Source organism: Ruegeria sp. YTSA072, from assembly GCF_059610285.1.
Genome location: NZ_JBXWNI010000001.1, coordinates 738771 through 795152, shown reverse-complemented (window position 1 = coordinate 795152; position 56382 = coordinate 738771). Strand labels below are relative to the sequence as shown.

50 protein-coding genes and 2 tRNA genes (2 of these 52 running past the window's edge) are annotated in these 56382 nt (G+C 57.4%); 25 read left to right on the top strand and 27 right to left on the bottom strand.

What is annotated here, in order from left to right; genetic code table 11:
• Positions 1-1149, bottom strand: the 5' portion of a protein-coding gene (locus tag AC2FIB_RS03910) for an MFS transporter (RefSeq protein WP_496727185.1). It extends 69 nt beyond the left edge of the window; the window shows 1149 of its 1218 coding nt (coding positions 1-1149); it begins with the start codon at positions 1147-1149; its stop codon lies beyond the left edge, outside the window.
• A 97-nt stretch (positions 1150-1246) separates the two neighbouring features.
• Between AC2FIB_RS03910 and AC2FIB_RS03905 the strand changes: the two genes are divergently transcribed.
• The 4 genes from AC2FIB_RS03905 to AC2FIB_RS03890 are packed head-to-tail and all read left to right on the top strand — an operon-like array spanning position 1247 to position 3343.
• Positions 1247-1879, top strand: coding sequence for a DNA-3-methyladenine glycosylase family protein (locus AC2FIB_RS03905; protein ID WP_282151577.1), 633 nt, complete (start codon positions 1247-1249; stop codon positions 1877-1879).
• Positions 1876-2541, top strand: coding sequence for an alpha/beta hydrolase (locus AC2FIB_RS03900; protein ID WP_496727142.1), 666 nt, complete (start codon positions 1876-1878; stop codon positions 2539-2541). Before AC2FIB_RS03905 ends, AC2FIB_RS03900 begins: the two co-directional genes overlap by 4 nt.
• A gap of 2 nt (positions 2542-2543) precedes the next feature.
• Entirely contained in the window at positions 2544-3047 is a 504-nt protein-coding gene (locus AC2FIB_RS03895) for a GNAT family N-acetyltransferase (RefSeq protein WP_496841747.1), read from the top strand.
• Positions 3041-3343 (top strand): putative quinol monooxygenase, encoded by a 303-nt coding sequence (locus tag AC2FIB_RS03890; RefSeq protein ID WP_496733346.1) that lies wholly within the window; start codon positions 3041-3043, stop codon positions 3341-3343. Before AC2FIB_RS03895 ends, AC2FIB_RS03890 begins: the two co-directional genes overlap by 7 nt.
• A gap of 4 nt (positions 3344-3347) precedes the next feature.
• On the opposite strand, the gene AC2FIB_RS03885 is transcribed toward AC2FIB_RS03890, so the two are convergent.
• Together AC2FIB_RS03885 and AC2FIB_RS03880 are read right to left on the bottom strand one after the other, a co-directional pair.
• On the bottom strand, positions 3348-3773 hold the full coding sequence (locus AC2FIB_RS03885; RefSeq protein WP_282151275.1) for a VOC family protein: 426 nt from the start codon (positions 3771-3773) through the stop codon (positions 3348-3350).
• A gap of 31 nt (positions 3774-3804) precedes the next feature.
• Positions 3805-4410: an rRNA large subunit pseudouridine synthase E gene (locus AC2FIB_RS03880; protein ID WP_496733344.1), complete on the bottom strand. Its 606-nt coding sequence runs from the start codon at positions 4408-4410 to the stop codon at positions 3805-3807.
• Between the two features lie 213 nt (positions 4411-4623).
• Here AC2FIB_RS03880 and AC2FIB_RS03875 point away from each other — a divergent pair, with 213 nt between their 5' ends.
• Positions 4624-5208: an HNH endonuclease gene (locus AC2FIB_RS03875; protein WP_058278012.1), complete on the top strand. Its 585-nt coding sequence runs from the start codon at positions 4624-4626 to the stop codon at positions 5206-5208.
• A 6-nt stretch (positions 5209-5214) separates the two neighbouring features.
• Here the strand turns inward: AC2FIB_RS03875 and AC2FIB_RS03870 are convergent, their stop codons facing one another.
• Both AC2FIB_RS03870 and AC2FIB_RS03865 read right to left on the bottom strand, forming a co-directional pair.
• Entirely contained in the window at positions 5215-5679 is a 465-nt protein-coding gene (locus AC2FIB_RS03870) for a disulfide bond formation protein B (protein WP_496733343.1), read from the bottom strand.
• Positions 5676-6254 (bottom strand): YqaA family protein, encoded by a 579-nt coding sequence (locus AC2FIB_RS03865; RefSeq protein WP_058271720.1) that lies wholly within the window; start codon positions 6252-6254, stop codon positions 5676-5678. Before AC2FIB_RS03865 ends, AC2FIB_RS03870 begins: the two co-directional genes overlap by 4 nt.
• Before the next feature lie 146 nt (positions 6255-6400).
• On the opposite strand from AC2FIB_RS03865, the gene AC2FIB_RS03860 reads away from it, so the two are divergent.
• Positions 6401-6486: transfer RNA gene (locus tag AC2FIB_RS03860), tRNA-Leu, on the top strand.
• 335 nt (positions 6487-6821) lie between these two features.
• Here the strand turns inward: AC2FIB_RS03860 and AC2FIB_RS03855 are convergent.
• Positions 6822-8315 (bottom strand): BCCT family transporter, encoded by a 1494-nt coding sequence (locus AC2FIB_RS03855; protein ID WP_496733342.1) that lies wholly within the window; start codon positions 8313-8315, stop codon positions 6822-6824.
• A 389-nt stretch (positions 8316-8704) separates the two neighbouring features.
• Between AC2FIB_RS03855 and AC2FIB_RS03850 the strand changes: the two genes are divergently transcribed.
• The 3 genes from AC2FIB_RS03850 to AC2FIB_RS03840 all read left to right on the top strand — a co-directional run bounded on the left by AC2FIB_RS03850 (position 8705) and on the right by AC2FIB_RS03840 (position 12813).
• Entirely contained in the window at positions 8705-9673 is a 969-nt protein-coding gene (locus AC2FIB_RS03850) for a TAXI family TRAP transporter solute-binding subunit (protein ID WP_058271718.1), read from the top strand.
• A 102-nt stretch (positions 9674-9775) separates the two neighbouring features.
• Complete coding sequence (locus AC2FIB_RS03845) at positions 9776-12385, top strand: TRAP transporter permease (RefSeq protein ID WP_496733341.1); 2610 nt, start codon at positions 9776-9778, stop codon at positions 12383-12385.
• Positions 12382-12813 (top strand): universal stress protein, encoded by a 432-nt coding sequence (locus tag AC2FIB_RS03840; protein WP_496733339.1) that lies wholly within the window; start codon positions 12382-12384, stop codon positions 12811-12813. The genes AC2FIB_RS03845 and AC2FIB_RS03840 overlap by 4 nt, the downstream gene beginning before the upstream one ends.
• Before the next feature lie 14 nt (positions 12814-12827).
• On the opposite strand, the gene AC2FIB_RS03835 is transcribed toward AC2FIB_RS03840, so the two are convergent.
• From AC2FIB_RS03835 to AC2FIB_RS03825, 3 genes are read right to left on the bottom strand one after another with little or no spacing between them, the layout of a single operon-like run.
• On the bottom strand, positions 12828-13868 hold the full coding sequence (locus tag AC2FIB_RS03835) for a lipocalin-like domain-containing protein (RefSeq protein ID WP_496841746.1): 1041 nt from the start codon (positions 13866-13868) through the stop codon (positions 12828-12830).
• The gene (locus tag AC2FIB_RS03830; RefSeq protein WP_496841745.1) at positions 13858-16272 is read right to left on the bottom strand and encodes an ABC transporter permease; all 2415 of its coding nucleotides are present in this window, start codon (positions 16270-16272) and stop codon (positions 13858-13860) included. The genes AC2FIB_RS03835 and AC2FIB_RS03830 overlap by 11 nt, the downstream gene beginning before the upstream one ends.
• A complete protein-coding gene (locus tag AC2FIB_RS03825) occupies positions 16269-16916 on the bottom strand; it encodes an ABC transporter ATP-binding protein (RefSeq protein ID WP_496733333.1) in 648 nt (215 codons plus the stop codon). Before AC2FIB_RS03825 ends, AC2FIB_RS03830 begins: the two co-directional genes overlap by 4 nt.
• A 170-nt stretch (positions 16917-17086) precedes the next feature.
• Here AC2FIB_RS03825 and AC2FIB_RS03820 point away from each other — a divergent pair, with 170 nt between their 5' ends.
• Positions 17087-17521, top strand: coding sequence for an ion channel (locus AC2FIB_RS03820; protein WP_109311846.1), 435 nt, complete (start codon positions 17087-17089; stop codon positions 17519-17521).
• Here AC2FIB_RS03820 and cls read toward each other — a convergent pair.
• The 3 genes from cls to AC2FIB_RS03805 form a co-directional block, all read right to left on the bottom strand.
• The gene (cls, locus tag AC2FIB_RS03815; protein WP_496841744.1) at positions 17518-18930 is read right to left on the bottom strand and encodes a cardiolipin synthase; all 1413 of its coding nucleotides are present in this window, start codon (positions 18928-18930) and stop codon (positions 17518-17520) included. The two genes, AC2FIB_RS03820 and cls, sit on opposite strands and share 4 nt — an antisense overlap.
• Positions 18931-18954: 24 nt before the next feature.
• Positions 18955-19929, bottom strand: coding sequence for an HAD family hydrolase (locus AC2FIB_RS03810; RefSeq protein ID WP_496733328.1), 975 nt, complete (start codon positions 19927-19929; stop codon positions 18955-18957).
• Positions 19930-20002: 73 nt separating this feature from the next.
• Positions 20003-21613: an arylsulfatase gene (locus tag AC2FIB_RS03805; RefSeq protein WP_496733326.1), complete on the bottom strand. Its 1611-nt coding sequence runs from the start codon at positions 21611-21613 to the stop codon at positions 20003-20005.
• Between the two features lie 221 nt (positions 21614-21834).
• Here AC2FIB_RS03805 and AC2FIB_RS03800 point away from each other — a divergent pair, with 221 nt between their 5' ends.
• Positions 21835-22488: a Crp/Fnr family transcriptional regulator gene (locus AC2FIB_RS03800; protein WP_496764769.1), complete on the top strand. Its 654-nt coding sequence runs from the start codon at positions 21835-21837 to the stop codon at positions 22486-22488.
• Positions 22489-22490: 2 nt separating this feature from the next.
• Here the strand turns inward: AC2FIB_RS03800 and AC2FIB_RS03795 are convergent, their stop codons facing one another.
• The 8 genes from AC2FIB_RS03795 to AC2FIB_RS03760 all read right to left on the bottom strand — a co-directional run bounded on the left by AC2FIB_RS03795 (position 22491) and on the right by AC2FIB_RS03760 (position 30918).
• Complete coding sequence (locus tag AC2FIB_RS03795; RefSeq protein ID WP_496841743.1) at positions 22491-23714, bottom strand: hypothetical protein; 1224 nt, start codon at positions 23712-23714, stop codon at positions 22491-22493.
• A complete protein-coding gene (locus tag AC2FIB_RS03790; protein ID WP_496841742.1) occupies positions 23711-25216 on the bottom strand; it encodes a VWA domain-containing protein in 1506 nt (501 codons plus the stop codon). The genes AC2FIB_RS03795 and AC2FIB_RS03790 overlap by 4 nt, the downstream gene beginning before the upstream one ends.
• Positions 25213-26196 (bottom strand): VWA domain-containing protein, encoded by a 984-nt coding sequence (locus tag AC2FIB_RS03785; protein WP_496733319.1) that lies wholly within the window; start codon positions 26194-26196, stop codon positions 25213-25215. The genes AC2FIB_RS03790 and AC2FIB_RS03785 overlap by 4 nt, the downstream gene beginning before the upstream one ends.
• Positions 26196-26669 carry a DUF4381 domain-containing protein gene (locus AC2FIB_RS03780; RefSeq protein ID WP_496841741.1) on the bottom strand — a complete coding sequence of 158 codons (474 nt, stop codon included), beginning with the start codon at positions 26667-26669 and terminating at the stop codon, positions 26196-26198. The genes AC2FIB_RS03785 and AC2FIB_RS03780 overlap by 1 nt, the downstream gene beginning before the upstream one ends.
• Positions 26666-27613, bottom strand: coding sequence for a DUF58 domain-containing protein (locus AC2FIB_RS03775; protein WP_496733317.1), 948 nt, complete (start codon positions 27611-27613; stop codon positions 26666-26668). The genes AC2FIB_RS03780 and AC2FIB_RS03775 overlap by 4 nt, the downstream gene beginning before the upstream one ends.
• Positions 27614-27630: 17 nt before the next feature.
• Positions 27631-28608 (bottom strand): AAA family ATPase, encoded by a 978-nt coding sequence (locus AC2FIB_RS03770; RefSeq protein ID WP_496841740.1) that lies wholly within the window; start codon positions 28606-28608, stop codon positions 27631-27633.
• 108 nt (positions 28609-28716) lie between these two features.
• The gene (locus AC2FIB_RS03765) at positions 28717-29829 is read right to left on the bottom strand and encodes an acetoin utilization protein AcuC (RefSeq protein WP_496733315.1); all 1113 of its coding nucleotides are present in this window, start codon (positions 29827-29829) and stop codon (positions 28717-28719) included.
• Positions 29830-29832: 3 nt separating this feature from the next.
• Complete coding sequence (locus AC2FIB_RS03760) at positions 29833-30918, bottom strand: AI-2E family transporter (protein ID WP_496841739.1); 1086 nt, start codon at positions 30916-30918, stop codon at positions 29833-29835.
• Positions 30919-31096: 178 nt separating this feature from the next.
• Between AC2FIB_RS03760 and AC2FIB_RS03755 the strand changes: the two genes are divergently transcribed.
• From AC2FIB_RS03755 to AC2FIB_RS03745, 3 genes are all read left to right on the top strand, one after another.
• Positions 31097-31963, top strand: a complete 867-nt coding sequence (locus AC2FIB_RS03755) for a YihY/virulence factor BrkB family protein (RefSeq protein WP_282168272.1) — start codon at positions 31097-31099, stop codon at positions 31961-31963.
• Complete coding sequence (locus AC2FIB_RS03750; RefSeq protein ID WP_496733312.1) at positions 31960-33861, top strand: multiheme c-type cytochrome; 1902 nt, start codon at positions 31960-31962, stop codon at positions 33859-33861. Before AC2FIB_RS03755 ends, AC2FIB_RS03750 begins: the two co-directional genes overlap by 4 nt.
• 97 nt (positions 33862-33958) lie before the next feature.
• Positions 33959-34147 carry a hypothetical protein gene (locus AC2FIB_RS03745; protein ID WP_496733310.1) on the top strand — a complete coding sequence of 63 codons (189 nt, stop codon included), beginning with the start codon at positions 33959-33961 and terminating at the stop codon, positions 34145-34147.
• Between the two features lies 1 nt (position 34148).
• Here AC2FIB_RS03745 and AC2FIB_RS03740 read toward each other — a convergent pair whose 3' ends face one another.
• Both AC2FIB_RS03740 and AC2FIB_RS03735 read right to left on the bottom strand, forming a co-directional pair.
• The gene (locus AC2FIB_RS03740; RefSeq protein WP_058271698.1) at positions 34149-34865 is read right to left on the bottom strand and encodes an RlmE family RNA methyltransferase; all 717 of its coding nucleotides are present in this window, start codon (positions 34863-34865) and stop codon (positions 34149-34151) included.
• Positions 34865-35977, bottom strand: coding sequence for a Ppx/GppA phosphatase family protein (locus AC2FIB_RS03735; RefSeq protein WP_108858582.1), 1113 nt, complete (start codon positions 35975-35977; stop codon positions 34865-34867). The genes AC2FIB_RS03740 and AC2FIB_RS03735 overlap by 1 nt, the downstream gene beginning before the upstream one ends.
• A gap of 240 nt (positions 35978-36217) precedes the next feature.
• On the opposite strand from AC2FIB_RS03735, the gene AC2FIB_RS03730 reads away from it, so the two are divergent.
• The 4 genes from AC2FIB_RS03730 to AC2FIB_RS03715 all read left to right on the top strand — a co-directional run bounded on the left by AC2FIB_RS03730 (position 36218) and on the right by AC2FIB_RS03715 (position 38997).
• Positions 36218-36514 carry a virulence factor gene (locus AC2FIB_RS03730; protein WP_050603423.1) on the top strand — a complete coding sequence of 99 codons (297 nt, stop codon included), beginning with the start codon at positions 36218-36220 and terminating at the stop codon, positions 36512-36514.
• A 26-nt stretch (positions 36515-36540) separates the two neighbouring features.
• Positions 36541-37467 (top strand): methylenetetrahydrofolate reductase, encoded by a 927-nt coding sequence (locus AC2FIB_RS03725; protein ID WP_496841774.1) that lies wholly within the window; start codon positions 36541-36543, stop codon positions 37465-37467.
• A 9-nt stretch (positions 37468-37476) separates the two neighbouring features.
• Positions 37477-38538 (top strand): methyltetrahydrofolate cobalamin methyltransferase, encoded by a 1062-nt coding sequence (locus tag AC2FIB_RS03720; RefSeq protein ID WP_058271694.1) that lies wholly within the window; start codon positions 37477-37479, stop codon positions 38536-38538.
• 385 nt (positions 38539-38923) lie between these two features.
• Positions 38924-38997: transfer RNA gene (locus AC2FIB_RS03715), tRNA-Gly, on the top strand.
• Positions 38998-39063: 66 nt separating this feature from the next.
• Here AC2FIB_RS03715 and AC2FIB_RS03710 read toward each other — a convergent pair.
• The gene (locus tag AC2FIB_RS03710; RefSeq protein ID WP_496733292.1) at positions 39064-39921 is read right to left on the bottom strand and encodes a class I SAM-dependent methyltransferase; all 858 of its coding nucleotides are present in this window, start codon (positions 39919-39921) and stop codon (positions 39064-39066) included.
• A 25-nt stretch (positions 39922-39946) separates the two neighbouring features.
• Complete coding sequence (locus AC2FIB_RS03705) at positions 39947-41989, bottom strand: ASKHA domain-containing protein (RefSeq protein WP_496733276.1); 2043 nt, start codon at positions 41987-41989, stop codon at positions 39947-39949.
• 217 nt (positions 41990-42206) lie between these two features.
• Here AC2FIB_RS03705 and guaB point away from each other — a divergent pair, with 217 nt between their 5' ends.
• The 3 genes from guaB to AC2FIB_RS03690 all read left to right on the top strand — a co-directional run bounded on the left by guaB (position 42207) and on the right by AC2FIB_RS03690 (position 47295).
• Positions 42207-43655 carry an IMP dehydrogenase gene (gene guaB / locus AC2FIB_RS03700; RefSeq protein ID WP_058271691.1) on the top strand — a complete coding sequence of 483 codons (1449 nt, stop codon included), beginning with the start codon at positions 42207-42209 and terminating at the stop codon, positions 43653-43655.
• Positions 43656-43738: 83 nt separating this feature from the next.
• A complete protein-coding gene (locus AC2FIB_RS03695; protein ID WP_496733274.1) occupies positions 43739-44896 on the top strand; it encodes an RsmB/NOP family class I SAM-dependent RNA methyltransferase in 1158 nt (385 codons plus the stop codon).
• 104 nt (positions 44897-45000) lie between these two features.
• A complete protein-coding gene (locus tag AC2FIB_RS03690; protein ID WP_496733273.1) occupies positions 45001-47295 on the top strand; it encodes an ATP-binding protein in 2295 nt (764 codons plus the stop codon).
• Here the strand turns inward: AC2FIB_RS03690 and AC2FIB_RS03685 are convergent, their stop codons facing one another.
• Positions 47296-47889 carry a sulfotransferase family 2 domain-containing protein gene (locus AC2FIB_RS03685; RefSeq protein ID WP_496841738.1) on the bottom strand — a complete coding sequence of 198 codons (594 nt, stop codon included), beginning with the start codon at positions 47887-47889 and terminating at the stop codon, positions 47296-47298.
• A 192-nt stretch (positions 47890-48081) separates the two neighbouring features.
• On the opposite strand from AC2FIB_RS03685, the gene recA reads away from it, so the two are divergent.
• The 4 genes from recA to AC2FIB_RS03665 all read left to right on the top strand — a co-directional run bounded on the left by recA (position 48082) and on the right by AC2FIB_RS03665 (position 53344).
• On the top strand, positions 48082-49149 hold the full coding sequence (gene recA, locus AC2FIB_RS03680) for a recombinase RecA (RefSeq protein WP_170557243.1): 1068 nt from the start codon (positions 48082-48084) through the stop codon (positions 49147-49149).
• Between the two features lie 246 nt (positions 49150-49395).
• Positions 49396-52065, top strand: coding sequence for an alanine--tRNA ligase (gene alaS, locus AC2FIB_RS03675; protein WP_496841737.1), 2670 nt, complete (start codon positions 49396-49398; stop codon positions 52063-52065).
• A 1-nt stretch (position 52066) separates the two neighbouring features.
• On the top strand, positions 52067-52354 hold the full coding sequence (locus AC2FIB_RS03670) for a DUF1330 domain-containing protein (protein WP_170557245.1): 288 nt from the start codon (positions 52067-52069) through the stop codon (positions 52352-52354).
• A gap of 366 nt (positions 52355-52720) precedes the next feature.
• Positions 52721-53344, top strand: a complete 624-nt coding sequence (locus tag AC2FIB_RS03665) for a transglutaminase-like cysteine peptidase (protein WP_496733268.1) — start codon at positions 52721-52723, stop codon at positions 53342-53344.
• Positions 53345-53488: 144 nt separating this feature from the next.
• On the opposite strand, the gene AC2FIB_RS03660 is transcribed toward AC2FIB_RS03665, so the two are convergent.
• Both AC2FIB_RS03660 and typA read right to left on the bottom strand, forming a co-directional pair.
• Complete coding sequence (locus tag AC2FIB_RS03660) at positions 53489-54247, bottom strand: hypothetical protein (protein ID WP_496841736.1); 759 nt, start codon at positions 54245-54247, stop codon at positions 53489-53491.
• A gap of 437 nt (positions 54248-54684) precedes the next feature.
• Positions 54685-56382: the 3' portion of a translational GTPase TypA gene (typA, locus tag AC2FIB_RS03655; RefSeq protein WP_282118403.1), read on the bottom strand. 120 nt of this gene lie beyond the right edge of the window; the window shows 1698 of its 1818 coding nt (coding positions 121-1818); the start codon falls outside the window, past its right edge — the gene reads right to left on this strand; the stop codon is at positions 54685-54687.

The window sequence follows — 56382 nt, the reverse complement described above, 5'->3', positions numbered from 1 at the left end:
CGCGACGTTCACCGCGGTCCAACCTTCAATCGGAGAGCCGCCAGAACAGTTCATCAGCCCTCCGGAAGCCAGTGAGGCAAACGTGACGCCACCAAACACCAGCAAGTCGTTCAACCCCTGCATGCGTCCGCGCTCGCTGACGTCATGAGATTCAGCCAACATGGTGGTTGCGCCGATAAAACCAAAGTTCCAGCCGATGCCCAGCAGGATCAGCGCGACAAAGAAATTACCCAGCTCAACGCCCTGTAAAGCAACCACTCCGGCCGCGGCAAGAATGAGTAGGCCCAGTGCCACGATCCGTTCGACCCCAAAACGTGCGATCAACTGTCCGGTGAAAAAGCTGGGAATGTACATCGCCAACACGTGGCTGGTGACGACATCCGCCGCGTCATTGGCGCTGAACCCGCAGCCCACGACGGCCAGCGGTGTCGACGTCATCACAAGGTTCATCAGCGCGTAGGACACCATGGCGCAGATGATTGCAACCGCAATACGCGGCGTTTTCAGAAGCTCGATCCGGGACCGACCTTTGGGGGCATCAGCGGCAGGTTTGGGCGGGGTCGGGATGTCGAGAAAAAAGAACAGGGCCGAGCCAATGACGTTCACTGCGATGACAGCGATATACGTTCCGAGAAAAGGGATGACATACGCGGTCGAGGTCAGTTTGACGATCTGAGGCCCGATGATTGCCGCTGCCAGACCGCCCGCCATGACATAGGAAATCGCTTTGGGACGGAAATCGTCCGATGCGGTGTCAGCGGCGGCAAAGCGGTAGAAACCGTGCGCGCTCATGTAGATGCCGGTCAGCAGGCTGCCAGCAAGAAACACAGGGAATGATCCCAGAAACAAGCCATAAGCGCCGACAAGCCCGCCGCAAGCACCTGCCGTCGCGCCGACCAGAAATCCAGCCCGGCGACCCCACCGTTGCATGATGGCCGAGATCGGCGTCGCCGCCAGCATTGAGCCAAGCACGATCAAAGATATGGGGAGAGTCGCCAGGCAGGGATTGGTCGCCAATGACTGCCCGGCCAACCCACCGACGATAAAGATCATCGGCATCTGTGCGCCCAGCAGGGCCTGCGCAGCCACCAGAACGGCGACATTGCGTTTGGCCAGACTGTTGTCCGGGGTTGTGGCGGTCATGGTCATGAGCACATGCGTAATGGCGAAAACGATTGTGCACAAGCGGGTTGCATCTGCGGCAAAGCGGCCTAACGTGCAGTCGATCATCGAGGCCGGAGAGCACATGTCCGTTGGACGGATCATAGAAACACCCGACTGTGTGGAAGAAGGCGCGACATGGCTGGCCGAAAGCTGCCCGCGCATGGCCTATGCGATGGAACAGACCGGTCCGTTGCCCTTGCGCCGTCGCCCGGACGGGTTTGCGCAACTGCTTAGCGCCATAGTCAGCCAGCAGGTGAGTGTGGCCTCGGCCAATGCGATCTGGAACCGGTTGAAGGATGCGAAACTGACCGGCCCGCGCAAAATCATGTGGGCCACCGACGATGATCTGCGTGCAGTTGGGTTAAGCCGGCAAAAAATTCGCTACGCCCGCGCTTTGGCTGAGGCGCGCATTGACTACAAAGCCTTGCGGGACGTTTCAAACGATGACGTGGTGGCGATCCTGACCGAGGTGTCGGGTATTGGCGTCTGGACGGCCGAGATTTATGCGATGTTTTCGCTCGGTCGCGCTGACGTGATAGCGCCGGGCGATCTGGCGCTGCAAGAGGCCGCGCGCATCTTATATGATTTGCCCGACCGGCCTACCGACAAACAGCTGCGCCAGATGGCCGAGGCCTGGTCGCCCTGGCGGTCGGTTGCGGCGCGGGTTTTGTGGGCCTATTACCGGGTGGCAAAAGAACGAGAAGGGATCAGATGACACGGGTTTTGAATGCGCTCCGAAAAGAGCCGGTTTCGGGCGATACACGCTCGGTCGTGGTGTTCGTGCACGGCTATGGCGCCAACGGGGCCGATTTGCTGGGGTTGGCCGATCCGCTGGGGGAACATCTGCCCGACACGTTGTTTGTGTCACCCGATGCGCCGGAACAGATCCCCGGAATGCCCAACGGATATCAGTGGTTTCCGATCCCGTGGATTGACGGGTCGTCCGAAGAAGAAGCACGCCGTGGCATGGAAATGGCCGTTGAGGATTTCAACGCCTTCCTGGATGCCCTGATGGTGGATGAAGATGTGCTGCCCGAACAGGTGGTTCTGTTTGGGTTCTCGCAAGGTACGATGATGAGCCTGTACGTCGCCCCGCGCCGCGAAGACCCGGTGGCTGGGGTCGTTGCCTTCTCGGGCCGGTTGTTGGAACCGGATCTGCTGCCCGACGAAACCGTCAGCCGGATGCCCATCCTTCTGGTGCATGGCGATGCCGACGACGTCGTTCCGCCACAGTCGTTGCCCGAAGCTGCCGAAGCGTTGCAGGCAGCAGATTTCAAAGAAGTTTATGCGCATGTCATGAAAGGCACCGGCCACGGGATTGCCCCGGACGGTCTTAGCGTTGCGCTGGCCTTTATGCGCGACAAGCTGAGCCTGTAGCGATGATCGCGGTCCGTCCCTTGATGCCTGAGGACGTGGCAGTTGTCTGCCAAATTCTCAACGAAATCATAGCCATCGGCGGGACGACCGCGTTTGAAGCACCGTTTTCTGAGGCGCTGTTTGCCCAAGTCTACCTGAATGGTGCAGACAAAATCTGTTGCCACGTTGCCCTTGATGAACAGGGCGAGGTGGCCGGGTTTCAATGGCTTGGCACGAATGAGAACCTGCCGGAAGATTGCGCGGATATAGCGACTTTCACCCGGCGAGAGCCGGTGTTGAAAGGGGCAGGGCGGGCGTTGTTCTCTGAAACCGCGACCTATGCCGCGGCCCTTGGGTTCAGCGCGCTCAACGCGACGATCCGGGCCGACAACCGGCAGGGACTTAGCTATTATGACAAGATGGGTTTCCGCGACTACTCGGTCACATATGCTGTTTCTCTGCAAGACGGAACGCCAGTCGACAGGATTTCGAAACGGTTTGAATTGAAGAAGGAAACGACATGCTGATTGTCACCGGAACGGTTGAAGTGTCGCTAGATAGTGTCGACAAAGCCATTGAGGCCGCTCAGAAAATGGTCGCCGAGACTGTGAAAGAGCCCGGCTGCCTGATCTATGAATTCAGCCAGATACTCGGGCAATCCAACAAGTTCCGCGTGTATGAAGAATGGCAGGATCAGGCCGCGCTCGAGGCGCATTTCGCTGCCCTGCATATGGCCGAGTTTCAGGCTGTTCTGGGCGAAGTGGGCGTTGTTTCGAGCGACATCTACCGGATTGTCGGGGGAGAAAAACAACCGCTGCGCTAGGGTCTCAGTCCCACAGGTGACCTTCAGCGAATTCTACCGAGTTCCCGGCGGGGTCCCGAACATACAGCGATCGTGCCCCGCTTGGCCAATCGAACTCGGCGTCTATGGGGATGTTCCACTCCAGCAGATGCTTGCGCATTTCGTCTATCTCTGTCCGCGATAAAGTCATGCAGACGTGACCGGGCCCGCGTGCGCCATGCGGTGGGACCGGCAGGTTCGGATTTTCCGGCGGTTTTGCCGTCTCATCAGCGTTGAACAGCAACAACACCGATCCGCCGACACGGAAAAATGCATGCCGGTTCGCGACGCGTTGAATACACTCTAACGCCAGTATTTCACCATAGAATCGTTCAGCCGCGTCCAGATCGCCAACATAAAGCGCGGCCTCAAGGATCCCCTCTGGGGATGGTGTGCTTCGGGTGACTTTCATGCCTTAACCCTATCACAAAAGGACGTTTTTGTCACCTGCGCGGTCGGCGGTCCCGTTTGCGCTTCGGTGCGGAATCCAATGTAGGAGCTGTCAGGCTGTCCCATTGACCGGGCGCCAATCCCTCTAGCGTATAGTCCCCGATCCGAGCGCGGATCAGGCGCAGGGTGGGATGGCCGACCGCTGCCGTCATGCGTCGAACCTGCCGGTTGCGGCCTTCGCGCAAGGTCAGCTCAATCCAGCTGTCCGGTACTGTTTGGCGTACGCGGATAGGTGGGTTTCGTGGCCATAGGTCTTCGGGCTCATCCATCAACCGGGCCTTGGCCGGGCGCGTCGGTCCGTCCTTCAGATCAATCCCGTCGCGCAGAGCCTTCAGGGCGGCAGCATCGGGTGAACCTTCCACCTGAACCCAATAGGTTTTGGGCATCTTGTGCTTGGGGTCCGATATTTGCGCCTGCAGCCGGCCGTTGTCAGTCAGCAGCATCAAGCCCTCGCTGTCGCGATCCAGCCGCCCAGCCGGATACACACCGGGCAGGTCGATGAAATCCGACAAAGTGCTGCGCGGCGTCTCTGCATTTGCGCGGTCGGTAAACTGCGGCAACACATCGAAGGGTTTGTTGAATCGTATGAACCAGCTCATGACCTCGCCATAGCCTGCCGGACACAGCGAATGCAACCTGTGGATAACTGTCACGTCTTTGTTACGGAGCAGGCATACTCAATACCCGAGATGTTGTGGAAACTCAGGGCTTGTCAGAGTTTTAACACGATATATAGTTAAGTTAAGGCCGGGGCGGGTGTTCCCCGCTCTGGTGTCAATAACGGGCAGAGCAGAGCGAGGAGCGATTCCGATATGGACGGAGAATTCAGGACCGAATTTGTCAGGGAACCGGGTGCCCTAAAGCACCATCCGGCATTGGTTTTGAACGCCGATTATCGCCCCTTGTCCTATTACCCCTTATCCCTGTGGCCCTGGCAAGAAGCGATCAAGGCGGCCTGGCTGGACAGGGTGGACATCGTGGCCGAATACGACGAGGTCGTCCGAAGCCCCAGTACCGAGATCCGAATACCATCGGTCGTTGTCCTGAAAGACTATGTAAAACCCAGAAAGCGCGTGGCCTTCACGCGCTTTAATTTATTTTTAAGGGACGAGTTCCGCTGCCAGTATTGTGGAAGCCGGGACAACCTGACCTTTGACCATGTTGTTCCGCGGGCTGCCGGGGGTGTGACCAGTTGGCAGAACGTTGTGGCGGCGTGCAGCCCCTGCAACCTGAGGAAGGGATCGAAGTCGCTGCGGCAGGCGGGCATGTCGCTGCGCAAACCGCCGCGTCAGCCAGATGCCGAGGCACTGCGAAACATCGGACGCAAGTTCCCCCCGAACCACCTGCATGACAGTTGGATCGACTTTCTGTATTGGGATGCCGAACTGGACGCGTAGTAACGTTTATTTTGCGCGGAACGCGGCCAGCCAGACCAAAACCAGGCCAGCAGATAGCAGAGCGTTCCACCCGGCCATCGACAGGCCAAACATCTCCCACGGGATATCATCACAGCGCACAAGTGGCGCGGACATGATCTGATCCATCAATTCTTCAGCGGACAACCCGCCAATATCACCCGACGTGCAGCTGGTTGGACCTTCCCACCATTTCTGCTCGACACCTGCGTGGTACATGCCAATCCCCGCAGTCAGCATCGCAGCAACTGCGCCCAAAAGGGGCAGGGGGCGGATGCCCGGAAAGGCGAAGGCCAACACGCCAATCAGAACGGCCGCGCCGTGGGGATAGCGTTGCCAGATGCACATTTTGCAAGGGGCCATTCCGCCCAGGTGCTGAAACGCCCAGGCGCCTAACAACAGTGCGGCGGAACCGCCGGCCGCAATCAGGATCAACAGTTTTTTGCGTGTCATAAGAACTTCACCGCTAAGAACCCACCGAACAGCAGGATGACAAATAGAGTGAACATAAGCCCCAGACGCTTTTCGATGAAGTTGCGAATGGGTTCACCAAAGCCCCAAAGCAGTCCGGCAACAATAAAGAACCTGAGTGCGCGGGCCAAAATCGACGTGGCGATGAATGTGCCCAGCGGCATGCCCGTCCACCCGGACATGATGGTGATTACCTTATACGGAAATGGGGTAATCCCTGCGCCCAGCACGGCCCAGAATCCGAAATCGTTAAACTTGGTGTTGAACTCTTCCATGGCATGCGCCTTACCCATGGATTCGAGGATGGGTTGGCCGATGCTTTCATAGAAGAACGCGCCGATCGCATATCCCAGCATGCCTCCCAGCACCGACGCCACCAGGGCAACGGTCGCGATCAGCCAGGCGCGTGACGGGCGTGCAAGAATCATGGGAATCATCAGAACGTCCGGGGGAATCGGAAAGAACGAGCTTTCGACAAATGCCACAATGGCCAGAGCCCATAGCGCGTGCGGGTGTTCGGCCAGACGAATGGTCCAGTCATAGAGCGATCGCAACATCAGATGCTAAAATCCCGTTCTCTTGTTGCGTCAGCCAAACCATGCGCCTGATGGGGCGTCAACCGTGCCTGAAGAAAACAAACTGAATATCGGTTGTTTTTTGCCTCTGGACCTTCCCGAATATGAAGGCTAATCCAGTGTTCGTGGCCCAAGTGGCGGAATGGTAGACGCAGGGGATTCAAAATCCCCCGGTAGTGATACCGTGCCGGTTCGAGTCCGGCCTTGGGTACCAAAGTAAAAACAGAGGGTTAGGGGAACCTGCTCTCTGTTTTTTCTTTTCTGACGTTTCGAATGCTCATGTTGCCACTTTTGGCCGGTGTATCGAAAATGTCGGGGTTTTGACGGTCCTTGGAAAGCTTGGCGACAATCTGAGTTCCGGATTGTGCGCGCAGTTTCATCGGGCAAGTTTTCTAGCAAACTAAGGAAAAAGCGAACAGACTAGGGTTGTTCAGGGCGAATCTGTTCCCAGTTTCTGCGCTCACTTACTGCGTCTCAGGATCAGCCACGCCAGAAACCCAACATAGGCGAAAACGCTTAGGTTCAGTGCGGTGTCGATCAGTTGGCCACTCATGATCGGTCCTCCTGCGCCAGACGTTTGAACAGACAGACAACAAGAATTGGCACGATAAACACGAAGGCGATGGCTGACAGCGCTATTATGGACCTTACCAGAGAGATATCGCCCACCAGAATCATCGCCATCCCTAACGCGCCAAGGATAATGCCCCAGATTGTACGAATTCGGGGAGAGGGGTTGTCGTCGCCTCCGGTCCCTATCATCGCAAGGGTGAACCCGGCGCTGACGACGCTGGTGACCACGAACAGGAATGCGGCCAGGATTGTTGCCATTCGTGTGATACCGTCCAGCGGGAAGCGCTCAAGCAACGCAAATGTTGTTGCGTCAAGGTTCTCTGCATTGACGGCTGATAAGGCTCCGTCCTGACGCAAAGCATCGAAAAAACCCAAGCCGCCAAAAACGCCGAACCACAGGATAGAGAACAGTGTAGGGGTGACGACGACTCCGATCAGAAACTCTCGGATCGTGCGTCCGCGGGAAATCCGGGCGATGAAAATGCCCACGAAGGGTGACCAAGCCAGCCACCAGATCATATAGTTCAGCGTCCAGCCGTGGAACCAGTCGACCAACAGGTCGTCGAAGAATTCTGCAGTCGAGAATCCTGCTGGCAGGACATCGAACAGATAGCGTCCGAATCCCGAAACGATGCCATCCATCAGATAAGATGTGGGACCCAGCACCAGAAGATAGACCATCATCCCGACGGCGATCAGCATTGCTGCGTTGGACAGCAGGGCCATTCCGTCGCCCAGATCGCGACGCAACGGAATGATGAACGCAATACAAAGCGCGGCAAAAACGGGTAGGGTCAGGACACTGGGCGACTGGATTCCCAGCAAACCTGCCAGCCCGGTCTGGATCTGAAATACCCCCATTGCCATTGAGCCCGCCAACCCGACGGCAATTGCGACGATCGAGAGCAAGTCGAAAACCCACCCCAGCGCTTTTGTCCATCCTGCTTCGCCAAGTGCGTCGGTGACTGGGGCACTCAGTAACAAAGTGCGATTTCGGCGATAGGCAAAATAGGCGATGACCAATCCGACGATTCCGTAAATCGCCCAGGCGTGGAACCCCCAGTTCAAGTAGGTCACGAACATCGCATAACTGGCCGCTTTTGCGTCGCTATTATATTGACGCAGCACTTCGTAGTGGGTCAGCGGCTCGGCTGCGCCATAGAACAGTAGACCGACACCCATTCCTGCGGCGAATAACATCGCGATCCATGCGGTCGTTGAAAACTCTGGTTCGGCTGTGTCAGGGCCAAGGCGGATATCTCCAAATCGTGACAGGGCCAGAAAGAGGACCACAAACAAAAGCCCGCTGACCTCAAGCATGATGAACCAGCCGCGGCTGTTGAATTGCGTCTCAACCGCCGATGCAGCAATGCGACCCAGGCCTTGCGGGTCAGCAATGCCCCAGATTGCGATGGCCGCACTAAGGGCTAGGGCGATCACAAGCATCGGACTGGGTGATTTGCCGTCCACTGTCCAGAGCCCTTCCGCGTAAATTCATGAAACATCGGGTCGTTTAGCCAAGCCTAGGTTGCGGAATCCAAACTTTCAAAGTGTTTTTGGATATTTAGCTGGCGCGGTTTTTCATGATCCGACCCAGTGATGCCGATCTGTGCGAAACCGCCCCGTTAAAGGGGGAAACTTTCGGAAATCTCCTCACATCTGCGGATCGGGGCCTTCATACCCCGCGCAGGGGTTGACAAGCGGAGTGTCTGAATGAAACGTCAAAGGCGTTGGGAGACTTTTAAATTTCAGATGCTTGACCCGTTGCAAGACGGGTTCGCTTGCCGTACCGGCAAGGTCCCTGGATGGGGGCCGCTGAACTGTCTCTCATCCACAATAAGAGTTGGGAGTTCTCAAAAATGAAAAATAGCAGCAAGCTTAGCCTGGGCGCGGTCGTTACCGCAGCTCTTATGGCTCCGGCCGCTTATGCAGAAGAGTTTATCACCATTGGTACCGGCGGTGTGACCGGAGTGTACTATCCGACTGGTGGCGCGATCTGCCGTCTGGTGAACAAAGGCCGCAAAGAGCACGGCGTGCGTTGCTCGGTAGAGTCGACTGGTGGTTCGGTCTACAACATCAACACCATTCGCGAAGGCGAGCTGGAGTTTGGTGTTGCCCAGTCGGACTGGCAGTACCACGCGTATAACGGCAGCTCGAAATTCGAAGAGGCTGGCCCCTTTGAAAACCTGCGCGCCGTCTTCTCGGTACACCCCGAACCGTTCACCGTTGTTGCACGTGCCGATTCCGGCATCACCAACTTCGAGGACCTGAAGGGCAAGCGCGTCAACATCGGTAACCCCGGTTCCGGTCAGCGCGGCACGATGGAAGTCCTGCTGGGCGAAATGGGTTGGACCACCGACGATTTCGAACTGGCGACCGAGCTGAAAGCGGCTGAACAGTCGGCGGCTCTGTGTGACAACCAGATCGACGCGATGGTTTACACCGTTGGTCACCCGTCGGGCTCGATCCAGGAAGCGACTACAGCCTGTGACTCGGTTCTGGTGAACGTCAGCGGCGACGCCGTCAGCAAGCTGGTAGACGACAACTCGTTCTACCGTACCGCAACAATCCCCGGTGGCATGTACCGTGGTTCGGATGGCGACACCTCGACCTTTGGTGTGGGCGCGACGTTCGTGACCTCGGCAGACGTGTCGGATGACGCGGTTTATGCGGTTGTCAGCTCGGTCTTCGAGAATTTCGACGACTTCAAAAAGCTGCACCCTGCATTTGCCAACCTCAAGCCCGAAGAGATGATTGCAGATGGCCTTTCGGCTCCGCTGCATCCGGGTGCCGAGAAGTACTACAAAGAAAAAGGCTGGGTTCAGTAAGCCAGACCTAAAGCAGGGTGCCCAACGGGCGCCCTGCAACCAAAACCCGAACAAATCGGGTGGTTCAGAAGGCCAAAAATGGCCGCGACGGGGAGACAATTCATGAGTTCCGACACACAATCCAATCGTCCGCTATCCGAAGAAGAGCTACAGGATCTTGTAGCCTCATCCGATGCGGGCGGACGTAATCCGGTCGGTAATGTCGGAGTTTTTCTGGCCGTTGTGGCCGCGATCTGGTCGATCTTTCAGGTCATCCTGGCCTCGCCTCTGGCGAACTATGTGCTGCCCGGCAGCGTTGTGAACAACGCGCGGCAGTTTCACCTGGCCTTTGCGTTGTTTCTGGCCTTTGCAGCCTATCCGGCGTTGAAATCAAGCCCGCGCAACTATATCCCGGTTCAGGATTGGATCATGGGGTTGCTGGGCGCGTTTGTCGCGCTGTATGGCTATTTCTTTTACAACAAGATCGTCGATGCAGGCGGTCTTGCGGATGACACCGACAAATGGGTCGCCCTGGTTGGTCTGCTGTTGTTGTTCGAGGCCGCGCGTCGTGCGCTTGGCCCCGCAATGGCGATCATTGCGACGATCTTTCTAGTATATGTGTTTTTCGGATCCTCTGATTGGGTTCCCGAGGTTATTCGCTGGAAAGGCGCAAGCCTGAAAAAGGCGATGAGCCATATGTGGATCACGTCCGAGGGCGTGTTTGGTATCGCGCTTGGGGTTTCGACCAAATTCGTCTTCCTGTTCGTTCTGTTTGGGGCCTTGCTGGATAAGGCCGGGGCAGGGAACTACTTTATCAAGATGGCCTTCGGTGCCTTGGGGCACCTGCGCGGTGGCCCAGCCAAAGCCGCTGTTGTCGGTTCGGCCGCGACCGGCCTGATCTCGGGTTCGTCCATCGCCAACGTTGTGACCACCGGTACGTTCACCATCCCGCTGATGAAACGCGTTGGGTTTAGCAGCGAACAGGCCGGATCGGTCGAGGTTGCCTCATCCGTGAACGGACAGATCATGCCGCCCGTGATGGGGGCCGCGGCCTTCTTGATGGTGGAATATGTCGGCATTTCATATGTCGAGGTGATCACCCACGCCTTCCTGCCAGCGGCGATCTCTTACATCGCTTTGGTCTACATCGTGCACCTTGAGGCCGTGAAGCGGAACATGCCCACGCTGGGCGACCGCGACGTAAAGCTGGCGCGCACAGTTGTCGGTATGTTGTCCTTCTTCCTGGTCTTTGCCGGGCTGTGCTACGGTTCTCAATTCCCGGTCGAAGCGGTGACAAACTGGGTGCCGTCATCGGCTGGGCTGGTCCTCAGCCTGATCATCTGTGCCATCTATGTGGCACTGCTGTATCTGGCCGCTCAGGTGCCGGATCTTGAGCCGGACGATCCAAACGCCAAAGAAGTGACCTTGCCGGTCATTGCCGACATCTACAAAGCTGGGCTGCACTACTTGTTGCCGATTATCGTGCTGGTCTACTTCTTGATGATCGAGCAGAAGTCACCGGGTCTGTCGGCTTTCTGGGCCACGACGCTGCTCTTCGTGATCCTGCTGACGCAGAAGCCGCTCAAGGCGATATTCCGCGGGCAAAGCAACGTCTACAACACGTTCATTGATGGTGTCGCAGACCTTTGGCAGGGCATGATCGACGGCGCGCGGAACATGATTGGTATCGCGCTGGCAACGGCAACAGCCGGCGTCATCGTGGGCACTGTGACGCTGACTGGTGTCGGACAAGTGATGGCCGACCTGGTTGAGTTCCTGTCAGGCGGCAACCTGATCCTGATGCTGATTATGGTCGGACTGCTGAGCCTGATCCTGGGCATGGGCTTGCCAACAACCGCGAACTACATCGTTGTCAGTTCGTTGATGGCTGGCGTGGTTGTTGAACTGGGTGCGCAAAGCGGACTTATTGTGCCACTTATCGCCGTGCACCTGTTCGTCTTCTACTTTGGGATCATGGCAGACGTGACCCCGCCGGTTGGATTGGCAAGCTTTGCGGCCGCCGCAGTATCCGGTGGTGACGCAATCAAAACCGGGTTCATCGCGTTCTTTTACAGCCTGCGCACCGTGGCCTTGCCGTTCGTGTTCATCTTCAACACCGACTTGCTATTGATTGATGTGACGTGGGTCGAGGGGATAACGGTGGCGATATTTGCGACAATCGCCATTCTCGTCTTCACGGCCGGGACAATGGGGTATTTCCTGACCCGCAGCCGGATCTATGAAAGCGTCGCGCTGATCCTGGTGGCGTTCGCGCTGTTCAGGCCTGACTTCTTCATGAACCGCATCGCGCCACCGTTTACCTCGGTCGAGCCGGCGGCGTTTGTGGAGACCATCGGCGAAACACCTCCGGGTACCGAGGTGCGAATGGTCATCAGCGGGCCAGACTTTGACACGCTTGAGATGACGGACACGACGGTTGTTGTTCCCGTTGGCAGCGAAGAGGGTGGGCAAGCGCGTGTCGACGCAATGGGCCTGCTGCTGCTTGAAGAAAACGGGCTGGTCAAACTGGAAGAGCCGCTGTTCGGAACTCCGGTCGCGGATGATCTGGATATCTTCGATTACTACGGAGATGAGGCCGTCCGTCTGACCTCGGTCAGCTTGCCAGCCAGCCAGCCACCGAAACAGTTGATCTACATTCCGGCAATGCTCTTGCTGGGACTGATCGCTTTCCTTCAGCGCGGCCGTGCCGCCAGACAAGAGGTGATCGCATGACAAACGCTGTGCTCTGTGCCGTCGATATCAGCAACGGCGATCTTGATACGCATGTCCTGAAGAAAGCTGCGAAGCTGGCCGATCAGGAAGGTGCTCAACTGGATGTGGTGACGGTCCTGCCGGATTTCGGTGAAAGTTGGGTGTCTGGCTTTTTCGAAAGTGATTTTCACGACAAGGCGCTGGAAGAGGCACATTCCAAACTGGCCGAGATGTGTGTGTCCACACTGGGGGCAGATCGGAATGAAAAGATCCGCCATGTGGTCGCGACAGGTACTGCCTATCAGGAAATCCTGAAAACTGCAGAAGGCGCCGGCAGCGATCTGATCGTGATCGGTGCGCACAAACCCGACTTGAAAGACTATCTGCTGGGCCCGAATGCTGCACGGGTCGTGCGGCATTCAGACGTCTCTGTCTACGTGGTGCGCTAAGAAAATTGGGCGGATCAGTACCCTGTCATCTCAAGATATCCCCGTCCGGAATGGCTGCCGCTGATCTGGACGGGACCTTCCCAGTATTCAAACCGGGTGGCCATCCACGCGTCGGGTGTCAGCGCTGATACCTCGACGTCCAGATCCCGGTCAGGCAATGTGACGCGCCATCTGACAGGTACGTCGCGGCCAGCAACGGGCGCGGTCGTCAGCGGCTCGAACGTGACCGAACCATCGGGGATCGCGGTAGTCGTACCATTGGCGGTGATCCACGTAGCCGCGGTGAAATCACCTCGGTCGCCGCGTAACCGAAAAGCCATCATCTTATCGCCATCGTCAAAGCTGAGCGAGAACCAATCCCAGCCGCTTTGATCTGCGGCCAAAGGTTGTGATGACCATTCGCGGTCCAGCCAGCCTTGCCCGGTGACCGCCACGTCGCCATCTGGCAGCCGCAAAACGCCTTGTACCTCGTAAAACGGCTGGGAATAGTAATAGCTGGCTTGCCCGTCGCCGGATTTCACCGAATATCCGTTCTCGCCGTGAAACACGAACGGCCCGTTGGCTTCGAGCTTTAGGTCATAGCCGAAATCCGCGCCGTTCGCAGAAAGGCTGACCACGTTTGGGTCTGACCCGCGCATGTGCCATTCGTCGATCCACGCCTCGAATGGCGCTGCCGTAACCCCTGCTTGACCGATGCCGCCGCGCGACAGACGCTCTGCGAAATAGTGTTTGTCGGGCGTGGTCACCGCAGCATGGCCCATCCATATCTGCGGACTTTGCCACCCCTCGACCTCATGCGGTTTCAGGGCCGACCGAAACAGGGTCCACTGGATACCATAATCACGCCCGTCTTCACCTTTCAGGTTTGCTGTCAGATACCACCACTCGATCCGGTAGTCCGGGTGGGGGCCATGATCCTGCGGGAATTGAAACGCATACTCCGGCTGGGGCACAGTGAACCCTTCAGCCGAACCGCCCAGGCCTGCGTATCCCTGTGCGCGGGCAATGCCCGGCACGGCCAGCAGCAAGACGATCAGCCAGATCCTAACGTTCATTGGCAAACACCTTCAGTAGATCCGCAGGCGGCAGGCGCAGCAAACGGGCGGCAGGCAGGGCCGCGGCAACGGTTGCCGCAAGCAGGGTCAGACCCAACAGATAGACCCATTCGACAGGGAACAGGTACATCGGCAGCCTCCAGCCAAACGCTTCGACGTTGATGACCGTCAGCAAGGTCCACGCCAAAGCCAACCCCAGCGGCAGAGCCAGCAAGGCGGTCAAAGCGGCCAGCAGCACGCTGCGCAAAAGCTCAAGCCGGGCCAGTTCTGCACGGGTCAGGCCAAGTGCCCAGATGGGCGCAATCTGGGGCAGGCGCTGGGTCCACAATGTCAGCAGACTGGTCAGAATGGCGAACCCTGCAACCCCCAGCGTCAGGATGTTCAAGGCCGAGGTCACAACGAATGTCTTTTCGAACACCTGCATGGATTGCGCCTTCATTGCGGCTTGCTGGACGACTGCTCGGCGGGGCAGGTCAAACTGCTCGCGCAAGGCCTGGGCCAGCTCTGTGGTCCTGTCAGGGGCGACACGAATGCCAAACCGGCGCGCCTCAGCGCCGGGCGCGATCTGATCAAGTTGGGCCATAGAAACGATGGCCTGACCGGTTGGGTTGCCATAGTCCGAATAGACACCTGCGATGGTCATCGTGTCGGCGGGTGTGATCGCCAGAGTATCTCCGGGCCAAAGGTTTTCCCGACGGGCAAGTTGTTCGTTGATCAGCACAGCGGTTCCGTCGTGGACCCGGTCCCAAACACGTTCCGAGGTGCTGATAAGCGGCCATTTCTCACGATAAGTCTGATCGTCGATGATACCATAGAGAAACAGAGGCCCCGACGAATGCGCCAGTTCAACGCTTCGGATCGGCAAGATGGCATCTACCTGCGGGTTCAGCCATTCTGCGATGTCCTTACCCTGCTGATCGGTGGCAGCGGTGACGTAGAGCTCGGATGTAAGGCGCTGGTCCAGCCAGCCGGTAAAGGTCAACCGAAAGCTGGAAACCATTGTGCCCACACCGATATTCGCGGCAAGCGCCAGCAACAGGGCCATCAGCGCCAAAGATAAGCCTGGCAGTTGGGCGCGCATGTCCGACCAGACCCATTGGGCGATCGGCCCTTTCGCTGAACGCTGAAACAGGATCAGGACACTCGACAGCACATAGGGTAACACCAAGGCAGAGCCGACCAGCAACCCGGCGACCATGACGAAACCGGCCACCAACCCTCCGAACAACAACAGGGTCAGAATGCCACCGACAATAGCGGTGACACCAGCAAGGGCGACGACCCAGCTGCCCGAAGCCGCGCTGCGCCAGGCCTGCAAGCCTGCGCCGCTTAGAATCGGCATTCGCGACAGGCGATACAAGGCGTGTCCGCTGGCCAGAAAAGTGCCACCCAAGGCCATCGCCAACCCGGACAGTGCCCATTTTGGTTGCAATGAGATCTGGCCGCTGACAAGTGCGCCGTAAAGCCCGCGCAAACTTGCAGCCACATCCGGCAACAGCGCGCCTGCGAGGAAAAAGCCAAGCACCAAACCGAGTATTCCGCCGACAATCGCCAGCACGGAAAGCTCAGCCATGATCAGCCAAACCAGCCGCCGCATCGAAACGCCCAAAGCGCGCAGGGTCCGGATCATGCCGCGCCGCTGGGCAAAGGCCAGGCCCACGGTTCCGTGCACGATGAACAGACCCACCGCAAAGGACAGCAGGCCAAAGGCGGACAGGTTCAGATGAAAACTGTCGGTCAGTTGTGCGGTATCCAGTTGTTCCTGTGCCGGGACCCGCTCCAGTTCGGGGGCAATAGTCGCCAGCGGCGGAATTGAACCGGGCTGATCCGGTAAAATGATCAGGTGCGAAATCTCTCCGGGCTTCTTCAGCAACGTCTCGGCCACACCGATGTCGGTCAGGATCAGATCGGGCGGTAAGGCATCGCTGATCAGGATCGGAGGCAAACCTGTCTGGCCGGCCAATAGCGGCTCCAAAACCGGGGTCGTCAGCAATCGCCCCGGCGCGGTCAACATATCGGCAGGGTCGGGTGGCGTGCCGCTTTGTTCCATCTGCGTAACGGCGGGCAGGGTGGGATAGGCCACCATATCAACGCCAAGGACCCGTAATGTCTGACCCTGAACCCGCAATGGGCCTTCCAGTACCGCAGCAACCTGCCAGCCCGCGCGCCTCAGCTCGACGTAACGCGACAGGGGGATTGGACCGGCGGGGTTGTGCAATTCGTCAAACCGACCTAGCGCCAGTTGATCAGCGGCCCGGTCATAGCTGGCGCGGGCCTCGGCATTGATAGCCTGCACCGCCGACCAAAGACCGGTTGCAAGGGCCAGGCCGATCAGCAGGGTCGCCAGTTGCAGCCGGTGTGCCCGCCAATGAGAGGCTAGCGCCTGAATGACGGTCAGCGTCATGCGATAAGCCCGCCAGACAGATGCACACGCCGATCCAAACGGGCCGCAATCTCGTGCGAATGGGTGACCAAAAGCAGCGCGGCCCCGGTATCTGCGACAAGAGCCAACATCAGTTCAAGAACGGTGGCGCTGGCGGTTTCGTCCAGGTTTCCCGTAGGTTCATCCGCCAGCAGCAATTTGGGCCGTGCGGCCATGGCACGACCGATGGCAACGCGCTGTTGCTGTCCGCCCGAAAGGTTTTCGGGATATCGATCAAGCAGATCGGAAAGGCCCAGCCGCTGGGCCAGATGGGCGCACCAATCGGGGTCGTGGCACCCGGCCAAACGGGCATGAAACGACAGGTTTTGACCTGCTGTCAAAGACGGGATCAGGTTGAATTGCTGAAACACCAGCGACAAGGACGTGCGGCGCAGGGCGGCCCGGCCCGGATCATCCAGTTGCGACAGGGCTACGCCGTCCAGCGTGATTTCCCCGCTGTCCACAGTGTCCAATGCAGCAGCAAGGTTCAGCAGGGTGCTTTTACCGCTGCCGCTTTCGCCGGTCAGGGCTAGCGTTTGGCCGCGATCCAGCGACAATGATACGTCGCGCAGGACCGGACGACCACCGGGATAGGATTTTTGAACCTTGTCAAATATCACAAGCATGTTCGCCCTCATTTTTACAAGGATTTGCAACAGTTTCGCCAACTGTCCAGCGCTGACACGTCATAGGTTCCTTTCGCCGCACTATGAACTTGGGTGATCGGGTTGTCTCAACCGGAAGTGCAGGTCATTGTTAGGCGACCCGTCGTCGGTACAATTCAGGATGCGAAAACATGACCTTGTCACAGCAGATCCTTTGGGGCAGCACGTTTCTCGGGCTTTGCTTTCTGGTCGAAATCTTTCTACTGACCATGTGCACGCTGGCCATCAACAGGCTGATCGAGCGTTGGGAAGCCAGAGGCGCTATTTTGGCAACGGCCGGTCCAATTGCAACCGCGCTGGCCTTTATCGTCGCGACCCACACCATTCAGGTCTGGATTTGGGCCATCGTCTGGGTGTTCGGCGATGTATTGCCCGACTGGAATACGGCGCTGTATTTCTCGCTGGTCTCATTCACAACGCTTGGCTACGGCGACATCGTCTTGGGTGAAGATCTGCGGATTTTCGGTACCTTTGCTGCAGTTACAGGCCTGTTGGCCTTTGGGTTGTCCACGGCCTACATGGTCGCCCTTATGACCCGGGTGTTTCAGGAAAGGTTCATGGCTTAAAGGATGGGTGAGAATAATCGCGCCAGCGGAGCGCCGAGGCGTATGTAGACTGGCTGCTGTTCCAGATAGCGCGTCAGCTCATAGCTTTTGGCAAAGTCCTCTTGCAGCATCGCATCGACTGCGGCTGTGGTCTGGGGATCAAAGAACAGGGCCATTGCCTCGAAATTCAACCGAAATGATCGATTGTCCAGATTGGTCGTGCCTACTGCGGCCAGTGAGTCATCCACAACGAAGACCTTTTGATGCATGAAGCCGTCTGTGTAGCGCAGGACTTGTGCACCACAGGCGCGAACTTCATCAAAATAGGCGAAAGCCGCCAGCCACGGCAGGCGGTGATCAATGACATCAGGAACAAGAATGCGCACATCGACACCGCGCAAAGCCGCGTGTTTCAGGGCGGTCATGATATCGATGTCGGGTACGAAATACGGCGATGCGATCCAGATCCGGTTCCGTGCCTCAGTGATGGCGGCGAAGAACATCATCGACCCGGTTTCGGTTTCATCGCCCGGGCCTGTTGCGACCAGCAGCGCATTGATGTCCTGGTCCGCCTCGGACCCGGCCCAATCCAACTGGTCGATCAGATCTTCTTCATGCGCCCAATGCCAGTCTTCGATAAAGATCAACTGCAATTGCCGGACAATGTGACCGGTCAACCTGACATGGGAGTCGCGCCAATGTCCGAAATGCGGGTCCTGGCCCAGATACTCGACCCCGATGTTGTGACCACCGATGAATCCCGTTTCGCCGTCGATAACCACGGTTTTGCGGTGGTTGCGGTAGTTCAGCTGGAAACGGAATTTTGGTCCGCGTTGTTCCTTTGGATCCGAAACCGCGATACCGGCCTCGCGCATCTCTTCGATGTAGTCATTGGAAAGGGCGTAACTGCCGACGGCATCCATCATGAACCGGACGCTGACTCCGCGTTTGGCTGCTTCGATCAGCTTGTCTTTCAGCTTCTGACCCAGCGCATCGGCCCGGACGATATAGAACTGGATCAGGACGTAAGTCTTGGCCGCATCAATCGCCTCAAAAATCGCATCAAAGGTGGCCTGCCCATCAATCAACAGCTCTGCCCCGTTGCCGCGCGACACGGGCATATGCGCCAGGGCCTCGAACGGTTTGGGATTGATAAGCAATTTGTCAGCATCGGGCGTTGAGTAGTCGGCGAAGGTCTTGATCCCCTGAACCACGCGCTGGCTTTCCTTGCGCGCGATACGGTAGCCCCGAAATCTATGGTGTCCCAAAAACAGGTAAAGCGGCACGCCAAACATCGGGGCCGAGATCAGAAAGACTACCCAACCGACAGCGCCCTGAGGTGTCCGCGCGGTTTGGGCCGCGCGCACAGAAAAGAAAACTGCTGTTGTGTAAAGCGCAAAGACGAAGGCGGAAACAAGCAGTGTCCACATAGGGTTATCGGGCTCCGTGGTGGTTCAGTTCGCCCCAGTGTAGATGCGCGACCAGTCTTGCGCCATATCTACAATCACCCAACCCATGTCTGGCCCTTTGTCCAATCCATCGACCAGTTTGCCGATTGGGCTTTCCCGGTCATATGCCCATTCACGTTCTGCATCGGTATGGTGAATCAAAACTCCCAACCGTGGCCCATCGCCTGCGGTGGTCCATTCCAACATGGCAAAATCGCCATCCGAATTTCCCCCGGCCAGAATCGGGCGCCTGCCGATCGTGCGCTCGATGTTGATCGGTTTGCCTTCCTTGTCGTCCACAAAAGCGATGCCATCGGCCTTGGTGATAACCGGTTCGCCTTCCGCGCTGTCATAAATGGTGTCCATGTATGTACCCAGAACCTGTTCGGGCGGAATGCCATAGGCGTCTTCGGCGAAGACGCGCATAAAGTGCACTCCACCGCCTGAGACGATGTAGGTCTTGAACCCTTCGTCTCGCAGATACCGCAGTAACTCGACCATCGGCTGATAGGTCATCTGGTCATAGGGCAGTTCGGTCTCCGGATGCCGGGCGGTTTCCAGCCAGTCGGCGACGGCGTTTTGGAACTCGTCGACCGTGACGCCGGAATGAGAGGCATTCAACACCTCGATCAAGGCATCATGGCCACCTTCCGCGACCGTATTCAGATCGCCTGTCGCAGCGGCCTGCAAAACGGGCGTAGTCAGGATCGAAGGGTCATCCCCGGCCATCTGAGCCAGCCGGTCCATCGCAAAGATCAGTTGAAAATACACAGGCTGTTCGGCCCAAAGCGTGCCGTCATTGTCGAAAACGGCGATCCTTTCTGCTGGCGTCACGTATTCAGGGCGCTGTGGGTCGGTCACGGCGGCGACAAACTCGATGATCCTGTCTTTGCTTTCGGTCTCGGTCCAACTGGGCAGAGGGTCAGCAAGCAGAGACAGAGGGACCCAGGACAGCAGGGCGCTTAGAACTAAAGGTCGCATGAATTTCTCGTTCAATTTCAAGATGAAAAGGGCCGCCTTTTAAGGGGCGGCCCGATTGGATTTTAGATACGACTTAGTTGTTTGTCGGTGTCGTCAGCTTGTCCATGACCTGATCCAGGTTGAAGCTTGCCGCTTTCTGGCGCGGCGGGAATTCCTGGAAGGTTGCCAGGAAGTTGCCCACGTATTCCTGTGCCGGAACCAAGAAATACGCCCGATCCAACAACCAGTCATAATATGTGTTGGAGGTGCGATAGGCGCGCTCATAAGGGTCACGACGCAGGTTCACGATCAGAGGAATACGCAGCTCGGTCCAGGGCTCGATCCAAGCGCGAAGGGTTGCCCATGCTTTCTGCTCAAGGAAGATCAGCTTCCAGTCGTCATAGCGCAGAGCCGTCAGGTCACCATCATCCGAGAAATAGAAAATCTCGGCGCGTGGGCTTTCGGTTGTTTCGCCGGTCAGCATGGGCAGGATGTTATATCCATCCAGATGCACCTTGTAGTCACGGCCCATACCGGACGAGCTATAGCCAGTTTTCAGCTTTTCCTTGATGTCCGGGTCGCCAGCAACCGCCAGGTATGTCGGCAGCCAGTCCATGTGGTGCACGATCTCATTGGTGATCGAGCCTGCTTCGATCTGACCAGGCCAGCGAACCATTGACGGAACGCGCCAGCCGCCTTCCCAGTTGGTGTTCTTTTCACCCCAGAACGGCGTCGCAGCAGCATCCGGCCATGTGTTCATGTGCGGACCATTGTCGGTCGAGTAATGCACGATGGTGTTGTCCGCGATGCCAAGTTCGTCCAGAAGGTCCAGCAGTTGCCCGACATGCATGTCGTGTTCGATCATGCCAGCGGTGTATTCGTCAGCAACGCCACCAAAGATCTCGTTGGCCTGTTGGCGCATTTCATCTTTGACGTGGGTACGGAAGTGCATGCGCGTGCCGTTCCACCAGACATAGAAGGGCTGGCCTTGTTCATTTGCCCGTTTGATGAAGTCAATCGCGGCTGCGACGGTTTCATCGTCAACGGTCTCCATGCGCTTCTTGGTCAGCGGGCCGGTGTCTTCGATGGTTCCGTCCGCTTTGGATTTGATCACGCCCCGCGGGCCATAGGCTTCACGGAAGGTGCGACCATCGGCCAGAACCGCATCGCCCGGATAGTCTTCATTCTCCGGTTCTTCTTCGGCGTTCAGGTGGTAGAGATTTCCGAAAAACTCATCAAAACCGTGGTTTGTCGGTAAATGCTCATCTTTGTCGCCAAGGTGGTTCTTACCAAACTGACCGGTCACATAGCCGTGGTCCTTCAGCAATCCCGGAATGGTCGGGTCTTCGACCTGCATTCCCAGATCAGCACCCGGCAGGCCAACTTTCGACAGGCCCGTGCGGAAAACAGACTGGCCCATAATGTAAGATGAACGACCGGCGGTGCAGGATTGTTCACCATAATAGTCGGTAAAGATCATGCCTTCTTTCGCGACACGGTCGATGTTCGGCGTCTGGTATCCCATCAGGCCCATCGTATAGGCCGAGATATTGGATTGTCCGATGTCGTCGCCCCAGATCACAAGAATATTGGGCTTTTGATCCTGTGCCCAGGCGGGCAGGGCCAGCGCAACCGCGACGGTAGCTACGGCGAATTTGCGCAATGTGCCGCGCCAACTATCTGCAATCAATAGGGGTGGTGACATGGTCTACTCCTGAATTGGCCGGATCTTAATGATCCGTTGATCTAAAAGTAATTGATGGCGGCGATTATCTTTTCCGCCAACAACGTATTGATTCCCGGTAGGAAAAATTCACATTACGTCGAGAATCGAATAGCCTTACCTTAGGCTATGACAATGCTCGGAAACCTATCATATGATGAGATTGATGAATACTAATGTTTGAAAACCCACGTGACCGACAGATGCTGCTTGCCTCAGGGTGGTTCGGGGCGCGAGGCGCAAGGTTTCAATCGGATTTACTTGCATGCGGGGTCGCAAAATCTTTCGATGAGGGTGAGGCGCTGTATAACTACGGAGATCCCGCCAACGGGGTCTTTGCGGTTCTAGAGGGTTCCGTTCAAATCACTGCACCTGCGGATGATGGACAGGACTTCGTTGTCCACAGACAGGGTGGCGGGTTCTGGATCGGTGATCTTGCGTTGTTCGCCGAATCCAACCGACTGGTAAGTGTTGTTGCGACACAGAAAACGCGGGCATTGTTTTTTCCGTCTCGGCGGCTGGACCGACTTGTTCGTGACAACCCCGAATATGTTCGTGATTTCTATGCTTTATCGCATGAGAACATGCAAACTGCGCTGCGCATCATGGCAAATTTGGCAGTGACCGGGGCGGAAAAACGGTTGGTTCTGCGCCTTTTGCACCTAGATGAAGGGGCCTCAAAATTCGATGGGTGGATCGTCGTGTCACAGGATGAACTGGCCGAAATGGTGGCAGTGTCGTTGCCTACGTTACACCGTAAATTGCACAACTTGGTAGAGCTGGGATTGATCGAGCTTGGGTATGGCCGCGTACGGCTTAAGGATAGGCGCAAGTTGATCGCTGCCTGCCAGTGCTGACCCTACGGATTAAGCGGCGGTAGCAGGTTCCGAGCGCGGTGTTCCGTCTGTTTCATAACCTTGAGTTCGGACAATGCCGCTGCCCAAGCCTCGGGTTTTGAGCCGGTGCGGGATGAGTAACTTGCGGCCCCGATCCTAGCCAGTTGCTCTTCCAGGCCAATTGCCATGTCGGGGGTATCGCTGCGCAGTTTCCACAACTCCAAGGCAGAATAAGACATTAAGATATCATTGGCTTGCAAGGCTTTCCTCAATGCATCCAGCGCAAAGTCCGAAGATATTTGATATCTGTCGCGCCGCGCCTGTTTCCAACTTGTGACACGCGGACCAAGGAACCGTGCCAAAGCCCAAAGAACCAGTGTCAAACCGGCCGCCAAGGCAAGCAACCTGAAAATCGTATCCGCATCCGGTGGCTGCCACTCCGGTGGCGCAAGCGTTAGTTCAACTGCACCGATATCAATGTTCTCAACCTGATTGGTATCCAGATTGTACCACCGGATCGTGACAGACGGCAGTTGGGTCTGGCCACCTTGCTGCGCAAGGTAGACGATCTCATCAACGCGCTGCCCGGACAGAACGCCCCGGTCTTCGCTTTCGGTAATACGCGGCTCTTTCGGATAGGCGCTCAGCAGCGGGTCCTTCATGTCGGGGATCAATTCTGGCACCAGAAGGGGCGTGGTGCCGGCAATTTTTGCGGTCAGGCGTCGGGTGATGGCACCCCCGTTTTCCATATCGGTTGATCCGTCGATCTGCTGGTCGACCGTGAATCCCGTGGCCAGGATCAGCGGGTCCAGATCGCGTGCGCCCTCTGGTACCACGGCATCCAAGGCGACCTCGGGCAGGGCGATGGTGACCTTCGTCGGCGCATTCGTATCGGGATCTGCAAAGGTAACAACTACGTCTTGCTTGCCAAATTCTACTGTCCCAACCTGAAGCGGATACAGACGGTAGCTGCGTTGGACACCGGACCAGGTCTCGCCATCTACAGTTTCACTAATTGGGCCAGAAGCACGCTCCGGCAGGCGCACAAGCAGGTTTTCTTGTTCGAGCGACGGAAACACCGGAGGAGACGGCATGAACGTCGGGACTAGGACTTTGATCCGTACGATTGCTGGTTGTCCGACAGTGACGGAATCCGTGGGTGCCTCGACTGTGACTTGCGGTTGAATACCAGTTTGCGCCAAAAGCTGCGTTGGAAAGAAAAGAATGAGGAATATGAGGTATCTCATTGCTGTTGTTCCTGATTTTCCAACAGGAAGCGATTACGCAGAAAGTCCTGCATGTCCGTGTCAATCGTGCTGATCCATTGATCGGCAGACATCGCCTGCGCGCCCTCGGCGGGGGCCTGAATGGTTGTGTCCTCGCCGCGCCCGGCCTCATTGTCAAAGACTGTGTCGTCAGCGCCGATGCCCGCTTCTTCGCCTGTGTCCGACTGCTCTCGGGATGTTTCAACGAAGTCGAGGATCGCTTTGGAGACGTCCAAGTTGTGTTGCGCCTCGGGCCAATTTGGCCGACGCTTCAAAGCCGATTCAAATGCTGCTATGGCTGGCCTGTACTCGCGGTTTCGAATGCGCGCCATTCCCTCGGAAAACGCTGCCTCGGGCGTGTCCAGTTCGGCAAAGACTGCTGCTGCTTCGGGGTACTGACCTGCTTTCAGTTGCGCATAGCCCTTATGGTATGGGTCTCCAAACAGCTCTGACGCTGCGTCATAGCGTTTCTGATTCATGGCAATTTGCCCCTGTTGATCCGGGGTCAGGAACCAATCTCGCCAACCATCGGCTTTTGCGGGTCCTGATGGAGCCGCAAAAATCACTGCCAGCAACAACAAACGGATCACCCAACCGCGCCGGAACCAAAGCAACGACAAAAACGCGGCGGGCCAGGCCAACATCCACCCTCTGTCCTGCCAGTTCAATCGATCATCGTCGTCCAGCGCCGCAGTGTAAGCAGATTGAATTTGACGCTCTAAGCGATTGATATCACGTTCATCGTTAGAGAACGGCACGACCGTCGCGGTCCTCAGGTCGTTTAACTGAGCGATGTTTTGACCGTTCGGCAGCATTGTCAGAAAAAACACCGGTACGGTCGTGTTCTCAAAAGCAGAGAGTTGAGACGGGTCCAGATCGTCCAGAACAAACAAAACTGCGCCGGGTGTATCACTGTCGTTCAGGATCGTTTCGGCAAGGGTCAGTGCATCTGCGGCTGCATCCCCTTGTTTTGGCATGACTGCTGGCGCGAGGCCCTCCAAAAGCGGGCGCAGGATGTTGGCGTCTTCGGTCAGGGGCGCAACGCTGTGTGGGGTTCCGGCGTAGGCAATCAACGCCGTCTGTGCTCCGACACGCGCATTGATAAGATCAGTCACTTTGAACTTGGCCCGATCCAGCCGGGATGGTGGCAGGTCCGGGTCCTCCATACTGTCCGTGACCTTCAGTGCTATTACCAGCGGTGCCGTGTCCGCAACCAAAGGGTTCGGGGCCCGTGACCATGTCGGTCCGGCCGCGGCTAAGGTGACAAGGATTGCTGCGATCATCGCGACGTCTATCGGGTACACACGCTTCCTGTTTTCTGCCCCCAGGGTCAGGGCGGCAGCAAGGTGCGGCGCGATGCCGGTTATGGATTGGGAGTGCGAATTGGGCTTGGGCCGCATCACCCACCAGAGTATCGCAATAGGGATGAGAAACAGCAGCCAAGAGGCTCGCAAAAAATGGAAATCTGCCAACGCGCCGCTCATGCTGCACCTCGGCGCCGCTTGATGACAAGTTGGCCAGCCATGGAGATGAGCATGGTCAGCAATGCCAACGCAAGCGGGTAATGGGCAAGGCTTTCACGTGGTCTGTAGCTTTGCGTTTCCACGACCCGGGGGTTGAGTTCGTCAATGCGTGCGTATGTGTCAGCCAGTGCTTCTTCGTCATCTGCAAAGAAGTATTCACCGCCCGTACGGTCTGCGATGTCCTTTAAGGCATCCAGATCCACCCGGTCCTCGCCCGAGGCGTCAGGATCACCAACGCCGATCGTATAGATGACGACGCCTTTCTCGGCCGCGATTGCTGCGGCGTTTACCGGCGTCATGCGACTGGACGTATCCGCCCCGTCGCTTAGAACGATCATCAGGCGCTGGTCGACTTCGCTGGAGTCAAAGGTGCGTATGCCCAGACCAATTGCATCCCCCAGCGCAGTATTGGGACCGGCCATGCCAACTTGAGTTTGATCCAGGAACCCATTCAAACTGTTCAGATCTTCCGTGAAAGGGGCTTGGACAAAGGCCCGAGTACCAAAGATGATTAAAGCCATCCGGTCGCCTTGGCGTTCGGCAATAAATTGACGCAGCACATCCTTAACCGCGGCCAGCCGTTGTTTTGGAGCGCCATCCGTTGTTGTGAAGTCCCGCTGGTCCATTGATCCTGAAATGTCCAAGGCAAGCACCACGTCGCGCGCCGACTTTTCGATAACCAATGGTTCACCAAGTTTTTCGGGGCGGGCCATGGCTGCTACCAAAAGAAGCCAGATTAATGCGATTGTGGCGGCCTGAAACCGTGCTCGGCGGGGAATGACGGATCCTGACTTGGGTTCAACTCCAGCGGCCTGTGCGACATGGCGAAAGAATGGGATGCGGATCGAGCTGCTTTTTTCGCGATACGGTGGGGCAAGCCGATACACTAAAAATGGCAACGGGAGTAGGAGGAAAACCCAAGGCGCGGCAAAGGAGAACATCAGGCTGTCCTTTCCCGCTTGTGTGATCTAATCCAATTTCGCGCGAGGATTTCCAGATCAGGATCGGCTTTTGCATCTCTGTATGGTGCTTCCACAAGTTGGCGGCCAGCGCCATCAGTAAAGGTAACATTATCAGAGGTTTGGTTTAGGAAGTTGGTCCATTCTTCTCCATGCAATGCAGCGACTTTCCGACGTGGATACGCGACCAGAGCCGTGCGGCGGAGTATCTCGGCTATCTTTGCGGCGTCATTGTCTGACGCGGCCAATTCGACCAACGCTTCACGCCGGTATGCATTCAACTGTCGGTGGCGAAGAAAGGCGTAAATGCCAAGGATGATAAGGCCAGCAAGGATTAAGGCCAAAACGGCCCATCCCCAGGTCTGCGGCATCATGGAAATAGGCTCGGGCACCGGGGCAGGTTCCAGCATGTCCAGCAGGTCAACCAGTGATTTGCCTTCGACATCGACGCTCATCTTGGGCCTCCGGGATGACCAAATAGCTTGAGCAACTGGTCGAGCGTCGGTTCCGCCGTGGTCAGCGGTACTATGGGAAATCCATAGCGGCGCGACCACGATTGCAGCTGGACAAGGCGATCTTCCAGCGCTGTTCTTATTCGGTGCGACAAATCGGGGTCCGAGCTGTCGAGTTCAATCTGGCGGTCGCCATCGGACACCGTAAGCCGAAGGTTCGGGGCAAGTTCACGCGAACTGGGATCAGAAATATTGAACAATATCAAATCATTCGAGGCAGAAAGTCTGCTAAGTAGTTTCTCTGACACCTCATTCAGCCCATCGAAATCGGAAAAGACGCACACCAAAGTATTGGTATGCACGATCCGCGCGGCCTGTTTCAGTACATCATTCAACGCCACGGTTGGTTCATCCCGCAGCGTTGCACGTAGGTTTGAATTCAGCGCGCCAACCGATGACAGGAACCGCGTCAGGGCAGCGGGTCGGCGTTGGGGTCGGTGTTCTGCCACATCGGAATCGCCAAAGACGATCCCGCCGACCCGGTCGCCTTGCCCCAGCACCCGGTGTGCAGCGATCGCCGCGGCTTCGGCCGCGATGACCGATTTCATGTAGACTTGCGTGCCGAAAAACATCGAAACGCGCTGGTCCACAAGCAAAAGGGCGGGGCGGTCGCGTTCCTCGGTATAGACCCTAACATGGGGTTCTCCGGTGCGCGCGGTCACTTTCCAGTCGATGGTACGGATGTCGTCCCCGGGCAGATAATTCCGCAGTTCTTCAAAGTTCAGACCGCGCCCGCGCAAGCGTGAGGCATGCCGGCCGTTTAGGATCGAACGGGCAGGTTGGCGGGGCAGCAGGCTGATCGCGCGGGACTTTGGACCCAGCTTTAACAGGTGGTCCGCATCAACGTGTATGCGTGGGTCGTCGGGATATGCGGCGGTCTGGGACACGCGGCGTTCCTTTGGTTTCAGGGCAGCGCAACAAGCTGCAGGATTTCCGAAATCACATCATCCGCAGATTTGGCGCTGCCTTGTGCCTCGAAGCTCAGGGTGATGCGGTGGCGGAATACATCATGTGCGATGGCGCGAATATCGGCCGGGTCGACATAGTCGCGTTGGTTTATCCAGGCATGCGCGCGACCGCATTTGTCTAAGGCAAGCGAGGCGCGCGGGCTTGCTCCGATGTCGATCCAGCTGGCCAGCTCATCGCTCAACGCGCCGGGCGTTCGCGTGGCCTGCACCAGATCGGCCATGTAGCGGTCCATTGCGTCGGATACGTGGATCTGGCCGATTTCGGCCCGTGCAGCAAAAACAGCGTCCTGAGGGATTGCTGGTGGTGTATCTTTGGATGCGCCCTTGCCCGCAGAAATCTCTTCCCCGCGAACCAAGCGGATCACCTCAACTTCGTCCTCGACCGGGGGGTAGGTGATCTGAACATGCATCAGGAACCGGTCCATCTGCGCTTCGGGCAATGGATAGGTGCCTTCCTGTTCAATCGGGTTCTGGGTCGCCATCACAATAAACAGCGGTTCCATTTTATGCGTGGTTCCCGAGACGGTTACTTGCCGTTCTTCCATCGCTTCAAGCAACGCAGCCTGAACTTTGGCGGGGGCGCGGTTGATCTCGTCCGCGAGAACGATATTGGCGAAGATAGGGCCTGGTTCGAACCGGAATGTGCCACCGTCATCGGTCTGCTGAAACACCTCGGTCCCCGTGACGTCCGATGGCAGCAGATCCGGAGTGAACTGAATCCGGCTGAAACGTGCATCCAGGTTACGTGCCATTGCCTTGACCGCGCGGGTCTTGGCCAAACCGGGGAGCCCTTCGATCAGCAAGTTTCCGTTGGCCAACATCCCGATCAGCAGGCGGTCGATCACGTCAGTCTGTCCGATAATGGATTGTCCCATTCGGGCTTTGAGATCATTTATCTGATCAAGTGCATTCATTTGGTGGGTCCAATCGGCGTCAATTTTCCAAACTGACTTTGTGATTTTGTGCGGTAATTTGAAAATGTGGCGTAACAGCGGTATGTTAGCAGCCTTTATTTCGCCGATCTACTGTGAAATCCGCCCAGTCAGACGGCGCAAATCTTCCTTCAATTCTGGTCGGATAGGTCCGTGATTTGGCGCGTCGCGCAGCGTTCGAAGCCAGTGAATCGGAGGGTTTCGGCCAGCTGCCCGGTTCAAGGTCAATGCGTCGAGGATGGCTTGCGCGTTTGCCTCCAGCACTTCGGGGATGTCGAGGTCGTTCAAGGTGGCCCAAACACCAGTCCACAGGCGGCCAACTGACCACGGGTTATATCCGCCCCCGCCCAGGACCAGAACGCGGGGCGCAAGACCTTTCAGTGCGGCGACGGCCTTCCAGTGAGAATTGTTGGACAGCGCCAGGCGCGACAGCGGATCCTCGGCAACCGCATCGGCGCCGCATTGCAGGACAAGGGCTTGCGGTTTGAAGGCCTCAGCCGCGGGCAGGATCAGCTGGTCGAGAATGGCGTCAAATTCATCATCGTTTAGGTTTCTGGACACCGGAAGGTTAAACGCCGCGCCGCCTGCATCATCATCAAGCCTGCCGGTGAAGGGCCACCGTCGGGCTTCATGAATGGAAATCATCCGAACCGTGTCCGAACCCTGAAAGGCGACCTCGACCCCGTCGCAGTGATGGGCGTCGATATCGACGTAGACAATCCGGTCCAGGCCCATTCGCAACAGTGTCAGGATCGCCAAAACCGGGTCGTTCAGATAACAAAACCCATTGGCACGGTCGGGCAGGCCGTGATGTGTTCCGCCCGCAGGGTTGTAAACGATGCCGCCATCGCGGATCAGTTCAGCGCCCAACATTGATCCTCCGGCCGCAGTGGCGGGGCGTCTGTACATCTCTGGGAATACCGGGTTGGACAGCGTGCCCAGCGCATAGGTCGAGCGTACATCATCCGAGACGCTTTGAGCTCTTTCCGCGGCCTGCAGCGCATCTATGTAGTCCGGCGTGTGAAAGCGGTGCAGCGCGCCGGGTTTTGCGCGGGGGCTGACCCTGTAATTTTCCGAATTGATCCAGCCCAGCGCGCGGCACAGGTCCATGACGGTGGAGACGCGCGGGATAGCCAGCGGGTGTTTTGAACCATAGGTCGAATGGCGATAGATCTCGGACCCTATGAAGATCGGGTTTTGCACAGATTATTGGGTCCGTGCGGGTACGTTGTCATCACCAAGACGGCCATCAAGAGACATCAGAATAGCCACTGGCCTAAGGGCAGGAATATGGCTGAAGATGATCAGAATGCAGACAGTCAATGGAACACTAAGGAATGCACCGATCAGCCCCCAAACGGTTGTCCAGAACGTCAGCGCGAGGATCACCAGAAACGTAGACATGTTCAGCGACCGGCCCAGCAAGGCGGGGTCCACAAAATTGCCGATCAGAAACTGGATGGTGCCGCAGCCAAACACGATGATCAGGAAAGGCCCGATCGTTTCATATTGGACGAGGGCAATCATGGCCGGAAAAATTACGGCAATGATCGAACCGATAGACGGGATGAAGTTCAGCGCAAAAGTCAGCACGGCCCATGTTTCGGCGTATTCAAGCCCAAGCGCCTTGAAGACCGAGTAACTGATGCCCGCCGTGACCAGGCTGATGAAGGTTTTTACCCCGACATAGCGCTGCAAGCTGTCGGTGATCGCATCCAAAATTGTGGTTAATTCGGCCCCGGTTTCGGGATTGCCCGCAGCCAGTTGTATTTTTTTGCGAAAGGCCAGACGCTCGGCCATCAGGAAGGCCACGTACAGGCTGATCAGGAAAAACTGGTTCAGCAGCGATGTCGCACTGCTGAGCAACACGCGCGCGACATAGGACATGTCGATACTGACCAGATTGTCACGGATAAACGTGGTGACGTCATTGCCAACCAGCCCCGTGACCCGGTTCACCGCGCCGTCGAATTGGTTCTCGTAAGTGCTGATGGATCGGGCGAACTGCGTCGCCTGGCTGCCGAGGATGTACATGATCACGAACAAACCAGCCAAAACAACTGTGACTGCGGCGATATTGGCCAGCCAGACAGGCACCCGCGCCATTGAGATTACCCGGTCGCTCAGCGCGATAATCAAAACATTGATTAACAAAGCCATGGTCAGCGGGATCAAGAATGCTGAGCCCGCATAAAGTCCCAGCACAATCAGTGTGGCAACAATTGTCGTGTCCCGGACAACCGATAGCCTCAGTCGCGGGCCGCCCGTGTTCTGATCAGGTTCCAAAGTCATCGCTTAGCCCGCCTGTGATGCCGCGTGGCACGTTACAACGATTGGTGGTCGCTCTGGAAGATGATCCTGCACCGCTGGGCGAGATTCTGCAATGTGCCCAAACATTTGGGCGAGATAATTTACGTTCTGAAGGGATTTGCCATTTCAGAGCAAAGCAGAGGCGGGTTAGGCTGAGCGCATGAGCGCACGTGTGATTCCTTTCGTTGGTAGACCGGTTCAAGCCCTGTGGCTGGCCGTAGTGCGGTTCAACAACAAAAACGGGTTCGTGATGAGCAGCCACGTCGCCATGTCTCTGATGATGGCCTTGTTTCCATTTGTGTTGTTCACAGTGGCTTTGGCAGGGTCGTTGTCCCAGGGCTATGTCACCGATGAACTGATCGAGCTTGTGTTCGGGGCGTGGCCCAAAGACGTCGCGGGGCCAATCGTGGCTGAATTGCGGGCCGTCCTGCAGGAATCCGGCTCGGGCGTTATAACGCTGGGTGGTCTTTTGGCGATCTTCTTCGCCTCAAACGGTGTCCTGGCGGTTCGCGCGGCCATGAACCAAGCATATCACGACAGGGACGTCTGGCCGTTCTGGAAAACCCGATTGCTGTGCCTGGGGCTCGTGATCGTTGGTGGCGTTGCCATTCTGGCCATTGCCGCGGTCGAAGTTGTTTTGCCCGCCTATACCCAGTTGGTAAGCGAGAAGACTGATGTGAACGTGTCGGACTGGTTGTCGGTGGACAGGTTGCGCTGGACCTTCACGGTTGCAGTTCCGGCTGGCACTGTCCTGTTAGCGCATCTGATCCTGCCGACGCGGCGGCACAAGCTGATGCAAATTCTGCCGGGCGTTGTTCTGACGTTGGCCTTGTGGGCGGCCGGCGGGTGGGGGTTCTCGATCTACATCGCGCAATTCGCCAGCTACAGCGCCACGTATGCAGGTTTGGCTGGCGTCATGGCGGCGCTGATCTTTTTGTACCTGTGCGCGGCAATTCTGATCCTTGGCGCCGAATACAACGGCGCTTTGATGGATCTGGAAGACAATCAGGATCGGGGTTCTCAGTGAAATTTTTGGCGTTGTGTGTCGGGCTATTTGTGCCTGTGGCCGCCTTTGGCCAGACTCCGGCCTATGTCGGGTCGGATCAATGTGCCGATTGCCACAAGGACGAGGCGGCAGCATGGTCCAATTCCCACCACGCGCTGGCTTGGACCGAGGTTGAAGACGGGGCTGTAGTCGCCGATTTTGACGGAACGTGGTTCAACCATGGCGGGATGTCCGTTGAATTCACCGACACCCAAGGCGCGCTGAGCGCAAAAGTCACGGAAAAAGACGGGGTGAGCACCGAATACGGCGTACATTCCGTCGTCGGCATTGAGCCGTTGCAGCAATACTTGTTCGAAACAGAACCCGGCCGGTTGCAGAGTTTCGATGTTGTTTGGGATACCGAGAACAAGCAGTGGTTTCACCTCTATCCCGATCAGGATTTACCCCCAGATGACGGGTTGCACTGGACCGGACCCTACAAGAACTGGAATGCACGGTGTGCGGAATGTCACGCGACCGGTTTTGAGAAACAGTACAACGCTGAAACCAGAACATACGACTCGGTACAGGCCGAGATCGGGGTAGGGTGCGAAAGCTGCCATGGCCCGGGTTCTGCGCATATCGAGTGGGTCGGGGGGCAAAGCCTGCCGCAGGGTTTGGGCGACACCGGGTTCCTGATGGATTGGGGTAAAGGCCAGACCGAGGCCGAGATCCAGCAATGCGCCGGGTGTCATTCCCGTCGTGAGGCGCATGGAGATGGCAACCCGCTGCCCGGAACGCCCTATCATGACGCGTATAATCTGGCGGTCCTGCGTCCGGGATTGTACCACCCGGACGGTCAGATTTTGGATGAAGTCTATGTGTACGGCTCGTTCCTGCAATCCAAGATGTATGACCGTGGCGTGGGCTGCATGGATTGCCACGAGCCGCATAGCGCGAGTCTGAGGGCAGATGGAAACGGGGTGTGTACGCAGTGTCACTCGCCTGCCGCGAATCCCAAGTTTCCAACCCTGGCTGCCAAAGAGTACGACGTGCCGGAACATCACAATCACCCAGAGAATAGCGAGGGTGCGCAGTGCAAGTCCTGCCATATGATCGAGCGTGTCTATATGGGTGTCGACGGCAGGCGCGATCACAGTTTCCGTGTACCTCGTCCCGATTTGGGGCTTGGGCAGGACGCCTGTACCGATTGCCATTCGGATCAGGATCAGGCATGGGCGGCTCAGCAAATCGAAGGCTGGTACCCGGAGAGCGCGCATCGAAAGCCGCATTTCGGGACGGCCTTTCAGGCGGCAACGTTGGGTCGCGCGGATGGGCCGGAGGAACTTCTGGACATCGCAACCGACCCTAATCAACCCGGCATCGTGCGCGCCACGGCTGCCTATCTGCTGCAACCTTTTGGGTCCGAAGATGTAGCGGCCAGAACGGCTGGGCTTTTGGAAGACGAGGACGCTCTGGTTCGCGCAAACGCAGCGCCGTTGCAGCGTCAGGCCAGCATGCCGGATCAAATCCAACGGCTTGAGCCGCTGCTGTCTGACCCGTTGCGGAATGTCCGCATTTCGGCAGCGAAAGAGTTTCTGAACATTCCACCGCAGGCCCTGACCGCGGAACAGCAACAATTGTCGGGGCAGGGCATGTCCGAGTGGCAGTCGGCGATTTCCAACCGTCTGGATTTTCCTGAAACCCATCTCGTGCTTGGCGGTATGGCCCTGACGTTCCGCAATGCGCCAGCGGCTGAGCGGGCGTTTCAAGAAGTCGTAGCGCTGGACCCGCAACGCGCCGAAGCATGGCCAATGCTGGTGCAACTGGCGCAGATCAATCGTGGACCTCAGGCCGCACGTGATGTTCTGGAGCAGGGATTAGAGATCATCCCAGAAGACCCAAACCTTTTGCAGTTGAAGCAACAACTGGGCCGCTGAAACGGCACGGCTTAGCCCGGTTTCCGTCAATTTCCCGGCAAATTTCATAGTTACCGATCAAGCTGAGGCAAGAATTGCCCCAGCTTAAAGGTGACACATGTTTCTTAAACCGATCCACACGTCCAAGCTGAAAAAGCCACTGGCTTTGTCGCAACGGATCGAGAAATTGCGGGCCCGACCACCGGAATACATCAATCACGGCGAAGCGTTGTTGATACAAGGTATTGCCGCCGCTTCACTGCGCGAACAGGTGCTGACCGAAGACCGGATTTCTCTGGACGATTGAGTCAGCCGCGAAACCCGGTTGCAACCACGAACTTCTCGGAACTGTCCGAGCGCGACGCGGGTGGTTTCACATTCGCGACCTTGTCGAATTTCTGCTTCAGCAGCTTTTGCAGATCGCCTTCGGCGCCACCGGCCAGAACCTTGGCAACGAACGTGCCGCCTTCTTCCAATACGTCAAAGGCGAAATAAGCCGCCGTTTCGCACAGTGCCATGATGCGCATGTGGTCGGTTTGCTTGTGCCCAGATGACGACGCGGCCATGTCGGACATCACCACGTCAGCCTTGCCGCCCAGCCACTCTTTGACTTTGTCGTCGGCATCGTCTTCCATGAAGTCCAGCACATGTGCCTCGGCACCTGCGACCGGTTCGACCTCTTGCAGGTCGACACCCAGAACCGTGCCGATCCGCTTGCCGGAACGTTCGCCCAGCGCGTTCACTCGTTTGACCGCTACTTGCAGCCATCCACCCGGCGCACAGCCAAGGTCGACGACACGTGCACCCGGCACGAGGAACCGGTACTTTTCGTCCAGCTCCAATATCTTAAACGCAGCGCGCCCGCGATACCCTTCGACCTGCGCACGTTTCACATAGGGGTCGTTCAACTGCCGCTCGAGCCAACGGGTCGAACTGAGCTTGCGCCCGCGTGCAGTCTTTACCTTGACCTTCAGGTCACGCTGCCCGCGCCCCGAGTTATTTTTGCCACTTGGTGTCTTCGCCATCAGAACGGTCCGTCTTCCAGTACGCCGTCCGCGCTCATCTGCGCATAGAGTAGGCCTTCGCGCAGCCCCCGGTCCGCCACGGAAAGGCGGTCGGTAGGCCAGCATCTTAACAGCGCCTGCAAAATGGCCGAGCCGGACATGATCAGCGCCTGCCGGTCATCCCCAATCCGGGGATCACGTCGGCGACCCTGAGGGCCGAGTTCTAGATACCCTCGTATGACTTTGTCAATCTGATCGCTGGTCATGCGCAAACCATCGACCTTGGTCCGGTCATAGCGCTTGAGTCCAAGGTGTGAAGCCGCAACGGTTGTTACCGTGCCGCTGGTGCCGACGATCTGGAACCCCAAGCGGGCCTGTTCATCCTTGTAAGGTGCGAAATCGGCGAGGTTTTCTTCGAAAAACCAGCTCATCAGGGCAAAGCGAGCCGAGTCATCTTCGACGTCGTTGAACTGATCGCGCAGGGTTGCAACTCCCAGGGGTACGCTGATCCAGTCGACGACTTTTGCTGCAGGGAAGGGGCTGTCAGTCGTGTGAAACCCATGGTGCAGCCGCATGATCGCGGCGGGACGGTCCCGGCGCGGTACGGATGAGATGTCGATCCACACGAGTTCAGTTGATCCGCCACCAATATCCACGACCAGCAATTGTTCGGTTTTGGTGGACACAAGCGGTGCACAAGAGATCACGGCTAAGCGTGCCTCTTCCTCGGGCTGGATGATCTCAAGTGTCAGTCCGGTTTCGCGTTTGACCTGCCTGATGAATTCGCGTGAGTTTTTGGCACGTCTGCACGCCTCGGTCGCGACCAGACGCATGCGCCTGACCTTGTTGCGTTTCAGCTTTTGCTGACAGATGCGCAGCGCCTGAATGGTGCGCGCCATCGAAGACCGAGACAAACGTCCGGTCCGTTCCAATCCCGCGCCCAACTGCACGGATTTGGAAAAACTGTCGACCACATGGAAGCCGCTGCCCTTGGGCTGGGCTATCAACATGCGGCAACTATTTGTTCCCAAATCCAGCGCCGCATACAACGCATCTGGATCGGGTCTTGCCGGCGCGGGGCTTTCGACCGCCTTCGGGAACGCGCCCGCACCTTTGGGACGCTTGGGCGCCATCTTAAACGCCCTCCGATTTTCGAGTTACCCCGACCATAGGTCGGGCGATTGCGTCGTGCAAGACGCTCATTAAAGTGATGAGAATTTTGATATGCGTGTTTGCTTCAGACTTCGTTACAACCCCGGTATCCATCGTGGGCAAAAACGTCGCTGGAAATGCGCCTTGTGTCGAAAATCGACCGACTTGCCCCCACATAGACGTTTAGAACCGGTCCATCTGGTTAGGAGGAATCAAAAGCAATGCCTGACGTCACCATTGTTTACTGGCGCGATATTCCCGCCCAAGTCATCGTCGGCAAAGGCCGTCGTGGCGCAAAGCGGCAATTGGAGGAACGGTTCGAACAAGCAATCGACCGCGCGGCCATGAAGGTGAACGCCAAGGACAGCGATGCCTATCTGGCCGAATGGCGCAAGGCGGCCCCCTTTGCAGTCGACGGCGACCCGTCCGAGATTGCCGAGGCCGAAGCTGTGCGTTTGGAAACGGAATACGATCAGGACCGCATCAAAGCCCTGATCGCCAATGACGGTTGGGCATGAGCCCGAGACATCTATGGGAGGCCGCGATGGCTTTGCTGAACTTCAAGAAACGTGATGCGGTCGAAAACGGCCCTGTAAACCCGACCGTCGAAGCCTTTTTGCAAGGCTATTCGATTGAGGTGATGCCGCGCACCGCCGAAAAGGTCGAAGATTTCCGCGCGTTGCTGCCCGAAGGCACACGCGTTTACATCGCCCATATCGAAGGCACGCCGATCGAGGATATGGTCAAGACCGCCAAGCGGATCGCTGACGAAGGCTATCCGGTGATGCCGCACTTCCCTGCGCGGATCATCAAGGATGCGGCGACGCTGGAAAACTGGATTTCCATGTATCAGGGCGAGGCGGGCGTTGATCAGGCGTTGCTGCTGGCTGGTGGTGTTACCAACCCGCACGGCGATTTCGACAGTTCGATGCAGTTGCTGGAAAGTGGTCTGTTCGACAGGGCGGGCTTCAAGCGCTTGCACGTCGCGGGTCACCCTGAGGGCAACAAGGATATCGACCCAGACGGCTCGACCAAGAATGTCGACGACGCGCTGCGCTGGAAGCAGAAATTCAGCGAAACCACGGATGCCGATATGGCGCTGGCAACACAGTTTGCGTTTGAAGCCAAACCGATCATCGAATGGGCCGACGGTCTGAAAGAAGCTAGTATTGATATTCCGATCCATATTGGTATCGCGGGTCCGGCCAAGCTGCAGACCCTAATCAAATTCGCCATCGCCTGCGGTGTTGGCCCGTCGCTGAAGGTCCTGCAAAAGCGTGCGATGGATGTGTCCAAGCTGCTGCTGCCCTATGAGCCGACCGATGTGATCACCGAGCTGGCCAACCACAAAGCGGCCAACCCGGATTTCAACATCACCAATGTACACTTCTTCCCGCTTGGCGGCATCAAGACCAACGCCAACTGGGCCATCAATAACGGCGGCGCTTCGGCAAAGCCTGTAAACTCCTAAGGAACGGACATGACGCGTACAGTCGTAGAATCAAAAACAAAAACTGCCGTTCTGGGCTTTGACGAACCGTTCTGCGTGATCGGCGAGCGGATCAACCCGACGGGCCGTAAGAAACTGGCGGCCGAGCTGGAAGCCGGCGATTTCTCAACCGTTGAAAAGGACGCCATTGCGCAGGTTGCCGCCGGTGCGACCGTTCTGGATATCAATGCGGGCGTTGTCTACAACTCGAACCCCAACCCGAACGAGACTGAACCGCCACTGATGCGCAAGATCGTCGAGCTGGTGCAGGGTCTGGTTGACGTTCCGCTATGTGTCGACTCGTCCGTTCCCGGCGCTTTGGAAGCTGGTCTTGAAGCTGCCGAGGGCCGCCCGTTGCTGAACTCGGTCACCGGCGAAGAAGATCGTCTGGAACTGGTTCTGCCGCTGGTCAAAAAATACAACGTGCCGGTTGTTGCGATCTCGAACGATGACACCGGTATTTCCGAAGATCCCGATGTGCGCTTCGAAGTGGCCAAGAAGATTGTTGAGCGGGCCGCCGATTTCGGTATCCCGGCGCATGACATCGTCGTTGACCCGCTGGTGATGCCCATCGGTGCGATGGCAACCGCCGGTCAGCAGGTCTTTGCGCTGGTCCGTCGCCTGCGCGAAGAACTGGGCGTAAACACCACTTGTGGTGCTTCGAACGTGTCCTTTGGTCTGCCAAACCGCCACGGCATCAACAATGCGTTCCTGCCGATGGCAATGGGCGCAGGTATGACGTCGGCAATCATGAACCCGGTGGCACTGCCTGTGGGTCCCAAAAAGCTAGCCGAGAAAAAGGCCGAGGTCGAAGCCAAGGGGATCATTCTGCCTGCGGACATGGATGACGAAACTTTCTGTCAGCTGTTCGGTCTGGGCTCGACCAAGCCGCGCGCCGGTAAGGAAATGGAAGCCATCCGTGCCGCCAACCTGCTGACCAATAATGACCCGCATGGTGGCGAGTGGATTCGGTTCAACAAATCCCCGGAAGAAGCCGGCGCAGCGGGCGCTGTTGGTGGCCGTCGTGGTGGCGGGCGTCGTCGTCGCGCATGAACCAATCACTTCTAGTGAACAAAGGCCGGACCATGTGTCCGGCCTTTTTTTCGTATTGATTCTGATCGCCGCCGGAACCTGACAAGATCGCTAGATTAGTGGCGATATCGCGATAGTCGTCACGTACGAAGATGAGCCAACATCGTCGCCCAACACAGGCAGACGCTGACTTAAGCAAGCGTTCGGGAAAAAAGAATATTTCGAGGAGCTGGTCGATTTGCAAGCGCAACTGGCGTTGAGGCAAAAGATATTTCTATTTCACGAAACCAGGTGCGTTGTCCTGTTCGAAGGTTGGGGTGTGTCTGGACGGAACAAGGCGGTGCCGCTTTTCCGATGATGGGTTCTTGAAGTCGATAAGCCTCTGGTGATATCGGTGAAAAACGCGGCGGGTATGATGTAATGGTAGCCTGTCAGCTTCCCAAGCTGAACGCGCGGGTTCGATTCCCGCTACCCGCTCCAGAACTCGATTTGTCATCGGAAAAGCTTAGAAATCAGCGCTTTGAGCGTGGTTGCGTCTGTGGCTATTTATTCCGGGCGACGTGCCTGAAATAGGTTGATATCAGCCGGGATGTGCACCGCACCATTTTTGGCAAAGGGGTGAAACGCTTCGGCGACGGCGTGTTGGATCGCAGTCACGTCATCGGGTTTACCGTCGAAATGGGTAATAACACGGGCGGCGGGGCCAACGCGGGTGCAAAGGGCGGCGCAATCCAGCAAAGAGTCTTGAAAGTCCAACGTCAGATCAACAGAATCGGCGCGAATATTGCTTAGACCTGCCTTTTCCAGCAACCCGGTAACACGCTCACGATCATGAAACGCCAAGGGGCCCGGTGCATTCCGGTCGACTTTGGGCGGCGTGCCCAGCCGTTCGGTGGCTGCTATATGGGGTACTCGGAACCATGGGTTACCGGGTAATGGTCCCCAGGCGGCAAAGGTCATCGTGCCGCCGGGCCTTAGCGCGCGGGTCATGTTGGCAAAGGCGGCAACCGTATCCTCAAAGAACATGACCCCAAATCGCGAGATCATGGCGTCTCGGTCCGCTGCTTCAAAGGCGTAGGTCTGGGCGTCGGCGAACTGGAAGGTGATGTTTTGCGACCCGGCATCGGATGCTCGTGCCGATGCGCGGTCCAGAAATGGCTGCGAGACATCTGCAGCCAGAATGTGGCCATCTGGCCCGACGGAATGTGCGGCGGCGATCGCGCTTGCACCCGTTCCGCAGCCGATATCCAGAACACGCATGCCGGGTTTTAACCCGGCACGTTCCAGCACCAGATCAAGGACCGGGGCCATCAGCTGATCCAACTGGTCCTCATAGGTCAGCCATTTGGCACCGGACGGGGATTTCCCCCAATATTCAGCCTGTTCCTCGTTTGCGATCTGCATGTCGCCTCCCTTATGTCAGGGGTGACTATGACCGCCTGCGCCGTCTGCGACCAGAGCCTTCTTCTCCGCCACCGGCATTGAAGGAGGGCGAGGGCAGAGTGACCACCTGCGCCAATTCCGGGAACGGATCCGTCTTGTGCGGGATGGCATTTGCGGCGACGAAATGGTCCTGAAATTTCGGCTCGATGGCCGTTTCGACCTTGGTGATCTCGCGTACGACACGCTCAATCTCGGACCGGGCGCCAATGTTGCACAAGGCAATCCGCGCGCCGGTACCAGCCGCGTTGCCGGCACTTGAGACTTTGTTCAAGGGCGCATCGGGGATCATACCCAGAACCATCGCGTGCTTGGTCGAAATATGCGCGCCGAACGCCCCGGCCAGCACAACGCGATCCACCGTGTCGACGTTCATTTCATCCATCAACAGGCGTGCACCGGCATAGAGCGCGGATTTGGCCAGTTGGATGGCGCGGATATCGCCCTGAGTGACAGTGATACGCGGACCGCCCTCGGCGCTGGCGTCGTGGATCAGATAGGCGTGGGTGCGGCCTTCGGGGACGCAACGGGTGGTGCCGGTCTGTTCCGCAGACCCGATCAGGCCGCTTTCGTCCAATAATCCCGCAATTCGCATTTCTGCGACTGCTTCGATGATACCCGAGCCACAGATGCCTGTGATGCCGCTTGTGGCAATCTCTTGATCAAAGCCTTCTTCATCGGACCATTTCTCGGACCCGATCACGCGGAAACGGGGTTCTTTGGTGACCGGGTCAATTTCGATACGCTCAATGGCGCCGGGTGCTGCACGCTGGCCGGAACTGATCTGCGCGCCTTCGAATGCCGGACCTGTGGGCGAAGAACAGGCCAGAACGCGGCTGGTATTGCCCAGCAGGATTTCAGCGTTGGTGCCCACGTCCACGATAAGCACAAGGTCCTCGGACTTTCCCGGTTCTTCTGACAGTGCCACCGCGGCGCAGTCAGCGCCGACGTGGCCCGCAATGCACGGCAAGATGTAGACCTGAGCGCGCGGGTTCATATTTGTGAGGTCCATCTCGCGCGCGGGCAGGGACATGCTTTCCGATGTCGCCAGCGCAAAGGGCGCCTGACCCAGCTCAACCGGGTCCAGACCCAGCAGCAGGTGGTGCATCACCGGGTTACAGACGAAAACGGTTTCCACGATCAGCTCGAAACTAATCCCGGCTTCCTCAGAAATTGAGGTGGTCAAATCGTTAATCGCCTCTCGTACGGCTTTGGTCATCTCCTGATCACCGCCGGGGTTCATCATCGAATAGGAAACGCGGCTCATGAGGTCTTCGCCAAAGCGGATCTGCGGGTTCATCAGGCCCGAGGACGCCTTTACCTCACCTGTTTCCAGATCGGTAAGGTGGGCCGCGATTGTGGTCGAGCCGAGGTCGATGGCCAGACCGTAAAGCCCATGTTCGTGCAGACCGGGCCAGATTTCGACCACGCGGTCGACCGCGTCCTTGTGGCCTTTGTGAACGGCGACCGTGACTTCCCATTTGCCTTTGCGCAGAACGGGTTGCAGTTTGGACATCAGGGACAGGTCTGCGGTGACGGCGTCAATGTTCCACTGCTCGCGCAGGGCGCGTTCAAGCCGTTCCAAATCACCAGTGGGCGAATGCATGTCTGGCTCTTCTACCACAACGAAATACAACCGTGTCGCCGGATCCATTGTAATAGCTCGCGCTGCGGCGGCTTTGCGGACAACCTGACGGTGGACCTGGCTTTCGGGTGGGACGTCGATCACAACGTCGCCTTGGACTGTCGCCTGACATCCCAGGCGGCGCCCCGGCTTCAAACCGCGTTTGTCATCGTAACGCTGTTCGACCGCGTTCCATTCGCTCAACGCGTTCTCGGATGCTGTTACGCCGTGTTTAGGAAACTCGCCATAGCTGGGTGTGATCTGACATTTCGAACAAATCCCACGGCCGCCGCAGACCGAATCCAGATCCACACCCAACTGCCGTGCAGCAGTCAGAACCGGGGTACCCACGGGGAAATGCCCGCGTTTGCCTGACGGAGTAAAGACAACAAGGGGGTCGGTGGTCATTTTTGGCCTGCCTTTTGTATTCGCACGTATGCCCGGCAAGATATGGGTTTGTGCGCAAAGGGAAAGGCCATTCAGCGGCACGTTTTGAACGTCTTGCGTCGTTTTTTGCCGCGGTATCTGCCAGCGAAGGGAAACTAGTTTAGGTCAGGGGCTTTTCCTTAGGTTAAATCCATGTAATAGGGTCACCGCCAAACGGGCTTTTGCATGGGGTTAACAGATGCAGATTCGTGAGGCACTTACCTTTGACGATGTTTTATTGGTTCCGGCGTCCTCGTCGGTGCTGCCGGCGACGGCGGATACGGCCACGCGTGTGACGCGTGAAATAACGATGAACATCCCGCTGCTCAGCTCGGCCATGGACACGGTGACCGAGGCGCGCATGGCCATCGCAATGGCGCAGGCAGGCGGTATCGGTGTTGTTCACAAGAACCTGACGGTCGAAGAGCAAGCCCGAGAGATTCGTCGCGTGAAGCGATTTGAGTCGGGCATCGTGTACAACCCGGTCACGCTGAGCGTGAACCAAACGCTGGCGGACGCGAAGGCGCTGGTGCAGCGCTATAACTTTACCGGCTTTCCGGTCGTCGATGAAAGCGGGCGCGTCGTGGGTATCCTGACCAATCGCGATATGCGATTTGCAACGTCTGATGAGACGCCGGTTCACGTGATGATGACATCGGACAATCTGGCGATGCTGCAAGAGCCTGCAGATCTGGAAGAGGCCAAGAGCCTCATGAAAGCGCGCCGGATCGAAAAACTGCTGGTGGTCGATGGCGAAGGCAAGCTGACAGGCCTGCTGACCCTGAAAGATACCGAGCAAGCCGTGCTGAACCCGACCGCCTGTAAGGACCGGTTGGGTCGTTTGCGGGTCGCTGCAGCGACATCCGTTGGCGATTCTGGTTTCGAACGGTCCGAGCAGTTAGTGGATTCGGGCGTTGATATCATCGTGGTCGACACTGCTCATGGGCATTCGCAGGGCGTTCTGGACGCGGTGCGGCGGGTCAAGACACTCTCGAACGAGGTCCAGATCATTGCGGGCAATGTAGCGACGAGCGAGGCCACCAAGGCGCTGATCGATGCCGGGGCGGATGCAATCAAGGTTGGCATCGGGCCGGGCTCCATCTGCACAACCCGGATGGTTGCAGGCGTCGGCGTACCCCAATTGACAGCGATCATGGACTGCGCGACGGCTGCCGGGGATGTTCCGGTAATCGCAGATGGCGGCATCAAATTCTCGGGCGATTTCGCTAAGGCCATTGCCGCAGGCGCATCCTGTGCAATGGTTGGTTCGATGATCGCGGGAACGGATGAAAGCCCGGGTGAGGTGATCTTGTATCAGGGCCGTTCGTTCAAATCTTATCGTGGTATGGGCAGCCTTGGCGCCATGGCGCGCGGGTCGGCGGATCGCTATTTCCAGAAAGACGCAGCCAGCGACAAGTTGGTGCCCGAAGGGATCGAAGGGCAGGTGCCCTATAAGGGATCGGCCAGTGCAGTGGTACACCAGCTGGTTGGCGGCCTGCGTGCGGCGATGGGCTATACCGGCTGCGCGACAGTCGAAGAAATGCGCAAGAACTGTAATTTCGTCAAAATCACCGGCGCTGGCCTGAAAGAAAGCCATGTGCATGACGTCCAGATCACGCGTGAGAGCCCGAACTACCGGGTAATGTGACGCAACAGAGTTTGCAGCACGGCGCCCCAACGCGGGCGCCGTTTTGCGTTTTTTGGGTTTAGCAGAGAAATCGGAAATATCTTATGACCCCAGCAGCGCGCGTTCAGGCTTCGATTGAAATCCTTGATGATATCCTCGCAGGGGCACCGGTTGAAAAGGCTTTGACAGGATGGGCGCGCCGCAGCCGGTTTGCGGGCTCGAAAGACCGTGCCGCCGTGCGCGATCACGTGTTCGAAGCGCTGCGTTGCAAACGGTCCTTCTCGGCCTTGGGCGGGGCAGAAACCGGGCGCGGGTTGATGATCGGTTCGATCCGGTCAACCGGCGGAGATCCAGAGACGCTGTTTACAGGCGAACGATATACGCCAGAGCCGTTAACCGCCGCCGATGCATCGCGCGCGTTCAGCTCGGATTCCGAGCGCTGCGACATCCCCGAATGGCTCTGGCCGCGTTTTCAAACCTCGCTTGGTGATCAAGCAGAGGCGGCGGCAAAGGTATTGCAAACCCGTGCACCTGTTCACTTGCGGGCCAACATTGCCAAAACCGATCGGGCTGGTGCGATTGCAGCTTTGAGTGCTGACGGAATCAGCGCGCAAGGCCATCCGGCGTGTGAAACCGCCTTGGAAGTCACTGAAGGGGCCCGGAAAATTGCCCAAAGCCGCGCTTATTCCGAAGGTCTGGTCGAATTGCAGGACGCAGCCAGCCAAGCCGTGGTCGCAGCGCTCGATCTCCAGCCAGGTCTGCGTGTTCTGGATTATTGCGCAGGCGGTGGCGGCAAGTCGCTGGCTCTGGCGGCCCATTCGGGTGTCGAGGTCTTTGCGCATGATGTGAACGCAGGGCGCATGCGCGATCTGCCGATGCGGGCCAAACGGGCCGGTGTGCGTGTTACCTGCCTGCAGCCGGAAGATGTAGCCCGTCAGGCTCCGTTCGATATTGTCCTGACGGATGCGCCATGCTCGGGCAGCGGCTCGTGGCGGCGTGCCCCGGCAGGTAAATGGGCACTGTCCGAAGAGGGATTGCACGCGCTGAATGCACTACAGTCCGACATCCTGAATTCCGCCGCTCAACTGGTTGGACCGGGTGGAATTCTAGCCTATGCGACCTGCTCCATGTTGGATGATGAAAACGGCAATATTGTCGACGGATTTCTTAAACTGAATCCCGACTGGACCGAAACGATGCGAAAGTCGTGGCTTGTGACACACGGTGCAGACGGGTTCTTTACGTCGCACTTGACGCGATAGTGTGCCATTGAATAACAACCTTAGGTAGAAGTTTCCGCTGTCCTAAAGGGGGCGTTAACCAAATTCGGGCTGAGTGTGACAAAGCCTTTTGACCTGAGTTGTTAATGTCCGACACTGCAGAGATCTTTTCTGAGCCGACCTCAAGCAAAACACCGGCCTTCTCGCGCCTTGTACCGCTCGTTGTTCTGGGCACATTGCTGAGCGTAACACCGTTGACAGAAGTGTTACCGACCGCCTGGGATACGGGGCTTGTTGTTGCTGGCGTCTCGCTGTTATCCGCCGGTCTTCTTGTTGTTTTTCGGGGTTTCACGGCCGAACGGACGGCACGCAATTCGGCAGAAGTGATGGCCGTCTTCACCGAACAGGACTTGTGTCCGACGGTGATCGCCAACGCAAATGGCGATATTCTGAGCGCGAACACGCGGGCAAGGGCGCAGATAAATGCTTTTCCGGGTGCGCGATTGCAGCATTGCCTGAAATCCAAATTCGCTAACCCCGCAGCGATCCTGCTGCGCCTGCAATCCATCGCGGAAATCCACGAACGCGCCCGCGAAGATATCGTGACCGTTGGCTCGACAATCCCGATCTCGGTTTTCAGCGTGGGGCAGGATGTGTTCTGCTGGCGGTTTCATCTGGATGAAGGCGGGCAATGGGATGACGCCCCTGTTCCGGTGCTGACAGAGGGTCGCAATGGGGCAATTCTGCGCGTGAACGGAACGGCAGAGGCCATGATCGGTCACCGGCCCGACGTTATGGGTAAGATATTCCCCAAGGACATCCCGCAACCGGGTGAAATCTCGCTGGTTGAAACTTTGGACGGGCGGGTGCCTGTGACCGTGTCCGAGCTGTCCCGCTCGGGCACTGTGCGCGATCTGCTTTTGTTGCCGATGAAAACTGCGGGTCCATCCGGGGGCGATGCCCCGTTCGCTGAACTGCCCGTGCCGGTTATGTGTTTGTCCCCCGAAGGCGAAATTTTGGATGCGAACCGGATGGCGATCAAGCTGATCGGAGAGATCCAGCGGGGCAAGTCGAACGTGGCCGAAATCATGCACGGGCTCGGCTATCCCATCCTGGATTGGTTGACCCGCACCGCGACCGAAGAGAATGCCGTTCCCCGGTCGGAATTTCTTCGCCTGTCACGTCAGGACAAAGAAGTTTTCGTGCAGGTCACACTGAACCGAGTGACGTGCAAGGGACAGACTTGTCTGATCGCCGTCCTGAATGATGCGACCGAGTTGAAGACACTGGAAGCTCAGTTTGTGCAGGGGCAAAAGATGCAGGCTGTCGGGCAATTGGCGGGCGGCGTGGCTCATGATTTTAACAACCTTCTGACTGCGATTTCGGGGCATTGCGATCTATTGCTGCTGCGGCATGATCAGAATGATCCGAACTATGGTGACCTGGTTCAGATCAACCAGAACGCCAACCGGGCCGCGGCGTTGGTCAGTCAACTTCTTGCATTCTCGCGAAAGCAGACTTTGCAGCCCGAGGTTCTGGACCTGCGCGACACAATTTCCGACCTGATCCATCTTTTGAACCGCTTGGTGGGCGAAAAGGTTCGCCTGACGTTAAGCCATGATCCCGTCCTGAAGCCTGTGCGCGCAGACAAAAGGCAGCTCGAACAGGTGTTTATGAACCTAGTTGTGAACGCACGGGACGCGATGCCCGAAGGTGGCGAGGTGCGCATCGAGACTGAGGTTATTTCTCTGACCGAACCGTTCCGGCGGGATCGTGCAACGGTTCAACCCGGCGAATACGTCACCGTGAAAGTGATCGACAGCGGCACAGGCATTCCCGCAGACAAGCTGCAAAAAGTGTTTGAGCCATTCTATACGACCAAGCGCACCGGTGAGGGGACCGGTCTTGGACTGTCGACGGTCTACGGCATCGTCAAGCAGACCGGAGGGTTCATCTTTGTCGATAGCATTCAGGGCAAGGGAACCGAATTTACCGTGTATCTGCCGGTTTCAACCGCACCGCAGAAAATTGATCAGGACATCGCCAGCCTTCCGGAAAACCCAACGTCCCGGCAGGGTGAAGGCGTAGTTCTGCTGGTCGAGGATGAGGCCCCGGTTCGGGCCTTTGCCACACGTGCATTGCGATTGAAGGGCTACACCGTGCTCGAAGCCGGATCCGCCGAAGAGGCGCTGCACCTGCTGGAGGATGGGTCGGTGCATGTGGATGCTTTCGTGACAGACGTGGTCATGCCCGGCATGGATGGGCCAACCTGGGTGCGCAAAGCGATGGAGACCCGACCAAATGTGCGGGTGATCTTTATGTCTGGCTATACCGAAGGCGCTTTTGGCGATTCAGGCCCCGAGATTGCGAATTCCACCTTTTTGCCCAAGCCGTTCTCTTTGACGCAGTTGACCGAGGCTGTGTTTAACCAACTGAACTGACTAACGCGCCGCGTCGTGGCAGGAAAACTCCTCGGCGTGGTGCTTGCGGAACTTCTTTTCCGTTTCCGTCGACAAGAATAGGTCGCGCTTTGGTGAGACATTCTCGCGCTGCAGGGTGATTTCCATGTTCAACCGGTCCTGAAGAAAGTTCAGTATCTTATCTTGATTTTCGTATTTAAAAACATGCGTAGCACCGAAACCGTTGTTTCGGGTGCGGAAAAACTGGCTCTGACTGCCGACATCTGCGAATTCCGGGCGGGGGTTTTGCATGTAACCCTGAACAAAATTATCAAAGCTCAGGTCGCGGGTTGAATGCGGGTGCCCAATGCGGTCGTCCCGGCTGCGGTATTTGTACCAACTGCCGAGCCAGTCGATAGGTTCGCGCACGACGGCCATGATTTCCATTTCGGTGTCATACATTTTGCGAAAAATGTTTTGAAAAAACCTGTCATAACGGCGAACAGGCGCATGTTTCAATTCGGGCGGGCCGGTGACGACAAAGTCGGCCCGCGCGCTCAGGGCAGTGTGATAGGCTGTGCTGCCTGTTTTTGGGACTGCCAGAAACGCAAGGCGTTCCTTATAGAAAACAAGCATTTATTCGCCCTTCGCCGCCTAATTTAGTAGTCGCAGATTGGCGTAAACGACTCTTTAACACAATTGCCGAACAGTAAGTATTGTAAGTTTTAGTTGAAATGTTCTCTTTTTGGTCCCATAAGGAACAAGAGGCGAACAAAGCAGTGATTGCCGCCCGATCATGGGTGTGACAAAAGAGAAGGCGACAGGACAATGGCGGATCTTCTGACAATGAGCGACAAGAAAAACGCAGACAAGCAAAAGGCGCTTGATAGCGCGCTGGCGCAAATCGAACGGCAGTTCGGCAAGGGCTCGATCATGAAGCTTGGTGAGGATTCCAAGCAAGACATCGACGCAAGCTCGACCGGATCACTGGGTTTGGATATCGCGCTGGGAATCGGTGGTCTGCCGATGGGCAGGATCGTCGAGATTTATGGCCCGGAAAGCTCGGGTAAGACCACGCTGACACTGCATTGCATAGCGGAACAGCAAAAACGCGGCGGGGTGTGTGCATTCGTGGATGCCGAACACGCGCTGGATCCTCAATATGCCCGCAAATTGGGTGTTGATCTGGATGAGCTTCTGATCTCGCAGCCTGACACAGGTGAACAGGCGCTTGAGATCACCGACACGCTTGTTCGTTCGGGCGCGGTGAACATGGTTGTGGTCGACTCGGTTGCGGCATTGACGCCTAAGTCCGAGTTGGAAGGCGATATGGGTGACAGCAGCGTCGGCGTTCAGGCCCGATTGATGAGCCAGGCAATGCGAAAGCTGACCGGTTCCATTAACCGCTCAAACTGCATGGTGATCTTTATTAACCAAATCCGGATGAAAATCGGCGTAATGTTTGGCAGCCCCGAAACCACGACCGGTGGGAACGCGCTGAAATTCTACAGCTCGGTTCGTCTGGATATCCGCCGCATCGGCGCGATCAAAGACCGCGACGAAGTTGTCGGCAACCAGACGCGCGTGAAAGTCGTCAAGAACAAGGTGGCGCCGCCCTTCAAGCAGGTGGAATTCGACATCATGTATGGCGAAGGCATAAGCAAGATGGGTGAGCTGCTGGATCTGGGCGTCAAGGCTGGCGTGGTCGAGAAATCGGGCTCGTGGTTCAGCTATGGCGACGAACGGATCGGGCAGGGGCGTGAAAATGCCAAACAATACTTGCGCGACAACAGCCGTATTGCGCTGGATATCGAAGACAAGATTCGCGCTGCGCATGGTCTTGAGTTCGACATGCCGCCCGGTTCTGCCGAGGAAGACGACATCCTCGAGGCATAACAAACGCAAATGGGGGCCGCAAAAATCCCCCGGTTTTGCAAGAATTGAGAATACTCGAGATAAGGCGGTCCGCGTGGCCGCCTTAACTCGTTCTATACATGGTGATCCCGTTCAATTGGTGTGTGCTGCAATTGGTGAGGGGTTTTCTAGCCCTTCAAAAACAAGGCCGATTTATCTTTGTGGACTATCCTTGGGTACGGGGATAAACCATTTCAGAACACTGAGATTGCGCGCCGAGAGAGCCATATGCCCACGCTGAACGAAATCCGCTCAACCTTTCTGAATTATTTTGCCAAACAGGGGCATGAAATTGTCGCGTCCAGCCCGCTGGTTCCGCGCAATGACCCGACATTGATGTTCGTGAACTCGGGCATGGTGCAGTTCAAGAACCTGTTTACCGGTGTTGAAACCCGTGATTATCAGCGCGCCACGACGGCACAGAAATGCGTGCGCGCTGGCGGTAAGCACAATGACCTCGATAACGTTGGCTATACTGCACGACACCACACCTTCTTCGAAATGCTCGGCAACTTTTCCTTCGGCAATTACTTCAAACACGAGGCGATCCCTTTTGCGTGGGAGTTGATCACCAAGGAATTCGGCATCGACAAGAACCGTCTGCTCGCAACGGTGTATCATACGGATGACGAGGCGTTCGAGATCTGGAAAAAGGTCGGCGTGCCCGAAGACCGGATCATCCGCATCGCCACCAGCGATAACTTCTGGCAGATGGGGCCGACTGGTCCGTGTGGGCCATGTACCGAGATTTTCTACGACCATGGCGATCACATCTGGGGTGGCCCTCCGGGATCGCCCGACGAAGACGGCGATCGGTTCATCGAAATCTGGAATATCGTTTTCATGCAGAACGAGCAGTTCGAAGACGGCTCGATGGTCGAACTCGACATGCAGTCGATCGATACTGGCATGGGGCTGGAACGGATTGGCGCGCTGCTGCAGGGCAGCCATGACAACTATGACACCGACCTGTTCAAGACGTTGATCGAAGCGTCTGCTCATGCCACCGGGGTTGATCCCTATGGCGACCAGAATGTGCACCACCGGGTCATTGCGGACCACCTGCGCGCGACATCCTTCCTAATCGCGGATGGCGTGATGCCTTCCAATGACGGGCGTGGCTATGTGCTGCGCCGGATCATGCGTCGCGCGATGCGTCATGCGCATCTTCTGGGGGCGAAAGATCCGGTTATGTATCAGCTGGTGCCAAGTCTGGTGCAGCTGATGGGCGCGCAATACACTGAGTTGGGACAGGCGCAGCCGTTGATCGAAGAGACGCTGCTGTTGGAGGAAACCAGGTTCAAGCAAACCCTAGATCGTGGTCTGAAACTCCTGGATGATGAAGTTGCAGGCCTGCCCGAGGGCGCGGCACTTCCGGGTGATGCGGCATTCAAATTGTACGACACGTATGGGTTCCCACTGGACCTGACGCAGGATGCCCTGCGCGAAAAGGGTCGTTCCGTGGACACGGACGGGTTCGACGCGGCCATGGCCGAACAAAAAGCCAAGGCGCGTGCTGCATGGGCCGGTTCGGGTGAGGCTGCGGATCAGGCAGTGTGGTTTGATGTGCTGGATACTGCCGGGGCCACGGACTTTCTGGGCTATGACACGGAAAAGGCCGAAGGGCAGATTGCTGCGTTGGTGGTTGACGGTGCGTTGGTGGATACAATTGAAAAGGGCGGATCCGGTTGGGTGATTGTTAACCAAACGCCGTTCTATGGCGAAGCTGGCGGTCAGATCGGTGATACTGGTGAAATCCGTCGTCTTGAAGAACGCGATGACATGGCGCGGGTCGAAGACACCAGAAAATTCGCCGATGGCAAAGTTCATGCCCATAAAGTGACCGTTGATCAGGGCGCTTTGTCCAAAGGTGACGCGGTCGAGCTTGAGGTCGACCACGCGCGGCGCACGGCAATTCGCGCAAACCACTCGGCCACGCACCTGCTGCACGAGGCGCTGCGGGAAACGCTGGGCGATCATGTTGCACAGCGCGGCTCGCTGAACGCGGCTGACCGGTTACGGTTTGACTTCAGCCATTCCAAGGCGCTGAGCGCGGATGAGATCCAAAAGGTCGAACGCGATGTGAATGACTTTATCCGTCAGAACTCGACCGTCGAAACGCGGATCATGACCCCCGATGATGCGCGCGAACTGGGCGCACAGGCGCTGTTTGGCGAAAAATACGGCGACGAGGTCCGTGTTGTTTCCATGGGCAAAGCTCCGACCGGTAAAGGTCAGGATGGCGAAACATGGTCGATTGAGCTGTGCGGCGGCACCCATGTACGTCAGACTGGTGACATCGGTACTTTTGTGGTTCTGGGCGACAGCGCCAGCAGCGCGGGTGTACGCCGGATCGAGGCTCTGACCGGTGACGAGGCGCTGCGGCATCTGTCGCAGCAGGATCAGCGACTGGGTCAGATCGCATCGGAACTCAAGGCGCAGCCAGATGACGTTGTTGGCCGTGTCAAAGCACTGTTGGACGAACGCAAATCGCTGCAAAACGAAGTGGCGCAGCTGCGCCGTGACTTGGCCATGGCCGGCGGGGCCGGGCAGGGTGGTGGCGAAGCGCGTGATGTGAACGGGGTCGCCTTCCTTGCGCAGGCGTTGAACGGCGTATCGGGCAAGGATTTGCCGGCGTTGATTGATGAACACAAAAGCCGTCTGGGGTCCGGTGCCGTTCTACTGATCGCGGATGCGGGCGGTAAGGCTGCTGTGGCAGCCGGTGTGACGGCCGATCTGACAGACAAGGTTTCGGCCGTCGATCTGGTTCGTGCAGCCGTCGCAGAACTGGGCGGCAAGGGCGGCGGTGGACGCCCCGACATGGCGCAAGGCGGTGGCAAGCACGCGTCGAACGCAGATGCGGCGATCAAAGCCGCAGAACAGGTTTTGGGAGGATAAGATGGCTGCACTCTGGATTGCCCACGTCACCGTGACGGACGCAGACGCATATGCGAAATACGCGGAGCTCGCAGGGCCTGCGATTGCCAAGCACGGCGGGGCGTTCATTGCCCGCGCTGCACGTTATGTCCAACTGGAAGGGAAAGAGCGTCCGCGCAATGTGGTCGCTAAGTTTCCGTCCGTCGAGGCCGCGGTCGAATGCTATAATTCACCGGAGTACCAGCAGGCCCTGGACCACGCGCGCGGCGCAAGTGAGCGTGAACTGGTGGTTGTAGAAATTACCGACTGAAGGTGTGGCGAGGCTGATTGGCAGGTTTTCTGCCAGTCAGACCGGTTCATGGGCGAAATTCGGCCGAACTGTTCACCGGTGAAGTGAACCCTATTGCGGCAATTTTTGACTTATACGGAATCCTCTTGATTCCAGTGTCTTATTGTATATCAACACCAGTTTCAGGGTGTTTTCCCACTTGGATTGTGGCGCGTTGCCCTTAATTCCAGCGCGAAATGGTCATAATGAGTGACGAAATTCCGCCTTTTTTCCACTTCACGTTCGCCCCAGATTGTACAAGCGCTACCGTTTACCAATAGTTGTTTCTAATGGAATACGGTCCTGCTTGTCGTCAATCGTTGCGTAGACAGGGATCAAGGTTCAGGCATGAAATCGGTAGATATCGGACTCAAAGGCGCCTTCGTGCGGTTGAAGACATATACAGGACGGGCAGTTGGGATTGCCGCATTGGTTTGCGGGGCCATGCTTGTTGGTTCCCATGTGGATGCAAGTGAGGGCAGCTTTATCCGAACGCTCGCGGCGTCCCCTCCGCCTTCCGGTGCGCAGCAGTTGTGCCGTCAGTACGCTTGGGCGTGCTCGAGCAAGACGTCGGTACGCATGACGTCACAGCAGGAAATGCAGATCATTGAGCGGATCAACCGTCAGGTCAACGCAACAACGCGCGCGGTTACGGATCAGACCCAGTACCGCACTACCGAGCGGTGGGCGTTGCCGACAACGCGCGGCGGGGATTGCGAGGATTTTGCACTTTTGAAGAAAAGAGATCTGATTAGGGCAGGCGTTGATCCAAATAAATTGCTGATCGCGACGGTGTTGGATACACGCCGCAACGCACATGCAGTTCTTGTGTATCGCTCTGCTCAAGGGGATCTGGTGCTGGACAATTTGACCAACCGGATCAAACCCTGGTCGGCCACACGGTATTTGTTCCTCCGGATGCAGGATCCGGCGAAGCCAAGCAATTGGGTTGGTGTGTACGGAAGAAGCTAAGGCTTTCTACTGATCTATCAGTTTTTTCACGGCAAAAGGGGCGACACAATTGTCGCCCCTTTGTTTGTTAGACCGAACCTCGAGACGTGTTCGGCGCTTTTAAGGTACAGCCCGAAATTTCTGGTTGCATTGCGATTGAGCGCGTCAGAGAGTGCCGCCGCTGCCATCGGCACCGCCGCCACCGGCGCCACCACCGCTGCCATCGGCACCGCCGCCACCGTCGCCGCCGCCGCTGCCATCGGCACCGCCGCCACCGGCGCCACCACCGCTGCCATCGGCACCGCCGCCACCGTCGCCGCCGCCGCTACCATCGCTGCTACCGCCGTCATTACCGTTGCCATTGCCGCCGCCATTGCCGTCGCCATCATTGGAGTTTCCTCCGTCATTGCTGCCGCCGTTACCGCTGCCGCTGTCGGAGTTACCACCACCATTACTGCCGCCGTTTCCGTCACCGCTGCTGGAGTTTCCGCCGCCATTGCTGCCGCCGCTTCCGTCACCGCTGCCGGAATTGCCGCCACCGTTGCTGCCACCGCCTCCACTACCGCTACCGGAATCCGTGCCGCCGTTGCTACCGCCGCTGCCGTTGCTGCCGCCACCGTTGCTACCGCCGCTGCGGCCATCGTCGCCGCCGCCGCTGTCACCACTGCGGCCGTCGCCTCCATTGCCGCCATCACCACCGTTGCCGGATTCACCGCTTGCTCCGGACACTCCGGCACCGCCGCTGGTTCCGGGCGAACCACTGCTACTATTTGAAGTGCTTCTGTCGTCGCCGTCGCTGGTGCGGCTCCTTGCAACGGTTGCAGTTGGGATATCAGTCAATATCGCTGCGAACAGAGGACAGGTTTGCGACGTTCGGGCTAGGATATCCTCAAAGTCGGCACGGCGCTGAATGTAGCGCAGCATCCGCTTGTCGACGACCTCGCAACTACAAAGCGTTTCAGTGGATACAGATTGCCGGGCTGTTTTGACGTTGCAAACTTCAGCCGCATGAGCCGCGCTTGTTGCCATCAATGGGAATGTCGCGGATAAAAATACAAACGAATATAAACGGGATCTCACGCGCATAGCGCTACTCCTTTAAACTAATTACCAACACCTATTAACAAAGTAATTGTGCCACATTTTGGACAAAAATGCATCCATATATTGCCGTAATTGATGGTCAAGTGACGGCAATGAACGCCAGTAGATTTGCAAACTATTGGTGAAACCATCTGAAAAACAAAACAAAAAGCCCGTCAGCCAGACGGGCTTTCCTTTGATTTAGATGGTTATTGGAGAAGTAATTTTACCACGATTGGTCCATTGTTTCTCTTGTGTAAACAATATCACAGACCGGATCAGGCCGATCTTGCCATCCGTTTCCGTTCGTGCGGGTCAAGGAAACGCTTGCGCAACCGAATGGCGTTTGGAGTGACCTCAACAAGTTCGTCATCATCAATATAGGCAATTGCCTCTTCCAGAGAATACTGGATATGAGGTGTCAGGCGAACGGCGTCATCGGAACCGCTGGCGCGCACGTTGGTCAGTTTCTTGCCTTTGAGCGGGTTCACCTCAAGGTCGTTATCGCGTGAGTGTTCGCCGATGACCATGCCCTGATACACGTCGGTTTGCGGGGCAACGAACATCCGGCCGCGCTCTTCCAGGTTCCACAGCGCATAAGCCACGGCCTGTCCGTTTTCCATTGAGATCAGCACCCCCGCGCGACGACCCGGGATCGGGCCTTTGTGGGCCGCCCAGCCGTGGAACACACGGTTCAGAACACCGGTACCGCGTGTGTCGGTCAGGAATTCTCCATGGTATCCGATTAACCCGCGCGACGGTACATGCGCAATAATACGGGTCTTGCCCGCGCCGGCCGGACGCATTTCGGCCAGTTCACCTTTGCGCGCGCCAGTGATCTTTTCGATAACTGAGCCTGAATATTCATCGTCGACGTCAATAGTGACTTCTTCGATGGGCTCCATGCGCTGGCCGTCTTCCTCGCGGAACAGAACCTGCGGACGCGAGATGCTGAGCTCGAACCCTTCACGGCGCATATTCTCGATCAGAACGCCCATCTGCAATTCGCCACGGCCGGCAACCTCAAAGGCATCACCGCCAGGTGTGTCGCTGATGCGGATGGCGACGTTCGACTCGGCCTCTTTCATCAGGCGGTCGCGGATAACACGCGACTGAACTTTCTTGCCGTCGCGACCGGCCAGTGGCGAGTCGTTGATGCCGAAGGTCACGGTGATAGTCGGCGGGTCGATAGGCTGCGCGGGCAGGGCTTCGTCAACCTGTGGCGAAACCAACGAGTCAGCCACGGTTGCCTTGCTCATTCCTGCAATAGTGACGATGTCACCGGCTTCGGCCACGTCGATGGGCTGTTGGGCCAGTCCGCGGAACGCCAGGATTTTCGACGCGCGGAAGTTTTCGATCAGCGTGCCATCACGGCTCAGCGCCTTGAGGTTGTCGCCCGCCTTCAAAGTGCCGCTTTCCACACGACCGGTCAGGATGCGACCGATAAACGGATCGCTGCCCAGTGTCGTGGCGAGCATGCGGAAGGGTTCGTCTTTGTTTTCGACCTGCTTTGGGGCAGGGACGTGATCGACGATCAGATCGAACAGGGCGGTCAGGTCCTTGCGCGGACCGTCCAGCTCCATATCTGCCCAGCCGGAACGGCCTGAGGCATACATGGCAGGAAAATCCAGCTGATCGTCGTCAGCGCCGAGGTTGGCGAACAAGTCAAAGCACTCATCAAGTGCGCGGTCTGGTTCAGCGTCGGGTTTGTCGACCTTGTTTAGCACCACGATGGGACGCAGGCCCAGCGCCAACGCCTTGGACGTCACGAATTTGGTCTGCGGCATCGGGCCTTCGGCGGCGTCCACCAACAGGACAACACCGTCGACCATGCTGAGGATCCGCTCAACCTCGCCACCGAAATCGGCGTGGCCGGGGGTGTCAACGATGTTGACCCGGGTGCCTTTCCATTCGACGGAGGTCGCTTTGGCAAGGATGGTGATGCCGCGTTCGCGCTCCAGATCGTTGCTGTCCAT

What these genes read in the sequence shown, in the direction of transcription:
- AC2FIB_RS03890 (WP_496733346.1), top strand. Translation starts at nt 3,041, where the DNA reads ATGCTGATTGTCACCGGAACGGTTGAAGTGTCGCTAGATAGTGTCGAC.
- AC2FIB_RS03785 (WP_496733319.1), bottom strand. Translation starts at nt 26,196, where the DNA reads ATGTTCTCCTTTGCCGCGCCTTGGGTTTTCCTCCTACTCCCGTTGCCA.
- AC2FIB_RS03725 (WP_496841774.1), top strand. Translation starts at nt 36,541, where the DNA reads ATGGCTTTGCTGAACTTCAAGAAACGTGATGCGGTCGAAAACGGCCCT.
- AC2FIB_RS03850 (WP_058271718.1), top strand. Translation starts at nt 8,705, where the DNA reads ATGAAAAATAGCAGCAAGCTTAGCCTGGGCGCGGTCGTTACCGCAGCT.
- AC2FIB_RS03685 (WP_496841738.1), bottom strand. Translation starts at nt 47,889, where the DNA reads ATGCTTGTTTTCTATAAGGAACGCCTTGCGTTTCTGGCAGTCCCAAAA.
- guaB (WP_058271691.1), top strand. Translation starts at nt 42,207, where the DNA reads ATGCAGATTCGTGAGGCACTTACCTTTGACGATGTTTTATTGGTTCCG.
- AC2FIB_RS03900 (WP_496727142.1), top strand. Translation starts at nt 1,876, where the DNA reads ATGACACGGGTTTTGAATGCGCTCCGAAAAGAGCCGGTTTCGGGCGAT.
- AC2FIB_RS03820 (WP_109311846.1), top strand. Translation starts at nt 17,087, where the DNA reads ATGACCTTGTCACAGCAGATCCTTTGGGGCAGCACGTTTCTCGGGCTT.
- AC2FIB_RS03865 (WP_058271720.1), bottom strand. Translation starts at nt 6,254, where the DNA reads ATGTTGCGATCGCTCTATGACTGGACCATTCGTCTGGCCGAACACCCG.
- AC2FIB_RS03800 (WP_496764769.1), top strand. Translation starts at nt 21,835, where the DNA reads ATGCTGCTTGCCTCAGGGTGGTTCGGGGCGCGAGGCGCAAGGTTTCAA.
- AC2FIB_RS03780 (WP_496841741.1), bottom strand. Translation starts at nt 26,669, where the DNA reads ATGAGCGTCGATGTCGAAGGCAAATCACTGGTTGACCTGCTGGACATG.
- cls (WP_496841744.1), bottom strand. Translation starts at nt 18,930, where the DNA reads ATGTGGACACTGCTTGTTTCCGCCTTCGTCTTTGCGCTTTACACAACA.
- AC2FIB_RS03830 (WP_496841745.1), bottom strand. Translation starts at nt 16,272, where the DNA reads ATGACGCTGACCGTCATTCAGGCGCTAGCCTCTCATTGGCGGGCACAC.
- AC2FIB_RS03825 (WP_496733333.1), bottom strand. Translation starts at nt 16,916, where the DNA reads ATGCTTGTGATATTTGACAAGGTTCAAAAATCCTATCCCGGTGGTCGT.
- AC2FIB_RS03755 (WP_282168272.1), top strand. Translation starts at nt 31,097, where the DNA reads ATGAGCGCACGTGTGATTCCTTTCGTTGGTAGACCGGTTCAAGCCCTG.
- AC2FIB_RS03835 (WP_496841746.1), bottom strand. Translation starts at nt 13,868, where the DNA reads ATGAACGTTAGGATCTGGCTGATCGTCTTGCTGCTGGCCGTGCCGGGC.
- AC2FIB_RS03885 (WP_282151275.1), bottom strand. Translation starts at nt 3,773, where the DNA reads ATGAAAGTCACCCGAAGCACACCATCCCCAGAGGGGATCCTTGAGGCC.
- alaS (WP_496841737.1), top strand. Translation starts at nt 49,396, where the DNA reads ATGCCCACGCTGAACGAAATCCGCTCAACCTTTCTGAATTATTTTGCC.
- AC2FIB_RS03895 (WP_496841747.1), top strand. Translation starts at nt 2,544, where the DNA reads ATGATCGCGGTCCGTCCCTTGATGCCTGAGGACGTGGCAGTTGTCTGC.
- AC2FIB_RS03730 (WP_050603423.1), top strand. Translation starts at nt 36,218, where the DNA reads ATGCCTGACGTCACCATTGTTTACTGGCGCGATATTCCCGCCCAAGTC.
- AC2FIB_RS03875 (WP_058278012.1), top strand. Translation starts at nt 4,624, where the DNA reads ATGGACGGAGAATTCAGGACCGAATTTGTCAGGGAACCGGGTGCCCTA.
- AC2FIB_RS03770 (WP_496841740.1), bottom strand. Translation starts at nt 28,608, where the DNA reads ATGAATGCACTTGATCAGATAAATGATCTCAAAGCCCGAATGGGACAA.
- AC2FIB_RS03690 (WP_496733273.1), top strand. Translation starts at nt 45,001, where the DNA reads ATGTCCGACACTGCAGAGATCTTTTCTGAGCCGACCTCAAGCAAAACA.
- AC2FIB_RS03740 (WP_058271698.1), bottom strand. Translation starts at nt 34,865, where the DNA reads ATGGCGAAGACACCAAGTGGCAAAAATAACTCGGGGCGCGGGCAGCGT.
- AC2FIB_RS03810 (WP_496733328.1), bottom strand. Translation starts at nt 19,929, where the DNA reads ATGCGACCTTTAGTTCTAAGCGCCCTGCTGTCCTGGGTCCCTCTGTCT.
- AC2FIB_RS03735 (WP_108858582.1), bottom strand. Translation starts at nt 35,977, where the DNA reads ATGGCGCCCAAGCGTCCCAAAGGTGCGGGCGCGTTCCCGAAGGCGGTC.
- AC2FIB_RS03720 (WP_058271694.1), top strand. Translation starts at nt 37,477, where the DNA reads ATGACGCGTACAGTCGTAGAATCAAAAACAAAAACTGCCGTTCTGGGC.
- AC2FIB_RS03760 (WP_496841739.1), bottom strand. Translation starts at nt 30,918, where the DNA reads ATGACTTTGGAACCTGATCAGAACACGGGCGGCCCGCGACTGAGGCTA.
- AC2FIB_RS03670 (WP_170557245.1), top strand. Translation starts at nt 52,067, where the DNA reads ATGGCTGCACTCTGGATTGCCCACGTCACCGTGACGGACGCAGACGCA.
- AC2FIB_RS03840 (WP_496733339.1), top strand. Translation starts at nt 12,382, where the DNA reads ATGACAAACGCTGTGCTCTGTGCCGTCGATATCAGCAACGGCGATCTT.
- AC2FIB_RS03790 (WP_496841742.1), bottom strand. Translation starts at nt 25,216, where the DNA reads ATGAGCGGCGCGTTGGCAGATTTCCATTTTTTGCGAGCCTCTTGGCTG.
- AC2FIB_RS03710 (WP_496733292.1), bottom strand. Translation starts at nt 39,921, where the DNA reads ATGCAGATCGCAAACGAGGAACAGGCTGAATATTGGGGGAAATCCCCG.
- AC2FIB_RS03705 (WP_496733276.1), bottom strand. Translation starts at nt 41,989, where the DNA reads ATGACCACCGACCCCCTTGTTGTCTTTACTCCGTCAGGCAAACGCGGG.
- AC2FIB_RS03660 (WP_496841736.1), bottom strand. Translation starts at nt 54,247, where the DNA reads ATGCTGCGCTACATTCAGCGCCGTGCCGACTTTGAGGATATCCTAGCC.
- AC2FIB_RS03745 (WP_496733310.1), top strand. Translation starts at nt 33,959, where the DNA reads ATGTTTCTTAAACCGATCCACACGTCCAAGCTGAAAAAGCCACTGGCT.
- AC2FIB_RS03665 (WP_496733268.1), top strand. Translation starts at nt 52,721, where the DNA reads ATGAAATCGGTAGATATCGGACTCAAAGGCGCCTTCGTGCGGTTGAAG.
- AC2FIB_RS03870 (WP_496733343.1), bottom strand. Translation starts at nt 5,679, where the DNA reads ATGACACGCAAAAAACTGTTGATCCTGATTGCGGCCGGCGGTTCCGCC.
- AC2FIB_RS03905 (WP_282151577.1), top strand. Translation starts at nt 1,247, where the DNA reads ATGTCCGTTGGACGGATCATAGAAACACCCGACTGTGTGGAAGAAGGC.
- recA (WP_170557243.1), top strand. Translation starts at nt 48,082, where the DNA reads ATGGCGGATCTTCTGACAATGAGCGACAAGAAAAACGCAGACAAGCAA.
- AC2FIB_RS03845 (WP_496733341.1), top strand. Translation starts at nt 9,776, where the DNA reads ATGAGTTCCGACACACAATCCAATCGTCCGCTATCCGAAGAAGAGCTA.
- AC2FIB_RS03880 (WP_496733344.1), bottom strand. Translation starts at nt 4,410, where the DNA reads ATGAGCTGGTTCATACGATTCAACAAACCCTTCGATGTGTTGCCGCAG.
- AC2FIB_RS03805 (WP_496733326.1), bottom strand. Translation starts at nt 21,613, where the DNA reads ATGTCACCACCCCTATTGATTGCAGATAGTTGGCGCGGCACATTGCGC.
- AC2FIB_RS03795 (WP_496841743.1), bottom strand. Translation starts at nt 23,714, where the DNA reads ATGAGATACCTCATATTCCTCATTCTTTTCTTTCCAACGCAGCTTTTG.
- AC2FIB_RS03695 (WP_496733274.1), top strand. Translation starts at nt 43,739, where the DNA reads ATGACCCCAGCAGCGCGCGTTCAGGCTTCGATTGAAATCCTTGATGAT.